The 57,671-nt window shown below is 70.9% G+C and carries 44 protein-coding genes, 3 tRNA genes and 1 riboswitch (2 of these 48 cut by a window edge); of the genes, 16 read left to right on the top strand and 31 right to left on the bottom strand.

Translation table 11 applies throughout. The features are described 5' to 3' along the window. The 4 genes from ID810_RS00715 to ID810_RS00700 form a co-directional block, all read left to right on the top strand. Positions 1–937, top strand: the 3' portion of a protein-coding gene (locus ID810_RS00715) for a carbohydrate kinase family protein (RefSeq protein WP_166856974.1). The gene continues 95 nt to the left of window position 1, outside the view; 937 of the gene's 1,032 nt are visible here — the last part of the coding sequence; the start codon falls outside the window, past its left edge; the stop codon is at positions 935–937. Between the two features lie 61 nt (positions 938–998). Further along, positions 999–2,405 (top strand): ABC transporter substrate-binding protein, encoded by a 1,407-nt coding sequence (locus ID810_RS00710; protein ID WP_166856972.1) that lies wholly within the window; start codon positions 999–1,001, stop codon positions 2,403–2,405. An 85-nt stretch (positions 2,406–2,490) separates the two neighbouring features. After that, positions 2,491–3,420, top strand: a complete 930-nt coding sequence (locus tag ID810_RS00705) for a carbohydrate ABC transporter permease (protein ID WP_166856970.1) — start codon at positions 2,491–2,493, stop codon at positions 3,418–3,420. Further along, positions 3,417–4,226, top strand: a complete 810-nt coding sequence (locus tag ID810_RS00700; RefSeq protein ID WP_166856968.1) for a carbohydrate ABC transporter permease — start codon at positions 3,417–3,419, stop codon at positions 4,224–4,226. Before ID810_RS00705 ends, ID810_RS00700 begins: the two co-directional genes overlap by 4 nt. A gap of 90 nt (positions 4,227–4,316) precedes the next feature. Here ID810_RS00700 and ID810_RS00695 read toward each other — a convergent pair whose 3' ends face one another. From ID810_RS00695 to ID810_RS00670, 6 genes are all read right to left on the bottom strand, one after another. Continuing rightward, on the bottom strand, positions 4,317–4,691 hold the full coding sequence (locus ID810_RS00695) for an Rv3654c family TadE-like protein (RefSeq protein WP_268916227.1): 375 nt from the start codon (positions 4,689–4,691) through the stop codon (positions 4,317–4,319). A gap of 110 nt (positions 4,692–4,801) precedes the next feature. Next, the gene (locus tag ID810_RS00690; RefSeq protein WP_166856964.1) at positions 4,802–5,119 is read right to left on the bottom strand and encodes a TadE family type IV pilus minor pilin; all 318 of its coding nucleotides are present in this window, start codon (positions 5,117–5,119) and stop codon (positions 4,802–4,804) included. Between the two features lie 90 nt (positions 5,120–5,209). Next, positions 5,210–5,515, bottom strand: coding sequence for a DUF4244 domain-containing protein (locus ID810_RS00685; protein WP_166856962.1), 306 nt, complete (start codon positions 5,513–5,515; stop codon positions 5,210–5,212). 178 nt (positions 5,516–5,693) lie between these two features. Continuing rightward, positions 5,694–6,215, bottom strand: a complete 522-nt coding sequence (locus tag ID810_RS00680) for a GNAT family N-acetyltransferase (RefSeq protein WP_166856960.1) — start codon at positions 6,213–6,215, stop codon at positions 5,694–5,696. Positions 6,216–6,266: 51 nt separating this feature from the next. Then, on the bottom strand, positions 6,267–9,893 hold the full coding sequence (locus ID810_RS00675) for a DEAD/DEAH box helicase (RefSeq protein ID WP_166856958.1): 3,627 nt from the start codon (positions 9,891–9,893) through the stop codon (positions 6,267–6,269). Between the two features lie 134 nt (positions 9,894–10,027). Next, positions 10,028–11,401, bottom strand: a complete 1,374-nt coding sequence (locus ID810_RS00670) for a cation:proton antiporter (RefSeq protein WP_166856957.1) — start codon at positions 11,399–11,401, stop codon at positions 10,028–10,030. Positions 11,402–11,457: 56 nt separating this feature from the next. On the opposite strand from ID810_RS00670, the gene ID810_RS00665 reads away from it, so the two are divergent. Further along, positions 11,458–12,804 carry a DUF4921 family protein gene (locus ID810_RS00665; protein ID WP_235931552.1) on the top strand — a complete coding sequence of 449 codons (1,347 nt, stop codon included), beginning with the start codon at positions 11,458–11,460 and terminating at the stop codon, positions 12,802–12,804. 26 nt (positions 12,805–12,830) lie between these two features. Here ID810_RS00665 and ID810_RS00660 read toward each other — a convergent pair whose 3' ends face one another. The 10 genes from ID810_RS00660 to ID810_RS12605 all read right to left on the bottom strand — a co-directional run bounded on the left by ID810_RS00660 (position 12,831) and on the right by ID810_RS12605 (position 25,407). Continuing rightward, positions 12,831–13,694, bottom strand: a complete 864-nt coding sequence (locus tag ID810_RS00660; protein ID WP_166856955.1) for a glutathione S-transferase C-terminal domain-containing protein — start codon at positions 13,692–13,694, stop codon at positions 12,831–12,833. A gap of 217 nt (positions 13,695–13,911) precedes the next feature. Continuing rightward, positions 13,912–15,762 carry a dipeptide ABC transporter ATP-binding protein gene (locus ID810_RS00655; RefSeq protein WP_243856639.1) on the bottom strand — a complete coding sequence of 617 codons (1,851 nt, stop codon included), beginning with the start codon at positions 15,760–15,762 and terminating at the stop codon, positions 13,912–13,914. Then, entirely contained in the window at positions 15,762–17,426 is a 1,665-nt protein-coding gene (locus tag ID810_RS00650) for an ABC transporter substrate-binding protein (protein WP_166856953.1), read from the bottom strand. Before ID810_RS00650 ends, ID810_RS00655 begins: the two co-directional genes overlap by 1 nt. A 104-nt stretch (positions 17,427–17,530) precedes the next feature. Further along, positions 17,531–18,517, bottom strand: coding sequence for an ABC transporter permease (locus ID810_RS00645; RefSeq protein WP_166856951.1), 987 nt, complete (start codon positions 18,515–18,517; stop codon positions 17,531–17,533). Next, positions 18,514–19,575, bottom strand: a complete 1,062-nt coding sequence (locus ID810_RS00640; protein WP_243856638.1) for an ABC transporter permease — start codon at positions 19,573–19,575, stop codon at positions 18,514–18,516. Before ID810_RS00640 ends, ID810_RS00645 begins: the two co-directional genes overlap by 4 nt. Positions 19,576–19,939: 364 nt before the next feature. After that, complete coding sequence (locus ID810_RS00635) at positions 19,940–20,674, bottom strand: ABC transporter ATP-binding protein (RefSeq protein ID WP_166856949.1); 735 nt, start codon at positions 20,672–20,674, stop codon at positions 19,940–19,942. Continuing rightward, complete coding sequence (locus ID810_RS00630) at positions 20,671–22,560, bottom strand: ABC transporter permease (RefSeq protein WP_166856947.1); 1,890 nt, start codon at positions 22,558–22,560, stop codon at positions 20,671–20,673. The genes ID810_RS00635 and ID810_RS00630 overlap by 4 nt, the downstream gene beginning before the upstream one ends. 66 nt (positions 22,561–22,626) lie before the next feature. After that, a complete protein-coding gene (locus ID810_RS00625) occupies positions 22,627–23,715 on the bottom strand; it encodes a thiamine ABC transporter substrate-binding protein (protein ID WP_166856946.1) in 1,089 nt (362 codons plus the stop codon). A gap of 49 nt (positions 23,716–23,764) precedes the next feature. After that, positions 23,765–23,870, bottom strand: a riboswitch (TPP riboswitch). Positions 23,871–24,632: 762 nt separating this feature from the next. Beyond that, on the bottom strand, positions 24,633–25,130 hold the full coding sequence (locus ID810_RS12610; protein ID WP_279586947.1) for an IS110 family transposase: 498 nt from the start codon (positions 25,128–25,130) through the stop codon (positions 24,633–24,635). Beyond that, a complete protein-coding gene (locus tag ID810_RS12605) occupies positions 25,030–25,407 on the bottom strand; it encodes an IS110 family transposase (protein WP_279586942.1) in 378 nt (125 codons plus the stop codon). Before ID810_RS12605 ends, ID810_RS12610 begins: the two co-directional genes overlap by 101 nt. 668 nt (positions 25,408–26,075) lie before the next feature. Here ID810_RS12605 and ID810_RS00615 point away from each other — a divergent pair. From ID810_RS00615 to ID810_RS00595, 5 genes are all read left to right on the top strand, one after another. Then, complete coding sequence (locus ID810_RS00615) at positions 26,076–27,497, top strand: DUF418 domain-containing protein (protein WP_166856944.1); 1,422 nt, start codon at positions 26,076–26,078, stop codon at positions 27,495–27,497. Between the two features lie 66 nt (positions 27,498–27,563). Further along, positions 27,564–27,872 (top strand): DUF4235 domain-containing protein, encoded by a 309-nt coding sequence (locus tag ID810_RS00610; RefSeq protein WP_166857167.1) that lies wholly within the window; start codon positions 27,564–27,566, stop codon positions 27,870–27,872. 250 nt (positions 27,873–28,122) lie between these two features. After that, positions 28,123–30,630: a heterodisulfide reductase-related iron-sulfur binding cluster gene (locus tag ID810_RS00605; protein ID WP_166856942.1), complete on the top strand. Its 2,508-nt coding sequence runs from the start codon at positions 28,123–28,125 to the stop codon at positions 30,628–30,630. Positions 30,631–30,821: 191 nt separating this feature from the next. Beyond that, positions 30,822–33,491 carry an excinuclease ABC subunit UvrA gene (locus ID810_RS00600; RefSeq protein ID WP_166856940.1) on the top strand — a complete coding sequence of 890 codons (2,670 nt, stop codon included), beginning with the start codon at positions 30,822–30,824 and terminating at the stop codon, positions 33,489–33,491. A 53-nt stretch (positions 33,492–33,544) separates the two neighbouring features. Next, positions 33,545–34,933: a replication-associated recombination protein A gene (locus ID810_RS00595; protein ID WP_166856938.1), complete on the top strand. Its 1,389-nt coding sequence runs from the start codon at positions 33,545–33,547 to the stop codon at positions 34,931–34,933. Positions 34,934–35,011: 78 nt separating this feature from the next. On the opposite strand, the gene ID810_RS00590 is transcribed toward ID810_RS00595, so the two are convergent. After that, entirely contained in the window at positions 35,012–35,569 is a 558-nt protein-coding gene (locus ID810_RS00590) for a TetR/AcrR family transcriptional regulator (protein ID WP_166856936.1), read from the bottom strand. A gap of 198 nt (positions 35,570–35,767) precedes the next feature. Between ID810_RS00590 and ID810_RS00585 the strand changes: the two genes are divergently transcribed. Then, positions 35,768–36,904: an ABC transporter permease gene (locus ID810_RS00585; protein WP_166856934.1), complete on the top strand. Its 1,137-nt coding sequence runs from the start codon at positions 35,768–35,770 to the stop codon at positions 36,902–36,904. A gap of 61 nt (positions 36,905–36,965) precedes the next feature. On the opposite strand, the gene ID810_RS00580 is transcribed toward ID810_RS00585, so the two are convergent. Further along, positions 36,966–39,737 carry an alpha-1,6-glucosidase domain-containing protein gene (locus tag ID810_RS00580; protein WP_166856932.1) on the bottom strand — a complete coding sequence of 924 codons (2,772 nt, stop codon included), beginning with the start codon at positions 39,735–39,737 and terminating at the stop codon, positions 36,966–36,968. A gap of 368 nt (positions 39,738–40,105) precedes the next feature. Here ID810_RS00580 and ID810_RS00575 point away from each other — a divergent pair, with 368 nt between their 5' ends. After that, positions 40,106–41,311 carry a PLP-dependent transferase gene (locus ID810_RS00575; protein WP_166856930.1) on the top strand — a complete coding sequence of 402 codons (1,206 nt, stop codon included), beginning with the start codon at positions 40,106–40,108 and terminating at the stop codon, positions 41,309–41,311. A gap of 108 nt (positions 41,312–41,419) precedes the next feature. Then, entirely contained in the window at positions 41,420–41,860 is a 441-nt protein-coding gene (locus ID810_RS00570; protein ID WP_195858791.1) for a hypothetical protein, read from the top strand. Here the strand turns inward: ID810_RS00570 and ID810_RS00565 are convergent. The 4 genes from ID810_RS00565 to ID810_RS00550 all read right to left on the bottom strand — a co-directional run bounded on the left by ID810_RS00565 (position 41,841) and on the right by ID810_RS00550 (position 45,708). After that, positions 41,841–42,590, bottom strand: coding sequence for an ABC transporter (locus ID810_RS00565; RefSeq protein WP_195858790.1), 750 nt, complete (start codon positions 42,588–42,590; stop codon positions 41,841–41,843). The genes ID810_RS00570 and ID810_RS00565 overlap by 20 nt on opposite strands. After that, on the bottom strand, positions 42,587–43,375 hold the full coding sequence (locus tag ID810_RS00560) for a hypothetical protein (RefSeq protein WP_196781511.1): 789 nt from the start codon (positions 43,373–43,375) through the stop codon (positions 42,587–42,589). The genes ID810_RS00565 and ID810_RS00560 overlap by 4 nt, the downstream gene beginning before the upstream one ends. After that, positions 43,372–44,001, bottom strand: coding sequence for an ABC transporter ATP-binding protein (locus ID810_RS00555; RefSeq protein ID WP_243856636.1), 630 nt, complete (start codon positions 43,999–44,001; stop codon positions 43,372–43,374). The genes ID810_RS00560 and ID810_RS00555 overlap by 4 nt, the downstream gene beginning before the upstream one ends. 261 nt (positions 44,002–44,262) lie before the next feature. Next, complete coding sequence (locus ID810_RS00550) at positions 44,263–45,708, bottom strand: GuaB1 family IMP dehydrogenase-related protein (protein ID WP_166856924.1); 1,446 nt, start codon at positions 45,706–45,708, stop codon at positions 44,263–44,265. A 474-nt stretch (positions 45,709–46,182) separates the two neighbouring features. Here ID810_RS00550 and ID810_RS00545 point away from each other — a divergent pair, with 474 nt between their 5' ends. From ID810_RS00545 to ID810_RS00535, 3 genes are all read left to right on the top strand, one after another. After that, a complete protein-coding gene (locus tag ID810_RS00545; RefSeq protein ID WP_166856922.1) occupies positions 46,183–46,362 on the top strand; it encodes a hypothetical protein in 180 nt (59 codons plus the stop codon). Next, positions 46,359–46,586 (top strand): transcriptional regulator, encoded by a 228-nt coding sequence (locus tag ID810_RS00540; protein WP_235931766.1) that lies wholly within the window; start codon positions 46,359–46,361, stop codon positions 46,584–46,586. Before ID810_RS00545 ends, ID810_RS00540 begins: the two co-directional genes overlap by 4 nt. Before the next feature lie 334 nt (positions 46,587–46,920). Further along, positions 46,921–48,033, top strand: a complete 1,113-nt coding sequence (locus ID810_RS00535) for an IS630 family transposase (RefSeq protein ID WP_195858777.1) — start codon at positions 46,921–46,923, stop codon at positions 48,031–48,033. Positions 48,034–49,016: 983 nt separating this feature from the next. Here the strand turns inward: ID810_RS00535 and ID810_RS00520 are convergent. The 9 genes from ID810_RS00520 to ID810_RS00480 all read right to left on the bottom strand — a co-directional run. Beyond that, positions 49,017–49,092 (bottom strand) — tRNA-Arg (locus tag ID810_RS00520). A gap of 212 nt (positions 49,093–49,304) precedes the next feature. Next, positions 49,305–49,391: transfer RNA gene (locus tag ID810_RS00515), tRNA-Ser, on the bottom strand. A gap of 192 nt (positions 49,392–49,583) precedes the next feature. Continuing rightward, positions 49,584–49,669, bottom strand: a tRNA-Ser gene (locus ID810_RS00510). Between the two features lie 79 nt (positions 49,670–49,748). Continuing rightward, positions 49,749–51,095 carry an AGE family epimerase/isomerase gene (locus ID810_RS00505; RefSeq protein ID WP_166857608.1) on the bottom strand — a complete coding sequence of 449 codons (1,347 nt, stop codon included), beginning with the start codon at positions 51,093–51,095 and terminating at the stop codon, positions 49,749–49,751. Positions 51,096–51,449: 354 nt separating this feature from the next. After that, positions 51,450–52,349, bottom strand: a complete 900-nt coding sequence (locus ID810_RS00500) for a carbohydrate ABC transporter permease (protein WP_166857606.1) — start codon at positions 52,347–52,349, stop codon at positions 51,450–51,452. Continuing rightward, positions 52,346–53,407 carry a carbohydrate ABC transporter permease gene (locus ID810_RS00495; RefSeq protein WP_166857605.1) on the bottom strand — a complete coding sequence of 354 codons (1,062 nt, stop codon included), beginning with the start codon at positions 53,405–53,407 and terminating at the stop codon, positions 52,346–52,348. The genes ID810_RS00500 and ID810_RS00495 overlap by 4 nt, the downstream gene beginning before the upstream one ends. A gap of 91 nt (positions 53,408–53,498) precedes the next feature. Then, complete coding sequence (locus tag ID810_RS00490) at positions 53,499–54,785, bottom strand: extracellular solute-binding protein (RefSeq protein ID WP_166857603.1); 1,287 nt, start codon at positions 54,783–54,785, stop codon at positions 53,499–53,501. 175 nt (positions 54,786–54,960) lie between these two features. Continuing rightward, a complete protein-coding gene (locus ID810_RS00485; protein ID WP_166857601.1) occupies positions 54,961–56,166 on the bottom strand; it encodes a glycoside hydrolase 5 family protein in 1,206 nt (401 codons plus the stop codon). 1 nt (position 56,167) lies between these two features. After that, positions 56,168–57,671 carry the final stretch of an alpha-mannosidase gene (locus ID810_RS00480; RefSeq protein WP_166857599.1) on the bottom strand. It continues 1,934 nt past the right edge of the window, so only the last 1,504 of its 3,438 coding nucleotides appear in the window; the start codon falls outside the window, past its right edge; it ends in the stop codon at positions 56,168–56,170.

Genomic DNA, 57,671 nt, shown 5'->3' with positions numbered 1-57,671 from the left:
CTTCCTCGACGTCATCATGACCGGCCTCAGCCACGCCCCGCGGCCGGGCGAGGAACAGTGGGTGAGCGGCTGCGCCCTCATGCCCGGTGGCGCCGCCAACCAGGGCGTCGCACTCGCCCGGCTCGGGCTGCCCACAGCCCTGCTCTGCTACCTCGGCACCGACGCCGCCGGCACCCTGGTCCGCTCCATGCTCGAGCGGGAGCACATCGACCTGGGCTGGACGGACGCCGTCGAGCAGCAGAACGTCACCACATCCCTCGCCTTCGACGGCGACCGTGCCATGACCACCGTCGGGCGCGACGACGCCCCCTCGCTCGCCGCCTTCGCCCAGGCGAGCACAGTCCCGTCCGCCGTCGTCACCGACCAGCGGGCCGTCACGGCCGACGCCGCCATCCTGACCGCCTGGCGCAGCGACAACCCGCGCCCCTGCGTCGTCTCCGACGTCGGCTGGGACCCCGCCGGAGCCTGGGACCCCGCGGACCTGGCTCGACTCGACCTCGTGGACGTCTTCACCCCCAACGAGGGTGAGGCGACGCGCTACACCCGCACGACCACCGCCGAGCAAGCGGCCTGCGCACTGGCCGAACGGGTCCCCCTGGCTGTGATCACCCGCGGCGGGCACGGCGTCGTCGCCTGCGATGGCAGCACGCTCGTCACCCTCCCGGCAACACCCGTGCGCCCCGTGGACACGACAGGAGCAGGCGACTCCTTCACGGCGGGGCTCGTCTGGGCGCTGTCCCACGGGCTGGGCCTGCGGGCGGCGCTGAGCGCGGGCTGCCTGACCGCCTCCTGCACCCTCGGGCGTCCCGGCGGCTCGGCCAACGCACCAACCCTCACCGAGGTCGCAGCCCACGCCGACTCACTCGATCTCAGTGACGACTACGACCTCACCCTCCTCGACCTCATCAACCGCACCACGAACTCGACCAACCGCTGACCCCACCACCGACCGCGGAGCCCACCGACGCGCCCCGCGCCACCCAGTCAAGGAGAAGACCATGAGCCCCCGTCCCATCCCACCGACCTCGCAGGCGCTGCGCCTGGCCACCACCCGCAGAGGCTTCCTCGTCTCCACGGGCGCCCTCGCTGCGACAGGCGCCCTCGCCGCCTGCGCACCCGGTTCCTCGGGAGGCTCCGCCAGCCCCGGTTCCGCCCCCATGGAGGTCACCACCGATATCGCCTCCCTGCCCGAGCAGACGCTCGTCGTGTGGGACCAGGAGGTCCGCGGCGGCCAGAACGAGCAGATGGAGAGGCTCAATGCGGCCTTCATGACAACGTACCCGAACATCACGATCGAGCGGAACTCGCAGTCCTTCGACGACCTGCAAACCACGCTGCGCCTGGCGCTGACCGGCGACGACGCCCCCGACGTCGTCGAGGCGAACAACAGCCGCAGCACCATGGGCCAGTTCGTCGCCGCCGGCCAACTCGTGGCCCTCGACCCGTGGATCGAGGCCTACGGCTGGCACTCCTCCTACTCGCCGTCGATCCTCAGCTACTCCTCCTACTCCGAGGACGGCAGAGTCTTCGGCGAGGGCAGGCTGTGGGGACTGCCCCAGGTCGGGGAGTCCGTCGGCATCTACTATTCAGCCTCGCGCCTGGCCGAGCTCGGCATGGACCTGCCGGTCACCTGGGAGGACTTCACCGAGGGCCTGAGGACCATTAAGGATGCGGGCAAGACCCCCCTCATGCTGGGCAATGTCGAGAAGTGGCCCGCCCTGCACGTCTTCGGCCCCGTCCAGGGCGCCCACGTCGACCCGCGAACCATCCGCGCCCTGGGCTTCGGCAACGCCGGCGCCTCCTGGAGCACCCCCGAGAATCTCGCCGCCGCCGCCGAGATCCAGGCCTGGGCCACCAGCGGTTACTTCAATGAGGGTTTCAACGGCGTCGACTACGACACCGTCTGGCAGGACTTCTCAACCGGCACAGGCGTCTACCTCATCGCCGGCTCCTGGCTGGCCCCGGACCTCGAGGCCGTCATGGGCGAGGACGTGCGCTTCATGCTCCCGCCCAAGGCGCAGGGCATGAGCACGGTGGCGACCACCGGCGGCACCGGACTGCCCTTCGCCATCACCTCCGCGGCGAAGGACAAGAACGTCGCCGCCGCCTACATCAACTTCATCACCAACGCCGACGCCATGAAGGCTCTGGCCCAGACCGGCAACGTGCCGGTCAACGACACGGCCTCCTTCACCACCGAGGCCACGAGCGTCGTCAACGACGTCATGACCGCCTTCGAGGAGGTCACGACCTCGGGCGACGTGCTGCCCTACCTCGACTACGCGACCCCGACCTTCGACCAGGTCATGGGCGACGCCCTCCAGATGCTGCTCGACAACCGCTCGACCCCGCAGGAGTTCCTCGACTCCCTCGAGGCCGCCTACACGGAGTTCACGGGCGCCTGAGCGCCGACGGCCCGTGCACAACCATCCGCGGGCCGGGCGCCGACGCACCGGCGCCTGGCCCGCCCCCATCACCCGAGGTTCACCGATGACCGCTCAGACCACGCCGTCGGCGACGGCCAGACCGCCCCGCGAGCGCAGAAGGCTGTCGACCAGGCGCAGCCACGTCGTCGTCTCCATCGCGCTGCTGGCACTGCCCGTGCTCGTCTACGCGCTGTTCATGCTCTACCCGCTGGCGCGGGTGGTGCAGCTGTCCTTCTACCAGTGGGACGGCCTGAGCCTCGGTACCTGGGTGGGGCTCGACAACTACCGGACCACCTTCACCGACGGGCGCCTCGTCGGCGCCTTCGTCCACGCACTCGTCCTCATCGTCTTCTACGCCGTCCTGCCGCTGGCGATCGGCCTGGTGCTCGCCAGCCTTCTGGCGCGGTCGCAGGTGCGGGGCACCGGCTTCTTCCGCACGGTCGTGTTCCTGCCGCAGGTCATCGCGATGGTCGTCCTGGCAGTGTCGTGGCGGAGAATCTACGCACCGGACGGCCTGCTCAACTCCGGTCTCAGGCTCATCGGACTCGACGCCCTCACAAGGTCCTGGTTGGGCGACTTCGACACAGCGCTCATCGCCGTCGGCCTCATCGGCACGTGGGTGAGCACCGGGCTCGTGACGGTCCTGCTCATGTCCGGTATCGCCGGCATCCCGAAGGACTACTACGAAGCCGCCATGCTCGACGGCGCCGGCTGGTGGCGCCGCTTCTGGTATGTGACGGTCCCCGGCGTGCGCGCCGAGATCCTCGTGTCCCTCACGCTCACGGTCATCGCTGCCCTCAAGACCTTCGACCTGGTGTACGTCACCACCTCCGGCGGACCGGGGACCTCGACGACTGTGCCCTCCTACGAGGTGTACAACCAGGCTTTCCGGCTCGGCCAGGTGGGCACGGCCTCCTCGCTAGCGGTCGTTCTCACACTGGTCATCTTCGTCATCAACCTCACCATCAACCTGCTCGGGGAGCATGAGCGATGAGCACAAGCCGCACCGAGAGGGTCGTCAGCAGCATGGTCCTGCTGCTCTTCGCGCTCCAGGCACTCGTCCCCGTCCTGTACATCGTCGTTCTGGCGCTGAGCTCCGAGAAGATCGGCGATGCCTCGTGGGGCCACCTGGACAACTTCGCGACCGCCTGGGAACAGGGTCACTTTTCCCAGTACATGACGAACTCGGTGCTCATCGCCGTGCTCGTCGTCTGCCTGGCTCTCGTGCTCTCACTCATGAGCGGCTACGTGCTGGGCAGCCTGCGCCCCAGGGGTGCCGACCTCATCTTCTACGTGTTCCTCATCGGCATCATGGTGCCCTCGGAGGCGATCGTGCTGCCCCTGTTCTTCGACATGCGCGCCCTCGGCCTGACGGACACGATCTGGGCTGTGGCGCTACCCCAGACGGCCCAGTCGCTGGCCTTCGGCACCTTTTGGATGCGCGCCTTCTTCCGCGGCGTGGACCCGGCCATCCTCGAGGCTGCCCGCATCGACGGGGCGACCGATGCGCGGATCCTCGTGTCGATCCTGCTGCCCATCGGCCGACCCGCGATCGTCACCCAGGTGGTACTGACCTTCATGTGGACGTGGAACGACTTCCTCATCCCGCTGGTGATGAGCCCATCGGGGCGGATGCGCACCGCACCGCTGGGTCTGGCCTTCTTCCAGGGCCAGTACACGCAGGGCACGACGCTGCTCGCGGCGGGCGCCGTGCTCGTCGCGCTGCCGGTGGTACTGCTGTACCTCGTCCTGCAAAAGCAGTTCATCTCCGGCATGACCGACGGTGCCGTCAAGGGCTGAACTCCGGCGGCACGCGGCCGGGGCGACGGCGGGGTGGCCGGCCCCGGCCACCTGGCGCTCGTGCGACACGACACCCACGGCCTGCACCGCTTACTCGGCCGGACCGGCCCGGGCCGCTGCGGACGCCGCGCGCCCGACCCCCAGCACGCTCACGCCGACGACGACCCGCACCGTCACGTCCTCGCCCTCCACGGTGCAGCCGGTGAGCACGGCCCCGTTGGCCTCGGCAACCTGCCGCGCCACCGAGCACGGCTCGGCCGGGGCGAGGATCGAGCTCAGTGCCGTCGCCCCGCCCAGCGCGGCGAGGTCCGCGGCCAGGCGCGCCCGGCCCGCAGCCGCCTGAGCCTGCATGAGCGCGGTCGCGCCGACGGCGAGGACGAGCAGGACGGCGATGATCGCAAGCGCCATGACGGTCCCCGACCCGTGCTCACCACCGTGGCGTGGCCCGTATTCACCAACGCGAATGAACCCGCGCTCATCACCACAGCGGGACCCGCGCTCCGGCCGGGCCCGCCGTGCTCCGGCGCTCATGGCCCGTCCCGTTGCTGTGCTCAGGGCCTGCCGTGCCCCGGCACTCATGGCGGGCCCGGCTCGGTCCAGGCGCAGGCACGGCTGCGCGCGTACACCCCCGCAGCGCCCAGGGGACCGGGCACCGCGCGACTGGCACTCACGCAGGTCAGGCCACCTTCCGTTGACACGCTCAGCTCGACCTCGCCCGCCGCACGCAAGGCGGGTCCGGTCAAGTCGGTCTCACCGATGGCTGCGGCCCGTGCGGCCACACGGGCGGCGTCGGCCACTCGTAGCTGGGTCACGCCGGCGCTCACGCCGGACAGGACGAGGATGAGCACGATGGCGACGGCCGGCATGGTCACGGCGGTCTCCGCCGTGACCATGCCGTGCTCATCGCCGCCGGGCGGGTGCGACGGCGCCCGCCCCACCTGCTCGCGCCGTGCCCGTGGGGTCCCCCAGGATCGGCGCACAGCTCAGCCGATCGACAGGGCCGACTCGATGAGGCTCTGGATGAGCCCACTGATGGAGCCGGATCGGATGACGGCGAGCAGCAGGCCTGCGAAGGCCGCCGCGGCAAGGGTGCCGATGGCGTACTCGGCGGTCGCCATACCGGCCTCCCCGCCGGGGTCGGCGGTGCCGTCCGGCGCAAACCGGGCACAGGGGCCCTCAGTGCTCAGGTGCCGACCGAGATGGCCACCCGACTCAGGGTGGGCCAGCAGCCATGAGATGCGCACGGCGTCCAGGACGCGGCGCGCGGGAGCGCGGGTAGTGGTGGGCATGTCTCCTCCTGAGAGTCAGAGACAGCGGCCCCGCTCAGATCCGGGTCCGCCGTCCGCGGGCGGCCTTGCCCGCCTGCTCAGACTGACTCAGCTGCCTCCTGCGGCGCACGGCGCCTTCGCCCACCTGTGGACTCAGGTGTCACGGCGGGCCCCTGTGGTGCCCGGGCCCCGTGAGTGCTCAGGCCGGACGGCAGTAGATGAGGTCACGGTCCTCGTGGGTGCCGACGGCGAAGACATGCTCACCGACCTCTGAGAAGCCGAAGCGCCGGTAGAAGCGCTGGGCACCGATGTTGTTCTCCCACACGCCGAGCCACAGCACGCGCGGGCCGTCGGCCAGGAGCCACTGCATCGCCGCGCTCATGAGGGCGGCGCCACGGGCCCCACCCTGGTAGGGACGCCGCAGGTAGAGACGTTTGACCTCACCGTCACCGGGACGCACGTCCTCGTGCTCGAGGTCGCAGGGGCCGGCGAGCACATAGCCGACGGCCGTGGCGACGCCGTCGTCCTCCTCCTCGCACAGCAGGAAGCAGTGGGCGGGGTCGTCGAGAAGAGCGGAGAGGGCGGCCTCGGAGTAGGTCTCGGCGAGGAAGGCTTCCAGGTCCTCGGGGGCGTAGAGGTGGGCGAAGGTCTCGCAGAAGGTCTCGACGGACAGGGCCTGGAGCACGGGAAGGTCCGCGTGGGTGGCCGGGCGGATGTTCATGAGGGCATTGTGCTCAGGCACCGGCCACGGGTGTAAGAGCCGGGCGCCCGCTCAGCCCGCAAGCAGGTCGCGGATCTCCTCAGCCGTGAGCGAGGCCCGCACCGGGGCCTCACCGCCCTCGATGACGCGGGCGAAGAGGTCGGCCTTCTTCTCCTTCAGGGCCATGACCTTCTCCTCGATGGTGCCCGCGCACACGAGCCGGTAGACGAGCACCGGCCGGTCCTGGCCGATGCGGTGCACGCGGTCGACCGCCTGCTCCTCCACCTGCGGGTTCCACCACGGGTCGAGCAGGAACACGTAGTCGGCCTCGGTGAGGGTCAGGCCAAAGCCCCCGGCCTTGAGCGAGATGAGGAAGACGTCGCCCTCGCCGGCCCGGAACCGGGAGATGACCGTGTCACGGTCCGTGGTGGAGCCGTCCAGGTAGAGCACGCGCAGGCCCGCCCCCGTCAAGACCTCCTGGACACCGCGCAGGTAGCGTGTGAACTGGCTGAAGACGAGGGCTTTGTGTCCCTCGGCGATGATGGGTCGCAGGGTGTCGAGCAGCAGCTCGGCTTTCGCGGCGGGCCGACGCCGCGCGCGTGCGCTCTCCCCGGCCACCTGCCCGGGCACGCCGGCCACCCGCCCAGCCTCCTGCCCGGCCGCGCCGCCCGCCTCACCGGCCACGCCGGCCTCATCCCCGGCCGCGTCCTGCTCGTCCTGCTCGTCCTGCTCGCCCTGCTCGCCCATCGCGACGAGCTCGGGGTCGAGCGCCATCTGGCGCAGGATGGTCAGCGAGCGCAGGGCGCTGAAGCGGGCCTGGGCGGTGTCGTCCTCAAGCAGGCCCATGACCTTCTGCCGCTCGCGGATGAGCCTGAGCTCGTAGGCGCGCCGGTGCGCGGGGCTGAGCTCGACGCTCAGAATCTGCTCGGTCTTGACCGGCAGGTCGACGGCGACCTGTTCCTTGGTGCGGCGCAGCATGAAGGGGCCGATGCGGCGGCGCAGGTCCGCCAGGCGTTGGGAGCCCGCGGCTCCCCCGCGCTCGATGGTGCGCCGGTAGAGGTCGTTGAAGCGCTCGGGCCCGGGCAGCAGTCCAGGAGCGCTGACGCTCAGCAGGCTCCACAGGTCCATGAGGGAGTTCTCCAGCGGTGTGCCGGTGACCACCAGGGCGCAGGGCGTGCGCAGGCGCCGCACGGCCCGGTAGGTGGCGGAGGCGTGGTTCTTGATGAACTGGGCCTCGTCGAGCACCACCCAGGACCAGTCGACGCCGGCCCAGTCCTCCTCGTTCAGGCGCACGATCGTGTAGCTGGTGACGACGACGTCTGCGCCGGCAGTCTCTTGTGCGAGCGCGGTGCCGCGCGCGGAACGGGTGCGGGTGACGGCACGCACGTCCAGGTCCGGGCAGAAGCGCCGGGCCTGCTCCACCCAGGCCCCGACGACACTCGTGGGTGCGACGACGAGCACCGGCGGGCGGAGTGCGTCGGTCTCCTCAGCCATGCGCTGGACCTCGGCGAGGACCTGCACGGTCTTGCCCAGCCCCATGTCGTCCGCGAGCACACCGCCCAGGCCCGCGCTCCTGAGCAGGTGCAGCCAGCGGTAGCCCTCATGCTGGTAGGGGCGCAGGCTCGCGCGCAGTCCCTTGGGCGCAGCCAGCTCGACGACTCCGGGTGTCGCCGCCTCGCCCGCCCCAGGCGCTGCCGACTCGCCCGCCCCGGGCGCTGCCGACTCGCCCGCCCCGGGCGCTGCCGACTCGCCCGCCCCGGGCGCTGCCGGCTCACCGGCCCCACCCTCCATCGTCGCCAGGAGGCGCTCAACGCTCTCACGCCAGCGCTGCGCGGTCTCACCCACGACGCCCATCTCCACCAGCTGGGCGTAGTAGCCCGCCTGGTAGGCGGTCACGCTCATGGCACCCGGGTCCTTGGCGTGCGGCTCGGCCAGCTCGCGCCCCTGCTCCATAAGGGCCGCGAGCCGGTGCACCTCAGGACGGTCCACCTCGATCCAGGCGCCCGAGTCGAGAAGGATCTCCTTGTCCCCGTTGGCCACGGCGGCGATGAGGCGCTCGATGGGCACCTGGTCCTCACCGACGTGCACGCGCACGCGCAGACTGAACCAGTCGGGCCGGTCCTCCTCCTCGCTCACCTGCGTCGTCACGACGAGCTCGCCCTCGGCGGCGCGGTAGTCCGGGACCTCGCCGACGACCTCGACCTCGAGGCCGTCGAGCGCCTCAAGCACCGGCAGACTGCGGACCACGAAGCGGGCGGTCTCAATACCGCTCATGCACCTGGAGTGCCACAGCAGGCCATGCTCGGCAGCCAGCGGAATGAGCAGGGTGAAGGCCTGGTGGGCCGCGCGCCGCTCGGCGGGCAGGTCCCGGGCAACCGGTCGGCTGATCTCACGCGTGGGCGGCATGGCAACGTCCTCCTGCCCGCGCCCCGCCCCCGCTCGGGCCGGGCGCTCGCGCCCGCCCGGCGCGGCGGCGTCGCCCTCACTCGTGAGGTCGCCCAGCAGGACCTCGCGGCGCAGCTCACCGTCGGCAGTGAGGTAGCGCATAAGCCAGTCGGTGCGGGCCCGGTGGGTGGTGCCGTCGACCGTCACCCGCAGGACCGGGGTCACGACGGTGGCCTCGGGCACCACAACCCCCTCGGTCACTCGCAGCACGGGAACGGCGCGCATGAGCCGCGCCATGTGCTCGGACTCGAAGCGTGGCACGTCAGCCTCCGGCACGACGACGCGGCGTTCGCAGTCCACGAGCAGGCGGGCAAGGACCTCGTCCGGGGCGGGCTCGACCGGCATGAGGATGAGCCCGTCCGGGGTGGAGGCGGCGAAGGCGTGGACCGGCTGCCCGACCGGCTCGAGGGCGAGGGCGGGGCCATCCGCCGGGCGGGCCCGCCGCAAGGCCTCGACCTGGGAGACGTCGACCTCGGGGAGGATGATGAGGGAGCCGTCCTCCTGCCGCTCGATGCTCACCCCTGCACGCAGCCCCGACTGGATGATGACCGGTGCACCGCCGTGCTGGGCGGTGGTGAGGGTCAGGCCCGCGTCGAGGGCGCGGCGCAGGGCGTCCCACACGCGGGGCGGGACGTCGTCGAGACTCACGCGCTCGTCCTCGTAGTAGAAGCCGGCCGGGGACATGCGGCCGATCTCCTGAACCGGCTCCAGCACCTCGGGGATGACCTCGTCCCTCAGCCCTCCCCCGAGCACCGTGCTCCAGGAGGCACCGCGCCTGTTCCAGCCCCGCCTGCCCTCAATGAGTGGCAGGAGGGTCAGCGCGTGGCTCCAGCCGCGCGGGTCCTCGGCCACCTCCAGCGCCAGGGACCGGGCGGGGCGCTCACTCACGTGCAGGAGCTCGTCGAGCTGCGCCTGCCAGTCCTCGGCGGCGCTGGAGGCCAGGGCCTGGGAGCGGGCGGTAAGAAGGAGGGCGACGGCGTGCTTGCAGCTGGTGCGCACGGGGCAGGAGCAGGAACCGCTCCAGGTGGGATGTTCACCGTGGCCCGTGGCGTGGAGCATCGTCTGGTAGGTGCGCCCGCTGCCGCGGACCTGGGCCATAAGGATGTCGCCTCCGGCGGAGACGGACACGCTCAGGACCCGCCCCTCATCGGCGTAGCGGCGCCCGCGCAGGAAGGTCTGCCCGCCGGCCCAGGTGACGACCTGCTCGTCGCTCACCTGGGCGGGCCAGTCCTCCTCGGTGATCTCGCGCGCCATGGGGCCAGGTTACGAGGCACCACCGACACGAATCCGACGTCGACCCCGGCGCCCCGGCCTCACCCACCTCAGTCCGGCCCCACCCCCCGGCCGCACTCCGACGTCGACCCCGGAGTTCCGGCCTCACCCCGCCCTCAGTGCGTGCGGTGGGACAGGTGCGCACGCATCTGCGTACGCCACAGGCGCCTCTCCTCCTCCAGCTCCGCCAACCGCTGCGCCAGGTGCTGGGCCTCAGCGCGCGTGAGCCCCCGCTCCTCCATGTCCGCCTCGACCTGCGTTGAAGGCCCCTGGACAACGCCGAGGGCCTCGACCGCCGGCACTGTGTCCGCCTTGCTCTGCAGCAGCAGGCCGAGCGCGGGCATGACGAGCACGCTCACCACGCCCGCCAGGATGAGTGTGGAGGCGAAGGCCGCGCTCATGGCACCGGAGTCCACGGCCACCTGCGTCACGGCGACGATGATCGGCAGGGCCGTCGTCGAGTAGACGGCCACCTGCGTGGACTGACGCAGGGAGAACACACGCTCGCCGTCGGTGCGGCGCTCGACGCTCGCCGCCACCCACACGGGCAGGCCCCGCACGAGCACGAGCAGCACAAGGAACGCCCCAATGAGAAACAACGTGTCACGGTCAAGCACCACCTGGACGCCCATGCCGGAGCACACGAAGAAAATCGGCACGAAGAAGCCGTAGGCGAGACCATCGAGCTTGTCCTCAAGCTCGGCATCGCCGTCGGGAACCGCGTAGCGCAGGATGAATCCGGCGGCGAAGGCCCCCAGGACGACGTCGAGGTCGAAAACCTCCGCGAGCGCGCACAACCCCACGAGCAGGACGACGGTCAGACGCACGGTGGTCTGCGCCGTCGTCGAGCCACCCAGCCGGATGACTGTGACGAGCCGCTGACCCAGCCGCTTGACCCTGTCCGTAAAACGGATGATGAGGAGCGTGACGGCCAGGAAGAAGACGAGCACCGCCGCCGACTGCCAGGTGGAGCGCGAGCCCAGCAGCAGGGCCATGAGGATGACCGGCCCGACCTCCCCCACCGCCCCGTGGTTGAGAATGGAGGTGCCCACCGCCGTCGGCATCAGCCCCCGCTCACGCAGGATTGGCAGGATCGTGCCGATCGCCGTTGATGTCATCGCGATGGCGATGGCGACGCCGTTGGCGCTCAGCGGCCCGCCCGTCACGCCGATGACGGAGACGGCCGCGAAGGCCAACGTGAGCGAGCCCACCCAGGCAATCATCGCGTGACGCCCGCCGGAGCCGCGCAGCTCGTTGACATCGATCTCGTAGCCGGCCATGAGGAAGAGGAAGGCGACGCCAAGCTCACGCAGGAACTCGACATCGGAGGTGATGGTCGCCATCCCCAGCAGGTCGGGGCCGATGAGGATGCCGCCGAGGATGAGCAGGACCGTGTCAGGCACCATCCGCCGGGGGATGACACGCGAGACCATGGGCGCGAGGAACGCGACAACCAGGATGAGGAAGAGAGAGACAAAGGACTGTCCCATGGAAGGCTCCTTCCAGGAGGGGGCGCGGGGGCAGCCTAACGGGCCACAATGACCACATGGTGACCCTCATGCCCTACCTGCCCTCCGCCGCGCCGCTGACCCGGATGGCGGACGGCACGGTCAAGCAGGTCAGCCCCTTCACGGGGACCGAGGTGTGGACCGTGCCCGGGCGCGCCCGCCGGCCGCTTGCCCGGCCCGTCGCCGAGGTCCACGACCTCGAGCCCCACGAGCGCACGAGCACCTGCGCCTTCTGCTCCGAGCGCTACCTGGAGACGCCGCCGGAGAAGGCCCGCGTCGTCGCCCGTTCAGACGGCTCCTTCGAGCGGCTCGATGACCTGCCCGCCGCCGAGCTCTTCGAGACGGTGGCGGACTTCCGCCGGGTCCCAAACCTCTTCGAGATCCTGTCCTTCGACTACTGGCGGGCCAACCACGGCTTCGAGCTGCCGGACACGGCTCGCGAGCGCCTGGAGGCCTACCTGGCGGATCCGGCCGGGCGTGAGCATGTGAGCCGGGTGGCGCGTACCAAGCTGCGGGCCTCGGGGCAGGACCCCGCCCGCTGGGAGGCGATGAGTGCGGCTGAGCAGCGCGCCTACGCGGCCCCCTTCTTCGCCTCGGGCCACGACGTCGTCATCGCCCGGCGTCACTACACCGACGACGCCGTCGACTCCTCGGGCCTGGCGAGCTCGGGCACGTTGAGCGTCGCGGAGCACCGGGCGTACACGCGTCTGGTGGTGCAATCGGCGCAGAGCCTGTACGAGGCCAACCGGTGGGTGCGCTACGTGGCGGTCTTCCAGAACTGGCTGCGGCCGGCGGGCGCGTCCTTCGACCACCTGCATAAGCAGCTCGTGGGGATCGACGAGCGCGGGGTCTCCAGCCAGCTCGAGCTGCAGCGGGTGCGGGCGAACCCCAACATCTACAACGAGATGGCCGTGGACTACGCCGCCTACCACGGGCTGCTGGTGGCCTCCAACGAGCACGCCGTGGCTTTCGCGGGCTTCGGCCACCGCTACCCGACGCTGGAGGTGTACTCGACGTCGGCCGTCTGCGAGCCGTGGCTGATGAACCACGAGGAGGTCGACGCCGTCGCCGACCTGCTCCACGCCCTGCACGCCGCCACGGGCGCGGAGGTGCCCAGCAACGAGGAGTGGCACCACAAGCCGGTCGACGTCGACCAGCCGATGCCGTGGCACGTGACGCTCAAGTGGCGGGTCTCCACCCTGGCGGGCTTCGAGGGCGGCACGAAGATCTACCTCAACACGATCGACCCGTGGAGCCTGCGCGACCGGGTGGTGGAGCGGCTGGAGGACCTGCGGGCGGACCGGCTCATCGCCCCGATGGCCGTGGGCGAGGAGTGCCCGACGACGCCCAACCGCCTGCTGTACAACCCGGTCCTCACACGCTGAGCCGGTCCTCACGCGCTGAGGGAGTCTTACAGCCCCAGGGCGCTGCGCTCCTCGGCACCGACCCAGCCGGGGCGCTGCTCCAGGGCCCGGAACCAGCGGGCGAGGGCCGGCCAGAAGGACAGTGTGGGCGCGTCCCCGCCCGGCATGTGCTGGCGGCCGCCGTAGGCATAGGACTGGAGGGTGGTGAACAGTCGGATGTCGCTGCCGGTGGGCTCGTTGCCGCACAGGTACTGGCCGACGGCGACGACGGCGGACAGCGGCGGCGCGTCCTGAATCGTCAGGCCCGCCTCCCGTGAGGCCTCCATGTGGGTGGCGCGGGCGAGGACCGTGTCGATGACGTCGAGGGCGATGAGCATCTCGCGGGCGGCGGCCTCGGCGACCTCCTCGTCCTCGGAGTGGGTGGCCACGCCGTAGGCGCGGTTGACGTGCTCGCCGATCCAGGCGTCCCAGGCGTCCGTGGAGTTGCGGCGGTCGATGGGGTACAGGTCCGGGGCGCCGACCCCGTGCAGGTCCCACCAGGCGGTGGCGAGGTCGAAGAGCAGGGTGCCGGAGTCGTCGCAGACGACGTGCCCGGTGGTGGTGTCGACCAGTGCGGGGATGGTGAACGGGGCCTCGTGGCCGGGCGTGTTGGCGTAGACCTCGGCGAGCGAGCGGGCGCCGAGCACGGGGTCTGCGCCGGGCTCCCCACTGGCGTCGGTGAGCTCCCAGTAGCCGTCCTCGCCGCGCCCGTAGCTCCAGGAGACGGGCAGGGCCTCGGTCAGGCCCAGCAGGCGGCGGGCGATGAGCACCCTACGGCACCAGGGGCAGGAGCCGGAGGCGACGAGCCGGTAGCGGCCCGGCTCGGGGGTGAGGTCCCCGTCGGTGAAACGGTGCGAGGTGGCGATGGCCATGATTCCTCCAGGACTCGGCGGTGTCGCGGGGCGCTGGGCGGGCGCGTCTCCATGGTGCGACCATCGGGGCCAGTCCGTCACGTGTTTCCCGCCCGGCTGAACGCCGTCGCCACTGCGGTCCCGACGTCGGAAGCACCAGTTCTCGTGGGGAACAACACCAGTTCTCGCGGGGGATAACACCAGTTCTCGCGGAGGAGGGGCGGGGGGTGAGGGGGCCTCAGGCCGCCCGGCGGCGCTGGCGGCGCACGGCCTGGACGTCTGGGTCCGGCACGGGCACGGCCGCAACGAGACGGCGCGTGTAGTCCTCCTGGGGGCGGGCGAGTACCTGTTCGGTCACGCCCTGCTCAACCACCCTTCCCTGTGACAACACGAGCGTGCGCGAGGCCACGGAGTCGACGACGGCGAGGTCGTGGGAGACGAAGAGGCAGGCGAAGCCGAGCTCGCGCTGCAGCCCGCGCAGGAGGTCGAGGATGACCGCCTGGACCGAGACATCCAGGGCGCTGGTCGGCTCGTCGGCGATGACCAGGCGTGGGTCCAGGGCCAGGGCACGGGCGATGGCCACGCGCTGGCGCTGCCCGCCGCTCATCTCGTGCGGATAGCGCTCGGCCATCGTGGTCGGCAGGTGCACGGCGTCGAGCAGCTCGGCCACACGCTGACGGCGCACCGCGGCGCTCACACCCCCGTGGACGACAAGCGGCTCGGCGATCGAGGAGCCGACCGTGCGGCGCGGGTTCAGTGAGGAGGCCGGGTTCTGGTAGACGATGCCGGTCGAGCGCCGGGCCGGCAGGAGGTCTCTGCGCCGGGCCCCCGCGACCTCGACGCCTCCCACGCGCACCGAGCCGGAGGTCACCGGCACAAGGCCCGTGAGAGTTCCGGCGATGGTCGACTTGCCGGAGCCGGACTCGCCCACGAGGCCGAGGACCTCCCCGGGCGCGATGGTGAGGCTGACGTCGCGCACGGCGTGGACCCGACGCCGCCCATTGCGGTAGACGACGTTGAGCCCCGTGACCTCGACGACGTTGTCCACGCCCTCGTCGCGTGGCGCCGACTCGCGTGCGACCGCCTCGAAGGGGTTCTCCTGGCGCAGGGAGTCCAGGCGCGGCACGGCGACGAGCAATCGACGCGTATAGGGGTGGCGAGGGTGATGGAAGACCTCGCGGACCTCGCCACGCTCAACGATCCTGCCGTCGTGCATGACGGCGACGTCGTCGGCCACGTCGGCGACCACGCCCATGTCGTGGGTGATGAGCATGACGGCGACGCCGGTGAGGGTCAGCTCGCGCAGCAGGTCGAGGATCCCGGCCTGGACGGTGACGTCGAGGGCGGTGGTCGGCTCGTCGGCGATGAGGACCCTCGGCCCGCAGGCCATGGCCAGCGCGATGCAAGCGCGCTGGAGCTGGCCGCCGGAGAGCTGGTGGGGGTAGGAGCGGGCGATGCGGGCCAGGTCCTCGCCCTCGCCCAGGCCGACGCGCGCAAGCAGGTCGAGGACTCGCGGCCCCAGGTCCCGGCGCCTCAGGCGGCCTTCGTGGGCGCGGATCGCCTCACCGACCTGGGAGGCGATGGTCTCGAGCGGGTCGAGGGCGGTGGTCGGCTCCTGGAAGACGGTGCCGACGAGGCGTCCGCGCACGTCGTCGAGCACGCGCCGCGGGGCGCCCACAAGCTCGGTGGCGTCGGCCTCGCCCCGGGCCAGGAGGGCGGAGCCGGAGACGGTGGCGGTCGGGGGGAGGAGACCCAGCGCACCCATGGCGGTGACCGACTTGCCCGAGCCGGACTCGCCGACGAGGGCGAGCACGCGCCCGGGCATCAGGTCGAGGTCGACGTCGGCGCTGGCGGGGCGGGGGCTGCCTGCGAAGCTCACGCCGAGTCCGCGCAGCCTGAGTGCGGGTCCCGTCTGCCCGTCCGACGTCGGGTCCACCGCCGTCGGGACGTCCGACGTCGGGCCCACCGCCGTCGGGACGTCCAGACCGGCCGGGCCGACCGCCGTCGGGTCATCCAGGCCGTCCGGGCCCACCGCCGTCGGGACGTCCAGACCGGCCGGGCCGTGGGACCGGGTCTCCTCCCCACCCATCAGGCGCTCACCCCGACGACGAGGTAGTTGGGGTACGCCGGGTAGGACTCGACGAAGAAGTCCGTCACGCCCGAACCCGCCAGGAAGCTGTTGCGGCGGTTGGCCAGCGGCACCACGGGCGCCTGGGCGGCGATCCGCTGGTCGATGGCGGCCCACTTCGCTCCGGCCTCATCGGCGTCGAGGGTCGCGATGGCCTCGTCGATGGCGGCGTCGACCTCGGGGTCGGAGTAGCGAGAGATGTTGTAGCCGCCAGCCCCGATCTCCGAGGAGGCGAACAGCGGCTGGATGTTGGCGTTGGCGGAGGGGAAGTCCGCGTTCCACGAGGCGATGACCAGGTCGTAGGTGGAGCCGTCACCCTGGGTGGTGCGCTCGGTGACCACCTCGGACTCCTGCGGGTCGATGGTCACCGTCAGGCCCGCCTCGGTCAGGGACTGCTGGACCGCCTGGGCGACCGCCTGGGTGGCGGTGTCGTTGGCGGCCAGGAGGATGAGCTCGCCGACCTCCTTGCCCGCCAGGGTGGCGGTGGCGGCCTCAACGTCGGTCGGGTACAGGTCGTACTCGACGCGGCCGGGGATGCCGGGGGCGATGTAGGTGGTGGCCACGGCCGCCCCGAGCGGACCGCCCAGGGCGGAGACGACGGCGGTCTTGTCCACGGCCTGGGAGATCGCCCGGCGGACCTCGACGTCGGTCACGCGCTCGGTGTTGATGGCCAGGTACTGCAGCGGGCCGCCCTCGGCGGGGGTCGCCAGGCGTGCGGCGGCCTCGGCGTTGCCGGAGATCTGGGCGAGCTGGGCGGCGGCGACGCGGTCGGCGCTGAAGGCGTGGGCGTCGTCGCCGGCGGACGCGATGATGCGCTGGACGGAGGTCGACTCATCCTGCCCGAGCTCGAAGACGATGGTGTCGGGCAGGGCGAGGCGCACGTCGTCGGTGTCGGCGGACCAATGCTCGTTGCGCACGAGGGTGGCCGAGACGCCGGTGGCGTACTCCTCGACCCGGTAGGGGCCGGAGGCGACGGGCTTGCGCGCGTAGGTGGCGACGTCGTCCTTGTCCTCGGGGACCGGGGAGAAGGCCGGCTGGGCGACGATCCACGGCCAGTCGCCGTAGGTCTGCCTGAGGTGGAAGACGATTGTCTTGTCGTCGGGGGTCTCGATGGAGTCGAGGTGGGCGCCGTCGAAGGGACCCGTGTAGCCCTCGGCACCGGCCAGGAGGGTCTTGTGGTAGCTCAGGCCCCCGGCGAGGGCGGGGGCGAAGGAGCGCTCAACGCCGTACTTGATGTGCGCGGAGGTAATGGCCGTGCCGTCCTCGAAGAAGATCCCGTCCTTGAGGGTGTAGGTCCAGGTCAGGCCGTCCTCGGAGGCGGTGCCGGTGTCGGTGGCGAGGTCCGCGACGACCTTGACCTCGTTGCCCTTGCTCAGGGACCAGGTGGTCAGGCGTCGGTGGACGAAGGCGAGTGAGGTCATGGGCATCGACTGGCTCTTGGCGGGGTCCCAGTTGATGTCGGTGGAGGAGGTGAGGATGCCGAGGCGTCCGCCGGGGGCGACCTCGGCGTTGCCGACGGCGGAGGAGGGCCGGTCGGCCCCGCAAGCGGCGAGCGTGAGGGCGAGGGCGGACAGCCCTGCGCCGGCGAGGAGGCTGCGGCGGCTGGGGTTCAGGGTGCGTGCCATGGTGGTGCTCATTCCTGTTGGTGATACCCGTGACGGGTATGGGGTTGCGGATGGACCGGCCAGGGGCCGGGGTCTGGGGGCCGCACGCTGCGGCAGGAGGCGGGCTAGACCCGCGGGTCGATGACGGCCGCGAAGGCGTCCACGAGGAGATTGGCGACGACGACGAAGGCCGCTGACACGATCGTCACGCCCATGACGACGGGCACGTCCACGGTGCCGACGGCGTCCATGAGCAGGGAGCCCAGGCCCTGCATGGAGAAGACGCGCTCGGTGATGACCGCGCCGCCGAGCATCCCGCCCAGGTCGAGGGCGAAGTAGGTGACCACCGGCAGCGAGACGTTGCGCATGACGTGGCGTCCGATGACGCGCCGCTCGCTCAGACCCACGGCCCGGCCGGTGCGCACGTAGTCCTCACCGAGGTTCTCGAGCACCTCGCCGCGCACCATCCGGGCGTAGACGGCTGCGGAGATGAGGGCGAGGACGGTCCACGGCAGAACGAGGTGCCACAGCCAGCCCACCGGGTCCCGGGTGAGCGGGACGTAGCCGGCGGTCGGCACCAGGCCGAGGGTGAAGCCGAGCAGGAGGATGCCCAGCAGACCCAGCAGGTAGGAGGGGGCGGAGACCCCCAGGACCGTGCCGGTCATGATGACGCGGTCGAGCCTCGTGCCCCGGCGCAGGGCGGAGACGACTCCCGCGACCACCCCGATGACGAGCCACAGCACGGCCGCACCCACCGCGATGGAGGCGGTGACGGGCAGGCGGGTGAGGATGAGCTCGGTCACCGGCGTCGACAGGCGGAAGGAGTAGCCCAGGCAGGGGGCCGAGCAGGCGATCGCCCCCGTCCCGGAGCCGAAAGTCCGGCCCTTGATGATGCCGACGACGTAGTGCCAGAACTGCGTGTACCAGGGGTCTCCGTAGCCCATGAACTCGCGCGCCCGCTCGAGGTTCGCCGGCGTGCAGGGCTTGCCGCAGGCCAGGCCGGCCGGGTCCGAGGGCCACAGGGAGAAGATCGCGAAGGTCACGAAGGTGACCACGAGCAGCACGAGAAGAGTCTGGACGAGCCGGGAGCCCAGGAAGCGCAGGCGGTTCATCGGTGCTCACCGGTCCTGGGGTCGAGGGCGTCACGCAGCCCGTCGCCGAAGATGTTGAAGGCGAGGCTGACGAGGAACAGGGCGGCGCCGGGGAAGAGCAGGTACCAGGGGTCGGTGCTCACCCAGGTGACGGCGTTGCCGATGGAGCGGCCCCAGGAGGGTGTCGGTGGGGCGACGCCGACGCCGAGGAAGGACAGTGCGGCCTCGGCGGTGATCTTGCCGGGGATGGAGATCGTGGTGAAGACGATGATCGTGGCGACAAGGTTGGGCAGGACCTGCGTGAGCAGCACGTGCAGCTCACTGGCGCCCATGGCCCGCGAGGCGCCGACGAAGGCGCGCACGCGCACCGCCAGGGTGCGGCTGCGCAGGACGCGCGCCGTCGACGGCCAGCCCAGGACGCCGATGATGACGATCATGACCAGGACCCGGGGGGCGGTGGCGGGGATGAGCGCGGAGATGGCGATCATGAAGATGAGGTGGGGGAAGCCCAGGGTGACGTCGGTGATGCGCGAGATGAGGGCGTCCCACCAGCCGCCGACGTATCCGGCGCTCACGCCCAGGCCGATGGCGATGAGCATCGACAGCAGGGTCGCGCCCAGGCCGATGGACAGGGAGGTGCGCGTGCCCTCGACGACGATGGCGAACAGGTCGCGGCCGGTCTGCGGCTCGATGCCGAAGGGGTGGGCGGCGCTCACGCCCCCGAAGGGGCCCACCGGCAGCCCGAGGTCGTCGAGCAGGTCGAGGTTGTAGCTGTAGGCGTCCACGCCGACCGCCCGGGTGATGACCGGGGCGAGGATCGCAACAAGCGTCGTGAGCACCACGATGACGGCTCCGACGACGGCGCCCCGGTCGCGTCCGAGTCGGCGGGCAACGGCGCGTGGGCCACTGGGGCGGCCCGCGGCGCGGTCGGCGTCGTCGGCTCTCGGACGGGAGGCAGCAGCGCCGCCGGTGGTCGGCTGGGAGGTGGCGGCGTCGTCGGCGACCAGAGGGGAGACGGCGGCCGGCTCAGCGGTCACAGAGACACGAGGGATACGGGAGTCCTGTACGGACGAGGCCACAATGGCACCTCACGGGGTCGGTGAGCGCGTGAGCGCGCTCGAGAGCGAATGGGTGTGAAGCTGTCGTCAACGACAGCAGCAGCAACACATTCGCTTGGTCATGCGACCGGGACCTCTCAACGTGGGTGATGGGTGGCCGTGCTCGGGCGGGTGCCCGGCGGCTGGTCCCGGACGCTAGCAAGGTTCTGACCAACAGGTCGATACCCTCGCGCAATCTGAGACGCGCCTCTCACCCCTCCCCCCTCCCCGCGAGAACTGGTGTTATCCCCCACCAAAACTGGGGTTAGCCCCCACGAGAACTGGGCGAGCAGTTCTCGTGCCGAATAACACCAGTTCTCGTGAGAAGGGAGGTGGGCGCGAAGGATCACCGGCCCAGGACCCGGGCGACGTCGTCGTCCACGTCCTCGCGCAGCCCGGCCATCGTGCCGACGGCTAGCAGCCGGCCGGCAACCATGACACCCACCCGGTCCGCGACGGTCTCGGCCTCGGCGTGGTCGTGCGTGACGTACAGGGCGGTCATGCCCTCATCCCGCAGGATCCTCGCCAGGTCCAGGGACAGGGACTCGCGAAGCGCCCGGTCCAGGGCGGACAGGGGCTCGTCGAGCAGGAGAAGTCGGGGGCGCGGGGCCAGGGACCGGGCCAGGGCCACGCGTTGCGCCTGCCCGCCGGACAAGGTGGCCACCGCCCGGCGCCCGTAGCCGGGCAGGCCGACGAGCGTCAGCACCTCGGCCACACGGGCCTCACGCTCGGCGCGCGGCAGGTCGGCCAGTCCGTAGGCGATGTTGCCGGCCACGTCCCGGAAGGGGAAGAGCTGGCCGTCCTGGAAGACCATGCCGAAGCCGCGCCTGTGGACGGGGACGGCGACGACGTCGCACCCCGCCCAGCGGATCGTGCCGCCGGCCACGGGCTCGAGCCCGGCGACGGCGCGCAGGAGGGAGGACTTGCCGCAGCCGGAGGGGCCGAGGAGGGCCAGGACCTCGCCGTCGGCCACGGTCAGGCTGACGGCGTCGACGGCGGTGACGGGGGCGCTGCGGCTCGCGCCGCGACCCGTGGCGGGGTAGACGACGCTGAGGTCCGTGACCTCAAGGGCGGTGCTCATGCGGTCTCCTCACGCGAGTTCGAGGGTTGTGTCCCGACGTCGATAGCTGACGTATCGACCTCGGCCCGTACCCCTCGAACTCGGCGAGAGCGAAGATGAGGCCGACGGCGAGGGTCGGGTTGGCGGCGAGGTTGGCGGCGCTGGCTCCGCAGGTGCGCGGTCTGGGCCCACTCGCAGCCCAGCATGAGCGCCGCCGTCCCGGCCGCCAGGATGACGCCGGCGGCCAGCCCCATCCCCTGGTTCTGGGCCCCGGGCGAGCCGATGAGCCGGTAGAGGACCACCGGCAGCGTCTGGGTGGCGGGCCGCGCGAGGAAGGACGTGGCCCCGAACTCCCCCAGGCTCGTGGCCAGGGCGAAACCGGCTGCGAGCCCTCCGGCGCGCAGCAGGTGCGGGCCGTCCACGCTGGCGAGCACTCGCCCGGGTCCGGCGCCGAGCGTGGCGGCCGCCTCCCGCTGGCGCGGGTCGATGGCCCGCAGCGCGGGCAGGAGGGTGCGCACCACGAGGGGCACGGCGACGACGGCCTGGGCGAGCGGCAGGATCCACCAGGAGCGGGTCAGCGCCAGGGGCGGGCGCGTGAGGGTGATGAGGAAACCGAAGCCCACGGTCACGGCGCTGACCCCCAGCGGCAGCATGAAGGCCGAGTCGAGGGCGCGGACGCCGCGCCGCAGCCAGGGCGAGCGGGGGCGGCGCGAGACGACCAGGGCCACCGCCACCCCGATGGTCAGGGAGATCGCGGCGGCGGTGACGGCAATCCTTAAGGAGTTGGCGCCCGCCTCCCACACGGTGACGGTCAGGGCGTTGCGCCCGCCGGTGGCGCCCAGGTCCGTGTAGTTCGCGAACGTCCACCGCCCGGCGCGCCTGAGGGAGCGGCCGAGCAGCACCGCCATGGGGCCGATGAGCAGCCCGGCGACGACGGTCAGGGTCAGCAGCATGGCCGGGGCGTCGCTGCGCCGCAGGGGGGTGGTGGGCACGTCCAGGTGCAGGCGCAGGGCGGCCTCGTGGGCGGCGCGGGCCCGCTCGCTCACCCACAGGCTGACGGCGATGACGGCCAGCTGGAGCACGCTGAGGACGGCGGCGGCACGCAGATCGAGGTACTGGGCGGTGAGCACGTAGATCTCGGTCTCGATGGTGCCGATGCCGGGACCGCCGAGGACGAGGACGACGCCGTAGGCGGTGGCGCAGAACAGGAAGGCGAGCGAGGCGGCGGAGGCGATGGAGGGGGCCAGGCTCGGCAGGGTCACCGTGAGGAAGGCCCGCCAGGGGCAGGCGCCGAGGGTGCGGGCGGCCTCGACGGCGCGCGGGTCGAGGCGCGACCACATGGTGCCGACGGTGCGCACCACGAGCCCGTAGTTGAAGAAGGTCAGGGCGGCGACGACGGTGACCGTGGACCCGGCGAGCGCGCCGTCGAACCAGCCGCCCAGTGGGCCGCCGGTGGTGACCAGCGCGTGGAAGGCGACGCCGACGACGACGCTGGGCAGCACGAAGGGCACGGTGACCAGGGCCCGTAGCAGGTCGCGTCCGGGGAAGTGGCGCCGGTAGAGCACGAGCGCGCCGGGCACGCCCAGCACGACGCACAGGACGGTGGCGGCGATGGCCTGCAGGAGGGTCTGGCGGATGATCCGCCATGTGCGCTCGCGGGCCAGGACCTCCCCGAAGCCGCTGAGGTCGATCACGCCGTCGGGGGCCAGGCCCCGGGCAACGAGGGTGGCGACGGGCCAGGCGAAGAAGATGCCGAGGAAGACGACCGGCAGGCCGACGGCGAGCGCCCAGCCCGCGCGCTCACCCGCCGTCGTCCCGGGCCGCCGTGCCGGTGATCTATTTCGCCCCGCGGTCCTCCACGAGAGCCGTCGAACCGGTTCTCGTGGGGGGATAACACCAGTTCTCATGGGAGATATCACCAGTTTTCGTGGGGGATAACACCAGTTCTCGTGGGGGGTGGGGGGTGGGGCTGGTCACGCGCCGACGGCCTCGGTCCAGGCGGCGAGCCAGGCCTCACGGTTGGCGTCGATGTCCGCCGGGTCGACGGCGACCGGGTTCCGGCTCAGGGTGCCGAAGGTGGAGATCTCCTCGCTGAGCTCGGCCTCAGTGTTGACCGGGTACATGTACATGTTGTCCGGGATGGACTCCTGGACCTCGACCGACAGCATCCACTCGATGAAGGCCTTGCCGCCCTCGGGGTTGGCGGCCCCGGCGAGCACCGCGGCGTACTCGACCTGGCGCGTGGCGGTGGCCGGGACGGCGGCGGTGGACGAGGACGTGCCGTCCTCGCTGACGGTGGCGGCCGGGGAGGAGGCGTAGGAGACGACGATGGGGTAGGCACCGCCCTCGCCGCCGCCGGAGAAGTCCGTGTAGTAGGCGTCGGACCAGCCCTCGTCGATCTTGGCACCGCCCGCGACAAGGTCCTTCCAGTACTGCTGCCAGGCGCCCTCACCGAAGTGGCCGATGGTGGCGATGAGGAAGGCGAGCCCGGTGGAGGAGGTGGAGGGGTTGATGAGGACGCTCAGGCCCTTGTACTCGGGCTTGGTCAGGTCCTCGAAGGTGGTGGGCTCGGCCAGGCCGTGCTCGGTGAACCAGGTGACGTCCGTGTTGAGGCAGACCTCGCCGAAGTCGATCGGCACGAGCGCGGGGGTGTCCGCGACGACGTACTGCTCGACCTCGACGCCGGAGGGCAGGGTGACCGTGATGGCGGTGTCGATGACGCCCTCGTTCAGGGCGCGCGAGGCGAAGGTGTTGTCGATGCCGAAGACGGCGTCGCCCAGAGGGGCGTCCTTGGTCAGGACGAGCTTGTTGACCAGCTCGCCGGCGTCACCGGCGGCCACGAGCTCGAGAGTGAGGCCCGTGCTGGACTGGAAGGCGGCGATGAGCTCCTCGGGCACGTTGAAGGAGTCGTGGGTGAGGACGGTGACGGTGCCGCCGGCCTGGGTGCCGCCGTCGGCGCTATTGGAGGACCCGCAGGCGGCGAGGGTGAGGCCGAGGGTGCCGAAGGCCGCCCCGGAGAACAGGGTGCGGCGGGAAATCTGGCGGTTCGTAAGGGTGTTCATGGTGGTCTCCTGGACGAGTGTCAGGAGGGCCTGCGCGGTGTCGAGGCGCGCAGGGAGAAACTCGACTTCCTTCGCCGGTGCTAACCGGAGCAGGTTCGAGGGTCTGCGGGCGGGCCGCACTCTCAGCGCCGGTCGGCGCTCCCCTGTCGTGTGGTCGCAGGATACAGCGTCGCCGACGTGCTCACGCATCAGCGTCCACACCCGCCCGAACTCCTCGGGTGAGTCTCGGGGTGATGTCAGGATCCTGTTCATCCTTGCGGGGGATGACGCACGGCATTGGCGGCAGTTCCGGGGATTTGTGGGGGTGGGGACGCTTCTGGCCGGTCGTGGTGGTGGTCTCCTCCGGCACGCCCCGCCGCGCCCGTGACGGTTTGAGCCTGGTGCCGGCATCCGTTGTCGGCCGGCCGGCGAGGCTGGGGGCGTGCCCCGCGGGGTGGCGGCAGGGGGGTGCCCCTATGTGGTGTGTCAAGCGGCGGCGGGTAGTTGCTGGGGTGGTGCCGGTGGGTCGTAGAGGGCTCCGTCTCGGATCATGGCGTGCAGGGTGAGGATGCGTCGGTGGGCCAGGGCGATGAGGGCTTGGCCCAAGGCGCTTTGCCTTGGGTGATCTTGCGGTCGTAGTAGGCCCTGGAGGCGGGGTCTGAGCGTAGTGAGGCGAAGGGTGGAGCCGAACATGGCACGCTTGAGGCGCTTGTTGCCGGCGTGGGAGACGTACTCGCCTCTGATGGAGGTGCCCGATCGTCTGGTGACGGGGGTCAGGCCGGGTGTGGGAGGCGAGCTGGGCGCTGGTGTCGAAGGTCCGTCCGAGGGTCTCGGCGAGAAAGACTGCGGCGGCCGGGGCCCCTGGCCCGGGCATGGGTGGTGGGGACCGGGCAAGAGAGGGTGGGCCACCCGCCGTGTCCTCGACCTGCGCGGTGATGTCATGTCTCTGGGCGTGCAGGGCGGCCAGCTGTCGGGCCAGGCGGCACCGACGCCGGCGGCACTGGTGCCGGCCACCACCACGCTCTGGGCCTGAAGCGCGTTGATGATCTTGTTTGCCCACGTGGTGTGGCGCCTGGGCGCCGTGCGCCTCGGGGCCTGGCGTCGATCCTGGCTCTGCCGGCCTTGCGCAGGGTGGTGGGGGTGGGCCAGGCGGCGATCACCTGAAAGGACGGCGTCGTGCTCGAGCCAGGGGGCCAGGACCTTGGCCAGGGCGGGGCGGGGCCTGGGTGCGCACGGGCCCCCGGATCCGGTTGGCCGTCTGGTTGACCTGGCGGGCAAGGTCCAGGCCCGGACCCGGTGAGCATGCTCAACGCGGCAGCGTCCTCGTCGCTGGCGTCAATCTCTCGCAGCGTGTGGGCCATGGTGCGGGCCGCCTGGGCGATCACGGCCGCGTCGCGCGCGTCGGTCTTGGCGTTGCCCGGGCATCGGTTGGCGATGCGCCTGATGGACAGGCCAGGAAGGGTAGCCCACGGTGAATGCCCATGTCCTGGGCGAGGGCGAGTGCCAGGGCGCCTGGTGGTGGCGCACCTGGTCAACCACCACCAGGAGCCGGCCGTGACAGGCCAGCGTCTGGTACAGGTCGCGGAGCCTGGCCTCGTCGTTGGGCAGGGCCTTGTCAAAGACCTTCTTGCCCTGGCTGGTCACAGCAGTGGCCCAGTGCTCGCACTTACCGACGTCGATACCGACGAAGACGCCGATGTCATCGACCTTCATAGTGGATGCTCCCTTGCGTGGCAGGACGAGCCAGCCTCTCGGCGACCAGCCCCGCACCCACACCTGCGCAAGACCTTGCCAGTGGCAGGCCCTTCCCCTGATCAGCGCTCACCAGCACGCCGCACGACGACCGGTGACTCTCACCCCCCCCCCGGATCATTCGGTGAGACAGGGGCAAGACATCATGCCGACCACCGCTGGCCCAGCCACCGGTATCCCATCACCGGCGACCACCAACAAGGTAACGGGCGTGCACGCTCATGTGACGGTTGTTAACGGTTGCACTGGGGTTTGCGGTGGTGGCCCAAGCTCCCATGTGCGTGGGCGGCCTTCGTGCACATGGGAGCCGGCGCATTGGAGAGCACCGGTCGACAAACCCTAGCAATGGCGCCGTTGTCGACGGCTGTCGAAAAGCGTGAGCGTGCAAGCCCCGGGCCCCGCGGCGCCCGCGCGCACCGCGCTGGTGTGCGTGCGGCGGGCACCAACCGTGGCCGGCGCCGACCACCGACGTCCGGGCTCCCGCAACCATGTCGCGGCCAAACACCGTACTCTCCAGACCAAAACGAGGAGTTGGGCAGGGGCCTCGGGTGAGTCTCGGGGTGATGTCAGGATCCTGTTCATCCTTGCGGGGGATGACGCACGGCATTGGCGGCGGCGAGGCTGGGTCCATGGATACCGTCAACCTGAGCTCACGAAGCTACACCTCATTCACAGGGCCACACTCTCCCCGCTACCCCGCCCCGGACGTCGCGCGCGGCTTCATGCTGCTGCTCATCGCCCTGGCGAATGTGCCGTTCTGGACGGCTCTCTGGACGGAAGCCCCCGAGCCGACGGCGATCGGCACCGTCTGGGAGTCGGTACGCGGCGCCCTGGTCGACCAGCGCTCCTACCCGCTGTTCGCCATGCTGTTCGGCTTCGGCCTCGTGGTGATGGCCCGCCGTCGGGTCGAGCACGACGTCGACTCCGTACTGGAGGCCAACCGCGCCTACCACGACTCCCTGCCTGAGGAGGGTCGGGCCGCCTTCGTGGCGGCGGTGCGCGAGGCGGCGACGGTGGACGCACGCAAGATGGTGCGCCGCCGCGGCCTGTGGATGGTCCTGTTCGGGGTGGTCCACTCCCTGTTCTTCTCCGGTGACATCATCGGCGCTTACGGCCTCATCGCCGTCATCTTCGCCGGGACCTTCGTGCGCCGGCGCAAGGTGACGATGTGGGTGGTGAGCCTCCTCGTCATCCTGATCAGCGCGGTGTTGCTGGGATGGAGCTCGCGGCTGCTGCTCGGGGGACCGTCGGAGGCCCTGGACGCGGCAACGGACCCGACCGCTGCGTCGCCCATGGCCTTCATGTCCTCGCCCTGGTACCCGCTCATCGGCCTGTACATGTGGCTCATCGCGACGCCGATGACGGTGCTGACGTCGATGGCGCTGCCCGCGTCCTTCCTCGGGGCGTGGATCGCGGGCACGGACCTGCTCACGCACCCGGAGCGCCGCCGCGGGACGCTCATCGTCGGCGGTCTGGCGGGTCTCGCGGTTGCCACGCTCACGTGGGCGTCCCTCGACGCTCTGCTCGACGGCGCGCAGATGCCCGTGTGGGCCATCGTCCTCGTCGGACCGGCCACAACCATCGTGGGTGGGCTGGCGGGAGCCTGTGGGTGGCTGGCGCTGCTGGCGGCCTTCGCCGGCGGGGCGCGTGCCGACGGCGAGCCGCTGACCGGGGTGCGCTGGCTGCTGGCCGCGGTGGGCAAGCGGTCGATGACGGCCTACCTGTCGCAGACGGTCTGCTTCGGGCTGCTGTACGGGGGGCTTGCGATGTCGGGTGCCAAGGCGCCGGACACGGCACTGATGGCCCTGAGCGCCGTGGTCGTGTGGGGGCTCGTGGCGGGGCTGTGCGCGTGGCTGGAGCGCGCGGGCCGGCGTGGGCCCTTCGAGCGGCTGCTGCGCGCCGCGGTGGCGCGTTCGGCGAGGCGCTCGCGGCTGTCTGAGCTGGCGGTGCCGTCGGCGGGGGCAGTGGCCGGAGCGCCGACTGAGCCGTCGGCGGCGGTGCCCGACTCGCCCGCTGGCCGGGCTGAGGTCTCACAACCGCGGCCGATGTGAGGCATGATCGGGTCTGGCGCGACGTCGGGCACGGCGGGCGCGGATGAGATGAAGGAGCACATCCCGATGGCGAAGTCCGGTAACAAGGCCCAGGCGGACCTCATGTGGAAGGCGACGAGTGTGGTCACCACGCTCGTGGCGGGTCTGGTGGCTGACAAGGTCGTGGCCGCGGGGTGGAAGCTGGTGACGGGTCGGCAGGCGCCGAAGGAGGAGGACAAGCTCCTCGACTACCAGCTGCTGGAGGTTGTGGCCTTCGCGGTGATCTCGGGGGCGGCGCTCACGCTCTCGCGCCAGCTCATGTTGCGCCAGGCCGCCAAATGGTACGGCGGCAAGACCCTCAACCCGCTGACCGGCACCCGTATGCTCGACTCCTGAACACGGCCAGGGCGGAGCGCTAGCACGGCAGGGGCGGAGCGCTAGCACGGCAGGGGCGGAGCGCTAGCGCAGCCCGGGGCGGGCACGGCGCCAGAACCTCCCGGGCGGGCACGGCGCCAGAACCTCCCGGGGCGGGCACGGCCCCAGAACCGCCGGCGGGCACGGCGCCAGAACCGCCGGGACGGACACGGCGCACCAGTACAGCAGGGGCGCCGCCCGGGGCGGGTGCGGCTCCCACTAGGCTGCGGGTATGACGTTCCTGGCGGCCTTGCGACTGGTGTGCGCCGTCGTCGTCCTCGGCTTCACGGCCGTCGGCGTCGCACTGTTCGCACGCGCCTGCGCAGTGCTCGTCGCCCGGATGAGGCTGGGCCGCCCCGCCCCCGAGCGCTACCGACCGGTCCTCGCCCGCTCCGGCGCGATGCTCGGCGAGGTCCTGGGGCACAGCGCCTTCAAGGGGCGCCCCTGGATTCGGGTGGCGCACTGGCTCGTCATGGTGAGCTTCCCACTGCTCTTCCTCACCCTGGTAACCGGCTACGGCCAGGTGCTGATCGGCCCGGACGCCACCCTGCCGTGGCTGGACCACCAGGTGTGGTGGGCCTGGACCGTCGAGCTCATCGCCTGGCTGAGCCTGGCCGGAATCCTCCTGCTCATGGCGGTGCGCCGTCGTCTCACCGCCCGCGGCGCGGCCACCCCGCCCTTCGACGCCACCAGTGAAGGTGGCACCCGTACCCGCACCTCGCGCTTCGCGGGCTCGACCGCCCGCCAGGCGGTCTTCGTCGAGGTGGTCATCGGCGTCGTCGTCGTCAGCGTGCTGCTGCTGCGGATGCTTGAGCACGCGCACCTGTCCCTGGCGGCGCAGGCCTCCGCGGACTCGGCCGCCACCTGGCCGCTCTTCCCGCTCACGGCCTGGACCGCGCCCCTGCTCGAGCCGCTGGGAGCCAACGTCATCGAGGGCCTCAGCGTCGTCGTCGCCACCGTCAAGGTGGTCGTGTCGATGAGCTGGCTGGTCGTCGTCGGCCTGCAGCCCTCCATGGGGGTGGCCTGGCACCGTTTCCTCGCCGTCGTCAACGTCTATGCCCGACGGGACATGGCGGGCACCGCCGCCGACCCCGCCGTCGTCGCCGAGCGCACCGGGGAGCAGCCCGACGTCGTCGCCGAGCGGATCGCGCAGGCCGTGCCCGCTGCCCGCACCGGCACCAAGTCCCTGGGACCGCTGGCGCCGCTCACCTTCGACGGCGCCGACGGCGAGCGCGTCGCCCTGAGCGCCGAGACCATGGATGAGCTCGACGCCGCCATGGAGGCGGCCGAGGAGGAGGGCCGCGAGCTGCACCTGGGGGCGGGGCGGGTGCAGGACCTGACCTGGAAGGGCCTGCTCGACTTCTCCACCTGCACCGAGTGCGGCCGCTGCCAGGACCTGTGCCCGGCGTGGAACACGGGCAAGCCCCTGTCGCCCAAGCTGTTCACGCTGGCGGTGCGCGACCACCACGCGGCCGTCGCCCCCTATCTCGCGGCCGCCGCCGAACTGGGCGTGGAGCCCGAGGACGTGACCAAGGAGCAGGCGGCCACCCACGGCGGGCTCCTACGCGGGGGCCGTGCGGGCCTGGCCGAGGGCAGCGCCCACACCTCCGACGTGCTCGGCGCGCTCCTGGCCGCCAAGGCCGCCCCCGGGCCCAAGGGCGTGGCCACTCGCCCGGCACCGCTGGCAGGCGAGGTGGTGCCCGCCGAGGTCCTGTGGTCCTGCACCACCTGCGGCGCCTGCGTGGACCAGTGCCCGGTGGACATCGAGCACGTGGACCACGTCATCGACATCCGCCGCCAGCAGGTGCTCATGGCCTCCGCCTTCCCCAAGGAGCTGGGGCAGATGTTCCGCCGGATGGAGACCAAGGGCAACCCGTGGGGCCTGGCGGCGCGCAAGCGCCTGGAATGGGCGAAGGACCTGGATATCGAGGTGCCGGTGGTCGGCGTCGACGTCGAGGACGCGCGCGAGGTCGACTATCTGTTCTGGGTGGGCTGTGCGGGCGCTTACGAGGACCGGGCGCGGCGCACGACGCGCGCCGTCGCCGAGCTGCTGCACACGGCCGGGGTGTCCTTCGCGGTGCTGGGCGACGGCGAGTCCTGCACGGGCGACCCGGCGCGCCGCGCCGGCAACGAGATCCTCTTCCAGATGCTGGCCGCCCAGAACGTGGAGACGCTCAATGAGGCGCGGGCGCAGCGGATCGTCGTCACCTGCGCGCACTGCTTCAACACGCTGGCGCGCGAGTACCCGCAGGTCGGCGGGCACTACGAGGTCCTGCACTACACCCAGCTGCTCAACCGCCTCGTGCGCGAGGGGCGGCTGCGTCCCGCGCCGCCGGAGCGGTCGGAGGAGCCGGAGTCGCCGGAGCGGTCGGAGGAGCAGCCGACGGTGACGTACCACGACGCCTGCTACCTGGGGCGTCACAACCAGGTCTACTCGCCGCCGCGCGAGCTGGTGGAGGCGACCGGTGCCACCGCTGTGGAGATGCCGCGCAGCCGCGAGCGCGCCCTGTGCTGCGGGGGCGGCGGGGCGAGGACCTTCATGGAGGAGTCGATCGGCACGCGCATCGCCGTCGAACGCTCCCGTGAGGCGATCAGCACGGGCGCGCAGGTGGTGGCCACCGCCTGCCCCTTCTGCACAACGATGCTGTCCGACGGCGTGGCCGCCGAGGGCGCCGACGTGCGAGTGACCGACGTCGCCAGTCTCATGCTGGAGGCCGTGCGCCGCGGCACGGCACGTTGAGGTCGGCACGTTGAGGCGGAGGCGTCGGCCGGGACAACACGAGCGGGCGCCGCACCACCATGCGCCTCAAGGGCCGCGGCGCCTGACGGACGCGCGGGATACTCGACTCCGAGCGGGGCCCGCGACCAGGGCGCGCAGTGCCCCGTGACGCAGGGACCAGCGTCCCTCGCCCCCGGGCGTAGCCTCCGGACATGACTCGCGAGCCGATCGTCCCCTCATCCGGCCCCTCCGTCATCCAGGTGCGCGGTGCCCGAGTCCACAACCTTCGGTCCGTCGACGTCGATGTCCCCCTCGGCCGGCTGGTCGCCGTCGCCGGGGTGTCCGGCTCGGGCAAGTCCTCCCTCGCCCTGGGCACCCTCTACGCCGAGGGCGCGCGCCGCTACCTGGAGTCCCTGTCGACCTACACGCGCCGTCGCCTCACCCAGGCGGCCCGGCCCGACGTCGATGAGGTGTTGCACGTGCCCGCCGCTCTCGCGCTGCACCAGCGCCCGCCGGTGCCCGGTGTGCGCTCGACCTTCGGCACCTCCACGGAGGTGCTGGGCAGCCTGCGTCTGGCCTACTCGCGCCTGGGCCACCACACCTGCCCCAACGGGCATCTCAACGAGCCGACCATCGACGTCGCGCTGGATGTCCGCCTGCGCTGCACCACCTGCGGGGTGGAGTTCACCCAGCCGGCCGCGGAGTCCTTCGCCTTCAACTCCGACGGCGCCTGCCCGCGCTGCGAGGGCACGGGCACGGTGCGGACGGTGGATGAGTCGACCCTGGTGCCCGACGAGTCGCTGTCCATCGACGAGGGCGCGGTCGCTCCCTGGCAGAACCTCATGTGGTCACTCATGAAGGATGTCGCCCGCGACATGGGTGTGCGCACCGACGTGCCTTTTCGTGAGCTGACGGCCCGCGAGCGCGAGATCGTCTTCCACGGCCCCGCCGAGAAGCGGCACATCCTCTATGTCAACGAGAAGACCAGCGTCGCCGCCGAGATGGACTTCACCTACTACAGCGCGGTGCACACCGTGGAGAACGCGCTGTCCAAGGTCAAGGACGAGCGGGGCATGAAGCGCGTGGAGAAGTTCCTCCACGAGGCGCTCTGCCCGGAGTGCGGCGGTTCGCGCCTGTCGGCGTTGGCGCGCTCGACGAAGGTGCGCGGGATCGGCCTGGACGAGGCGTGCCGGCTCCCGCTCGGCCGGCTGGTGGAGTGGGCCTCCGGCATCCCCGCCACCATGCCGGACGAACTGGTGGTCATGGCCGAGCAGATCGTGGACGAGCTGCGGGTGACCGCGAGCCGCCTGATGGACCTGGGCCTGGACTACCTCTCGCTCGATCGCGCCTCGTCAACGCTGTCGACGGGTGAGCGTCAGCGTGTCCAGCTCGCCCGCGCAGTGCGCAACCGGACGACGGGTGTCCTCTACGTCCTGGACGAGCCGAGCATCGGTCTGCACCCGCACAACCTGCGCGGCCTGACGGGCGTCATTGAGGACCTGCTGGCGGACGGCAACTCGGTGCTGCTGGTGGATCACGACGCCCAGCTGCTGCGTGAGGCGCACTGGCTGCTGGAGATCGGGCCGGGTTCTGGTGCCGACGGCGGCGCCGTCGTCCTGTCCGCTCCCGTGGCCCAGGTGGTGGGCGGGCAGGCTCCTGACTGGGCCGTGGGTCTTCCGACGGCGGGCGACCCGGCTGAGTCGATCATCCGCCCCTTCCTCACGGGGCAGGCACCGGTGCGGGTGCGCGAAGAGGTGCCCGCCGAGCGGGTCTTCGAGCTGGGGCGGATCGACCTGGAGACGGCCCCGGTGCACACGGTGCACGCCCTGGAGGTCTCAGTGCCCCAGCAGCGGCTGACGGCGGTGACGGGCGTGTCCGGCTCGGGCAAGACGACTCTCGTGCTCGAGGCCCTGGTCCCGGCGCTGCGCTCGCTGGAGGCCGATGCCCCACTGCCCCTGCCGGCCACGTCCCTGGAGCCCGGGGACACCCGGCGGGTCGTCGTCGTCGACGCCACCCCGATCGGTGCGAATGTCCGCTCGACGGTGGCGACCTACTCCGGTGTCATGGACGGACTGCGCCGCGCCTACGCGGCCCTTCCCGAGGCGAGGGCCGCGGGGCTGAAGGCGGGGGACTTCTCCTACAACACGGGGTCCCTGCGCTGCGAGCACTGCGATGGGACGGGGCAGGTGGTTCTCGACGTGCAGTTCCTGCCCGACGTCGAGATCGAGTGCCCGGCCTGCCAGGGCACGCGTTACGGGCAGCGGGCGCATGGAATCGGGCGCAGTGGGCCGACGGCGGCCCCGGCCTCCGGCGCAGCTGCGGACTCGATGTCGGACTCGGCGTCGGACGAGATGGCGGGGCTGTCCCTGCCGCAGCTGCTGTCCCTCACCGTGTCCGAGGCGGCCCGGGCCTGCGCCGACCTGCCGCGGGTGCGCCGACAGCTGCGCCTGCTTGAGGACCTCGGCCTGGGCTACCTCACTCTGGGGGAGGCGACGCCGACCCTCTCGGGCGGGGAGGCGCAGCGCCTCAAGCTCTCCACCCACCTGGGCTCCTCCCAGGCCGGGACGCTCTTCGTCCTGGATGAGCCGAGCATCGGCCTGCACCCGCTGGATGTGCGGGTCCTGCTCGGGGTGCTCGACCGGCTCATCGAGGCCGGGGCAACGGTGCTCGTCATCGAGCATGACCTCGACATGATCGCCAACGCCGACTGGGTCATCGACATGGGGCCGGGCGGCGGCGAGGCGGGCGGCCGGGTCGTGACGGCGGGCACGCCGTCGGAGCTCGTCACCGCCAGTGCCGACGGTGCAGGCAGTGCAGGCAGTGCCGCCCAGTCGCTCACCGCCCGCTACCTCGCCGAGCACCTGGCTGAGCACCCAGCCTGACCCTCCCGCGCCCAACTTCGAGGGGGTCGCAGGCCGGTCGTAGCCTGGGGTGTATGGCACGCGCATCCGGCTCCCGTCCCCGCTCAGGCCCCACCGACGACGCCCCGAGCCTCTTCGAGGCCGCCGCCGGCGAGGGTCGCGTCGTCGACGACCCCACCCGGCCGCTGGCCGACCGCCTGCGCCCGTCCGCCCTCGAGGAGGTCGTCGGCCAGGACCACCTGCTGGCGCCTGACGCCCCGCTCGGGCGCATGGTCGCCTCCGGGCGCCTGTCCTCCGTCATCCTGTGGGGTCCGCCCGGTTGCGGCAAGACGACCATCGCGCGCCTGCTGGCCGAGCGCACCGGCCTGGTCTTCGAGCAGGTCAGCGCCACCTTCTCCGGCGTCGCCGACCTGCGCAAGGTCTTCGCCACCGCCGCCAAGCGCCGCGAGATCGGCCAGGGCACGCTCCTCTTCGTCGACGAGATCCACCGTTTCAACCGCGCCCAGCAGGACTCCTTCCTGCCTTATGTCGAGGACGGCACGGTGGTGCTCGTCGGCGCGACGACCGAGAATCCCTCCTTCGAGCTCAACGGGGCTCTCCTGTCGCGTTGCCAGGTGATGGTCCTGCACCGCCTGGACGAGGCGGCCCTGGGTGAGCTGCTCACCCGCACCGAGCGCCTGACCGGCCGCAGCCTGCCGCTGACGGCCTCGGCCCGCTCCGCCCTCATGGCGATGGCCGACGGCGACGGCCGTTACCTGCTGGGGATGGTCGAACAGGTCCTCGCCCTGCCCGAGGACGGCGGCGCACTCGACGCCGAGGCCCTGACCGCCGTCGTCGCCTCCCGTGCACCCCTGTACGACAAGACGAGCGAGGAGCACTACAACCTCATCTCGGCCCTGCACAAGTCCATGCGCGGCAGCGACCCGGACGCCGCCCTGTACTGGCTGGCCCGCATGCTCGGCGGCGGCGAGGACCCCCTGTACATCGCGCGTCGCCTGGTGCGCTTCGCCAGCGAGGACGTCGGCCTGGCGGACCCGGCCGCCCTCCAGGTGACCCTGGCCGCCTGGGACGCCTACGAACGCCTGGGCTCACCGGAGGGCGAGCTGGCGATCGCGCAGGCGGTCGTGTACCTGGCGACGGCGCCGAAGTCGATCGCCGTCTACCGGGGGCTGGGGCGGGCGCAGAAGGCCGCCCGGCAGACGGGCTCACTCATGCCACCGGCGCATATCCTCAACGCGCCCACGCGCCTGATGAAGGAGCTCGGTTACGGCGAGGGCTACCAGTACGATCCGGACACGGCCGAGGGATTCTCCGGGGCGGACTACATGCCTGAGGGCTACCCGCCGCGCGAGGAGCGCAAGCCCTTCTACGAGCCGACCGACCACGGTCACGAGCGCCGCATCCGTGAGCGTCTGGCCTACTGGGAGGGGTTGCGCGAGCAGATCCGGCGCCCCGAGGGCTGAGACCGGCGCCCGGCCGTCTCCTCGCCCGTGCGGCGCTGCGCATGCCGCGAGCCGGTACCGCGAGCCCGCCCCAGCGCCTCAGGGCCTCAGGCCGCGCAGGTAGACGTCCACGAGCCACTCGTTCCACCCCGGCACGAGGCCGTCGACGGCGGCTCCCAGCGGTCGGGAGATCTGCGACGCCCCGAGGACGAAGTGGAAGGCGTCGACGTCCTCGCGCACGAGACCGGCACGCTTGGCGACGTCAAGACGCGCCGCAATGGCGCCTGCGGCCTCGGCCCGGCGCTCGACGACCGCGGCGTCGTCGAGGAAGAAGTCGGGGAAGGCGGCGGCCTGCGCGATGAGCCGGCCCAGGCGCAGCCCGACGAACTCGTGGCCGAACGCGAGCCAGGCCGCCTCGATGTCCTCGGTGGCCCGCTCGTCGAAGCGGGCGGCGAGCGCGTCGACGCGCTCACGCAGGCACGTGCCGACGCCGTGCAGGAGGTCCGTGCGCGTGGGGAAGTGACGGTAGAGCGTCCCGATGCCGACGCCTGCCGCCGCCGCGACCTGGCGCGTGGAGACGCTGAGGCCGACGTCGGCGAGCAGCTCGATCGCCGCGCCGATGATCGCCTCGCGGTTGACCGCGGCGTCTGCGCGCATGACTGGTCTCCTCTCCTCGCCATCGCCCGGGTGGCGGGCTGCGGCTCGTGCGTCGTGGTGGGCCGTCCGCGCCGACGGGCGGGGCTCGTCGGCGCCGCTCGTCGTAACCGCGATGCGGACTTGTCCAGCATACAACCGGAGTGTTACGCTCCACTTATATCCGGAGCATCACGCTCCGGTTGTTGAAAGAGAGTCCTCATGCCCGAACCGACCGGCACCGCATCCCCCCAGACGCCGACCTCCTCGGCCGCGACCGCCGCGCCGGGGCCCCGGCCCGCCACCGACCACTCGACGCGCCGCCTCCTCCTCGCGACGCTCGCCGTGCCCCTCGTCCTGCTCCTCATGCTCCTGGCCTTCTTCCTGCCCAGCCACGCCTCCTCGGCGAGCCACCTGCCGTTGAGCGTCTCCGGCCCGCAGCAGCAGGTGTCCACGATCTCGACGGCGCTCGAGACGACCCTGCCCGGCGTCTTCGACGTGAGTGTCGAGCCCTCCGCCGAGGCCGTCGCCGACGCGGTGGAGAACCGCGCCTCCATCGGCGGCATCACCGTGACGGACTCGGGCATCGAGGTGCTGGAGGCCTCCGGCAACGGCAGCGCCTACACGACAATCCTCACGAACCTCGCCACCGCGCTGGAGACCCGGGCCGATGCCGCAGCGCTCACGGCCGCCCAGGCCTCCGGCGCCGACGCCGCCGCCCTCGCCGCACTGCAGGAGCAGCTCTCCGCCACGCGCAGCGTGACAGTCACGGACGTCGCGCCCCTGCCCGCGAAGGACCCGATGGGCGTGACGATCACGTCGCTCGCGCTGCCACTCGTCTTCGGCGGCATGGCATCCGGCGCCGTCCTGACGATCGTCATCCGGGCGCACGCGTGGAAGCGGATCGCCGCTGCGCTGGCGATCGCCGCGCTCGGCTCGCTCGTCGTGGTCGCCGCCCTCCATGCCGGCTTCAGGACGCTGCAGGGCGACGTCGCCCTGGAGTGGCTGTCCCTCGCGCTCGGCATCTGCTCCATCTCGCTCACCCTCATCGGCCTGCACCGCGTCCTCGGGGTGGCCGGCCTCGGCATCGGCGCGGCCCTCATGGTGTTCCTCGCGAACCCGCTCGCGGGCATTGTCGCCGGGCCGTGGTACCTGCCCGCCGGCTGGGGCGCCCTCGGCCAGCTGATGCCGGTCGGCGCCGCGGGCACGCTCCTGCGCTCGGCCGCCTACTTCGACGGCGCCGGGGCGGGCGCGTCCGCGTGGGTGCTTGTCGCCTGGTGCGCCGCGGGACTCCTGCTCACCGCGCTCGGTGCCGGCCTAGCCCGTCGTCAGGGCCGCGCCGCCACACCGGCCGTCTGAGCGGCCGGCCCGGGATCCTGCGCGCCCATCGGCTCGCGCGCGCAGGATCCCGGGCTGCGGCTCAGCTCTCGACGAGGACGGCGGCAGTGCGCCCGGGCACGGTCAGCTCGCCAGTGGCGGGGTCGAAGTGGGTGGAGCGCACGACGTCGTCGGCCCCGGTGCACTGGATATCGCTCAGTCTCAGGTAGCGGCCGGTGAGCTCCTCGATCCGCACGGTGACCGTCTCCGGGCGGGCATTGAGGGCGACGACGACGCCGTCCAGCGCCGGGTCGATGTCCAGGTCGCCACCGCCGTCGTCCACCACCATGACGATGACGCCGGGCACGCCCCGCTCCGCGGACAGGGGGAAGGACACGCGCTCGCGCACGAGCTCGGCCGAGCCGAGGGTGAGCAACGGGGTTGAGCGGCGCAGGCGCAGCAGGTCGAGGGCCATCTCGCGGGCCTTGGCCACGTCCTCGGGACGCGGGCGCAGGTCCTCGCGCATGAGCAGGTCGGCCTGGATGAGCCAGCGGTCGAAGTTGCGCTCGGCCGACGGCAGGCCCCGGCCCCAGCCGGTGTCCTGCCCCGTCCAGTCGATGGCGTTGAAGTGGTCGCCGGAGTCGTAGGAGTCGCGGTCCAGGGACTTCGAGCGCAGCAACTCGGTGCCCGCCGCCCAGAAGCAGGGGGTCTGGCCCAGGGTTACGGCCGCCAGGGCGAGGAGTTGGGCGCGCACACGCTGGTCCATGGGCGTGGTCGTCGGCAGTTTGTAGACGAGCCAGTCGAAGAGGGCCTCGTCGTCGTGAGCCTCGACGTAGGCGATGGAGTCGACAGGCTCATCACCATAGGCGGCTGCCGCGTACCCGTAGCGGGGCCCGCCCGCCGCGCGCAGGTTGCCGGCGAGGGAGAGCTGGACGAGCTCGGTGCGCCAGGCGAGGTCGCGGGCGGCCGCCTCGGCCGGGCGTTCCTCATGCTCATTGGGGTCGACGACGACGCCGGTGGCCAGTCCCTGTCCCACCCGCGGGTCCGGCAGGAAGCGCTCACCCAGCAGGCCGTCGCGCACCCGGTCGTTAAAGGTGCCGATGCCCAGGAAGCCTCCGTCGGGGCCGGAGCCGACCTGCCCCTGGACGGCCCGGCGCAGGTGGCGGCTGCCGGAGGCCTCGGGGACCTCCCACCCCTCGCCGTACAGGAAGACGCGGTGCCCGACGGCGTCGTCCTCGATCTCCTCCAGTGCCTGACGCAGGGCACTCATCGTGTCGGTGGAGTGGTAGCCCATGAGGTCGAAGCGGAAGCCGTCCACCCGGTAGTCGCGCACCCACCCGACGCAGGCGTCGATCATGAGCCGCTCGGCCATCGCCCGCTCGGTGGCGACGTCGTGGCAGCAGGTGAAGCCCTCGCCACGGCCGACGGCGTCCAGGCGGTGGTAGTAGCCGGGGACCACGCGGTCGAGGACGGAGTGCTCACCCTGGCCGCCGTCGGCAGTGTGGTTGAAGACCTGGTCGAGGATGACCTGCAGGCCCATGCCGTGCAGGGAGCCGATCATCGCCCGCATCTCACGGGTGCGCGCGCCGCCGTCCTGGCGGCCCTCACGGGCATAGGAGCCCTCCGGGGCCATCCAGTGGAAGGGGTCGTAGCCCCAGTTGTAGGCGTCACGGTCGGCGACGGCGGCGACGGCGGCCTGCGGGCGCCGGGAGGCGGGCGTGGTGCCCGACGGGATCTCGGGGACGCGCTGGTCCGCGCGGTCCTCGGGGACGCTGCTGAAGTCGAAGACGGGCAGCAGGTGGATCGTGTCGATGCCGGCGGCCGCAAGCGCACGCAGGTGCCGGGTGCCGGCCGAGTCGACGCCGAAGGCCGCGTAGGTGCCGCGCAGGGGGGCGGGAACGGTGTGGTCCGCGGCGGAGAAGTCGCGCACATGGAGCTCGTAGATGGCGCGGGCACTGTCCTGGGCGATGACGGGAGGCTGGTTCTCGACCCAGGCGGTGGGTGTGAGGGCGTGCTGGTCGAGGTCGACGGCGACGCTGCGGCGCGAGTCGCGGGTCAGGGCGCGCGAGCACGGGTCGGTCACGAGGTTCGTCTCGACGCGGCCGGTGTCGGGGACGTAGACCTCGACCTCCCACAGGTACTGGCAGCCGGGCCGCACGCCGACCGCGGCCGAGGTCTCGGCACTGACCTCCCAGCGCCCGTCCCAGGTGCCGGGGGCACGGTCGGCGGGGGTGCGCACGGGGGCGGCGTCGACGTCGGGCACGGAGCCGGTCGGGTCGCCCGTGTTCCAGGTGAGCAGGGTGACGCGACGGGCGGTGGGGGCCCACAGCGCGAAGGCGGGAGCGCCGTCGGACTCATCGAACCAGACGCCGAGCGGGGCGGAGCCGTCGCGGGCGGCGGCCCTCGTGCCCCAGAGCCGGTCGATGACGGGCCAGGTCTGCACGCCGGTGAAGGCGGTGACCCATCCGGCGGCGGCCCGCTGGACGACGGCGACCTGCCCGGTCAGCAGCTTCTCGACGTCCTCACGCTCTAATCGGGGGGCGCCGGTCTCATCGAGGAGGCTGAGAGCGAGATGGCCCGCCAGCTGGGGGTGGGCGGCGACGGTGTCCTCGTCCAGCGTGCCGACCGGGCGCAGGGGGATCTCGTAGCCGTCGTCGCCCAGGCGCAGGACGCCCTCCTCGAGGCGGACGGAACCGGTGGGGGAGGTGAGCAGGCCCAGACGCAGGGCGGTCTCGTGGGTGCCCGCGGGGATGAGCTCGGGGGGCCAAGCGAGGGTGGAGGCGTCGAGCCAGTAGGCGCGTGAGCCGTCGGTGCCGGGGACGGCGTGCGCGATGGGGGCCTCGTGGTGGACGTGCGCGGTGGGGGTCATCGTCATCGGCCTTCCTGCGTGCGGAGGGGCGTGTCCTGGCTCGAGTCCACTCTTGCACGCCGCCCCCGGGCCCGCCAGCGTCGGGCGATGAGACGACATTGACAGTGCCGCCACCATGCCTCTTAACCTGCGGTTATGACTGCTGCGACTGCTTCGACCCGCACCCGTGCCGTGCGTCCCGTCGTCGTTGGTCGAATGCACATGCGCTGACAGCGCCAGCCGTCGCTGTCCAGCCCACCACGGCTAGAGCCCGAGGACCTGCTGAGCCTCGTCGAGCTCCACGGGACCGATGGTTCCGCGTTCCTTCCCTCCCCCGCCGTCGTGCCGTGACGCCCGCGTGCGCGCCCGGCAGCCCTAAGACCCAGGAGAGTCACATGACTACGCCCGTTTCCCAGACGTCCGCCGACGGCGGCCAGGCCCTGCGCTGTGCCCCTGTCCACCACCACCCCTCCTGGGAGGAGGCCCGGGCCCAGCGGGAGTGGGGCATCGACACGGTGCTCGCTCACGTCGGCACGGCCACCGACCCGGCCACCGGCGCCATCACGACGCCGATCCACCTGTCCACCGCCTATAGCCACCCGGGGCTGCACCAGTCCACCGGCTACGACTACGCGCGCACGGCCTCCCCCACCCGCGACGTCCTCCAGGACGCGCTGGCGCGCCTTGACCACGGCGTCGCCTCCTTCGCGACGACGACCGGGATGGCGGCCCTCCAGCTGACCGTGGAGGCCCTGGTCCCGCCGGGTGGGCGGATCGTGGCCCTGGAGGACCTGTACGGCGGCTCTTTCCGCTACCTGGAGGGCCTGTCCACTAGTGGCGTGTACGACGTCGATCTCGTGCTCGGGGCTGAGGGCCTGCGCCGGGCACTGGCACGTCCCGCTGCGCTGGTCATCATCGAGACGCCGACGAACCCGATGATGGAGCAGTTCGACGTCGCCGAGGTCGCGACGTGGGCGCATGCCGCCGGTGCGTTGCTCGCCGTCGACAACACCTTCCTCACGCCGGTTCGTTTGCGGCCGCTGGATGAGGGGGCGGACGTCGCCCTGTACTCGGCGACGAAGTACCTGGGCGGTCACAACGACGTCAGCGCGGGTGTTGTCACCGTGAGGGAGGAGGTGCTGGGCAAGCGGTTGCAGTACCGGCTCAACACGACCGGGGCGACGCTCGACCCCTTCAGCTCCTTCCTCCTGCTGCGCGGCCTCAAGACGCTGTCGCTGCGCCTGGCACGCCACGAGGCCAACGCGCGGCGGGTGGTGGCCTTCCTGGAGTCCTCCCCCGCGGTGAGCCGGGTGCTGTACCCGGGGCGCTCGGGCATGGTGTCCTTTGAGGTCGCGCCGGGCACGGATGTCGCGAGGCTGCTGGAGGCGGTGCGGGTGTTCACCTTCGCCGAGTCCCTGGGTGGGGTGGAGTCGCTGGTGACGTGTCCGAGCGTGCAGACGCATGCGGACGTCCCGCCGCAGACGCGGGCGAGGTACGGGCTGACGGACAGGCTGCTGCGGCTGAGCGTGGGGATCGAGGACGCCGAGGACCTTGTGGCTGACCTGCGTCAGGCCTTCGCCGCCGCAGCCTCCACCAGGTGACGCCCGTGCCGGGGTCACGGCCTTAGGCCTGCGCCCCGAAGTGGTGCCGACGACGGTCGCACCCGGTCGTGTGCTCGCTGCAGGCCGTCCCGGCGGGTAGGAGGCCCCGTGCTCGACCCGGCCAACGACGAGAACGGCGCGATGGTGCGGCTCAACGCCGTCGGAGACTCCGCTCAGCAGGTCATGGACCAGTGGTCCTCGTCAACGATTTACGCCAACGCCCCCTTCACGACCGGCGATGACACGAGCATCGGCGGGCTGGACGGTGCGCAGACCGCCACCGGCACCGGTGTCCTCGATGACGACCGGTTCTGCATGGAGCGCATCGCCTACATCATCCGTGATGGCAAGGGCTACTTCTTCCTCCTGCGCGCCACCGGCACCACCGCCCAGGACGCGCAGATCGGCGACGCGACCTTCCAGGCCTTCCTCGACGGCGTCGTCTGGAGCAGCCGACACCACCACCCACATATCAGCGTCGGCGCCCGGGGCCTTCGCCAGGCCCCGGGCGCCGACGCTGATATGTGGGTCACGCGTCGCTACGGGTGACTGAGAACGCGTAGGCCGCCACGGCGACGCACGCCCAGATCACGAGGACGGCGGCGGCGACCGGTGGCGGGATCTCGTGAACATCGAACTGCGGCGTGCCGACCAGGCTCAGTGCCGCCTGGTCGGGCAGGAAGCGCAGCCCGTCGGGCCACTGCAGGATGCCGGTCGCGATCACGACGGGGAGGGCGATCATGATGCCCAGCGGTGCAACCGTGTTCTTCAGGATGCCGGCGAGCCCGAAGGCGACGAGGGACATGAGTACGTACGCCACCGTCCACTGAATGCAGCTCATGAGCACGGCCACGGGACCCATGCCGTCGGTGACACCGACGACCAGCCGCGCGGGCACGATCGCGACCACGGCGGCGACACTGACGATGGTCAGCGTCGCCGCCAGCTTGGCGAGGATGAACCTGCCGCGTTGCGGCGTGGCGCTCAGGCTCATGCGCAGCTGACCGCCGTGGTACTCAGTGGCGGCCGCCCATACCGGGATGACCAGGAACGCGTAGAGCGGGGCGATCATCACGACACCGAAGTCGGACAATGACGATGGCCCCGAGGGGTCGCCGGTATAGAACGTGACTCCGCTGGCGTCGATCGCTGCCAGAAGAAGATTCGCCGCGACGGCGATGACGAGCATCAAGAACGTCGCCGGATGCGTCGTGATCTTGGTGATCTCCGAACGGACCGTATCTCTCCAGCGGATCGTCGGCTGGACGACGGCCGTCATGAGGCGTCCCTCCGCTTCGTCACGACTGCGGCGAGGACGACGGTGAGGACGGCCCAGGCGGTGAGCACGAGAGCGCCGTGCACTGGGCCGGCCGTGGTCGGCACAGGGGTATCGTCGGAGTTCAGTAGGAGATTCCGGGCGGCACTTAGCGGCAGGAATGCGTCGACCGCCGGTGAAACCATGGCCACGACCTGCGTCAGGGTGAGCATGAAGAACACCATGGCGGCGATCACGCCCGTCAGCGTCCGTCTTGTGAGGAGCGTCAGACCGAGGGGGAACAACGCGAACGCCACCATGAAGAGAAGCACCCGGCCCAGCGTGGCGAAGAAGTCGCCGTTGAGCACTGCCGCAGCGGCGACCCCGTTCGTGGACGCCAGCATGAGCGACGTACCGATCGCGTACCAGATGACGCCCAGCGCGAGCGCGAACAGCGCGGCGACAAGGACCTTGCTCACGACCAGGCGAATCCGGTTCGGGACCGCGACCACACTCATCCCGAACTGCCCGGTGCGGAACTCCGCCCCAGCGATGACCGCCCCGAGCAGGGTGAAGAGGATGCCCGGATTGAATATGCTCGCCATCAGGTCGCCCTGCAGCAACGCCACGGCCTGGGCCTGCGTGCTCTCGCCGGAGGTCAGCCGCGCGGCGGTCTCGGAGTAGAACTCGAAGGACAGGAACTGGAAGAGGAGGAACACGGCGAAGAGCGCACCGGTGATGATCCACACGCTGGGAAGCGTGAACGTCTTCGTCCATTCTGATCGGATCGCTGCGATCATGCCGCTCACCAGCTCGCTCCCGGCTCGCTGCCGGTCAGTGCGAAGAACGCGTCCTCGAGGGAGTCGTGCCCTGCGGTGATCTCGTCGAGGGTTCCGTCAGCAACGATGCGCCCCTTGTTGATCACCACGACGTCGTCGACCGTCTCGGCGATCTCTCCCATGAGGTGGCTGGAGAGCAGCACGGTGTTTCCTTGATCGGCGTAGCGTCGCAGGAATGTGCGGATCGTGCGGATGCCCTCGGGATCGAGGCCGTTGACCGGCTCGTCGAGCACGAGCACGCGCGGCTCACCCAGGAGGGCGGCGGCGAGCCCAAGACGCTGCTTCATCCCGAGCGAGTACTTCCGCACTCGAACCTTTGCGGCGTCGGTCAGCCCGACCGTCTCCAGTACCTCGTCGACGCGTCGCGCGGGAATGCGGTTGGACTGTGCGATCCAGCGCAGGTGATCCACTCCGCGCCGCTCAGGAACCGCGGACGCACCGTCCAGCATCGCACCCACCGTCCGCAGCGGTTGACCGAGACTCTCGTAGGGCTTGCCATTGATGAGCGCTGTGCCCGACGTCGGACGGTCGAGCCCGAGCAGGATGCGCAGCGTCGACGACTTGCCCGCCCCGTTGGGGCCGAGGAAACCGGTCACCCTGCCCGGCCCTGCTGTGAAGCTCACGTCGTCGACAACACGCCTGCCTCCATGTGTCTTCGTGACTCTTGAGATCTCAATCACCGGTACTGCTCCTCTTGATCCTCTCGGCATCGGATGTGGTGGTCCCCGGCCGGGTACGGCCGTCGACCTTAGCTCTCTTGCCCGGTCCTGACCTCAATACCCGGTATCGGGGTCTCGGCCCCCTCCGTCTTCCTCGCCGCGACCCTCGGGCACGCCGCCGCACCCTGGGCCCGTATGTCACCAGGACTCGGGCACCGGCGCCCCCTCGCGGTAGCCGGAGGCGGACTGCACTCCGACGACGGCCCGCTCGCGGAACTGCGCGATGGAGCCGGCGCCGGCGTAGGTGAAGGAGGAGCGCACCCCCGAGATGATGGAGTCGATGAGGTCCTCCACGCCTGGGCGCGCCGGGTCGAGGTACATGCGACCGGCGCTGATGCCCTCCTCGAACAGGGCCTTGCGGGCGCGGTCGAAGGCGTCCTCACCCTCCGTACGGGAGGTGACCGCCCGCTTGGAGGCCATGCCGAAGGACTCCTTGTAGGCGCGGCCACCGGCGTCGTACTGGATGTCCCCCGGGGACTCGTGCGTGCCGGCGAACCAGGAGCCGATCATGACGTTGGAGGCGCCTGCGGCCAGGGCCAGGGCGACGTCACGCGGGTGGCGGACGCCGCCGTCGGCCCACACGCGGGCACCCGAGCGGGCGGCCTCGGCGGCGCACTCGAGCACGGCGGAGAACTGCGGGCGCCCCACCCCGGTCTGCATGCGGGTGGTGCACATGGCGCCGGGACCGACCCCGACCTTGACGATGGAGGCGCCCGCCTCGACGAGGTCGCGCACGCCGGCGGCGGTGACGACATTGCCCGCGACCACCGGCACGCCGTCGGGCAGGGCAGCGCGCACCGAGCGGACCGCCTCGATCATGCGGTCCTGGTGTCCGTGGGCCGTGTCGACGACGATGACGTCCACGCCCGAGTCGACGAGGTGGCGCGCCCGGCCCACCGGGTCCCCGTTCATGCCGATGGCGGCGCCCACGCGCAGGCGCCCCTCGGCGTCGACGGCGGGGGCGTAGATGGTCGAGCGCACGGCGCCCGCGCGGGTGAGCAGGCCGACGAGACGGTCGTCGTCGTCGACGACGGGGGCGGCCTTGCGGCGCGCGGTGCGCAGGATCTCGAAGGCGTCGCGGGGGTCTGTGCCGGCGGGGACGGTGACGAGCTCGGTGCTCATGACCCCACGGACCTGGGTGAAGCGGTCGACGCCGGTGACGTCGTTGAGGTCCACCATGCCGACCGGGCGCTCAGTGTCCGGGTCGATGACGACGGCGGCCCCGTGGGAGCGCTTGGGGATCAGTCCCATGGCGTAGCCGCATGTGTGGTGCGGCTTGACGGTCACGGGGGTGTCGTAGAGGACGTGCGCGGCTTTGACCTGGTTGACGGTGTCGATGACGACGTCGACCGGGATGTCCTGGGGGATGATCGTCAGCCCGCCGCGGCGGGCGACGGTCTCCGCCATGCGCTTGCCCGCAACGGCCGTCATGTTGGCGACGACGAGCGGGATGGTGGTGCCCGTGCCGTCGTCGGTGGTGAGGTCCACGTCGTGGCGCGAGCCGACGCCGGAGCGCGACGGGACCATGAAAACGTCGTCGTAGGTCAGGTCGAAGGTCGGCTCGAGGCCGTTGAGGAACTGCACGTCATTGGAGTCTAGCCAGGGCCTGTGACACCCTGGCGGCGCCGCCGCTAAGGACAGCATGGTGCTTGCATGACAACCTGTGTGCTCCATCTCGGTTGTCCTGGGGAACGCGAGTTGTCCACCGCGCCGCGGGACTCGACGCTGACCACTTGACCTACCCTCAGGACCACCTGACCTACCCCCAGCGCGTGGGCATAGTTCTTCGCGTCGGAGGGCAAGGGCCCCGAAGACATGAAGAGCCCCCGGACGGACCAGGGGGCGAGGAAGAAAGGAATCACGCTGATAGCAGACATCATCAAGATTCTGGTCTCTACTTCCAGCTTCCGTTACTTCCAACTTCCGTTGTAGCCGTCATCACCCTGGCTCGGCTAGTGCGGCCGAGCAAGGGACGGCACCGGAAGTCCTAAGAGGCCGCCCGGCCCCCTTTCCGGGGGTCGGGCTCTTCTCCTCATGTCCTCAAGGAGGGGCGCAGTGATGGACAAGGGCACAACAACGATCGTCCTGGCGGCAGGCGGAGCCTTCGCCGCGGTAGCGGCGCTGGACTGCCTGGACGACGGTCACGTGACGGCCGGCGTGGCGCTGGCGGTGATGGCCGCCCTAGGCGCGGCGGGGCTGGCCGCACACCTCGTTCTGCAGCACCGGGGGGCCCGGTGAGCGCCCCGGTGCACTACCTGGGGCTGTCCGGCCTGGCCGAGAGGATCGGCATCCGTATGGGCACGGCCCAGCGCTACAGCCGCGAAGGACGTCTTCCCACACCGGACGTCATCGTGGGCGACAAACCCCATGCTGTGCGCGGATGGCTGCCCGAGACGGTGGACGCCTGGCAGGCCAACCGCCCCGGACGTGGAGCACGCACCGACCTGCAACGGCGGTCGTGAGACCCTGAGCCTCTTGCGGGCATGGGAAACGTCCCGCTACCGGCTGGTCCAGCCGATGGCGGGACGTTGATGGGCCCGAAGGGACCGAACCCCCAACCTTCTGCCGAGGAGCATCCGAGAGCCCCATCACGCTCGCTCCCGTGCTCGATCTGGCCCGTGCACGCGCCGCAAGGAGGCGGGCGGCGTGACCCTGAATGATCAGCTTGGAGACCGTCTATCACATGGACTAAAGGGGCTCATCCCCATTGAGGGTGTGGGTGGGGTCTGAGTCCTCCGGTCTCTAGTGTCGTGTGTCGTTAGTTCTTGAACGGTTGGTTGGGTGGGATCATGGGGTGTGGCTAATCGTCCTGCTCCTGGTCTGTTGTTGCGTGAGGGTGATCGTGGCGAGCTGGAGGCACTGGTGCGTTCGCGCAGCGCGCGGGCGGGGCTGGTGCGGCGGGCGCGGATCGTGCTTCTTGCTGCGGATGGGCTGTCCAATACTGAGATCGCACGGAGGGTGGGCGCCTCGCGTACCACCGTGATCGCGTGGCGCGGCCGCTACCAGCGCCTGGGCATGGAAGGCCTGGAGGACGCTGATCGTCCGGGTCGGCCCCGCAAGGTCGATCGCACCGCGATCGTGACCGCTACGCTGACCCCGCCGCCGAGGTCGTTGGGGGTCACGCACTGGTCCACCCGGCTGCTGGCTGCCCGGCTGGGCGTGTCGGCGGCGACGGTGGCCAGGGCCTGGAGGGCTTACGGGATCAAGCCCTGGCGGGAGCAGTCGTTCCGCTTCTCCACCGACCCCGAGCTGGTCGGCAAGGTCACCGACATCTGCGGCCTGTACTTGGGCACCAACCCCGACGTGCCCGATAACGCGATCGTGCTTTGCGTGGACGAGAAGTCCCAGATCCAGGCACTGGACCGCACCATGCCGGTCCTGCCCATGCAGCCCGGGCTGATCGAGCGCCGCAGCAGCGACTACGTCCGGCACGGCACCACCACCCTGTTCGCGGCGCTGGAGATCGCCACCGGCAAGGTCACCGCCGCCACCAGGCCCCGCCACCGCCACGAGGAGTTCCTCGCCTTCCTGCGACAGGTGGACAGGGCCTACAAGGACGCCATCGACCCGGACACCGGGGAACGCGTCCAGCTGCACCTGGTCATGGACAACTACGCCACCCACAAGCACAAGGACGTGCGCGCCTGGCTGGAGCACCACCCCCACATACACGTCCACCACACCCCCACCCACGCCTCCTGGATGAACCTCGTGGAGGTCTGGTTCTCCCTGATCGAGCGCCAGGCCATACGCCGCGGCGTCTTCAAGTCCGTGCAGGACCTGAACAACAAGCTCCGCGCCTACATCACCGGCTGGAACAAACGCGCCCACCCATTCACCTGGACCAAAACCGCCGAACAGATTCTCACCAAAGCCAACCGTCCAGAAATTAACAACCCAGGACACTAGTTGTGCTTTCTTTGGGGTTGTGAACGGGTTGGGTGGAGGCCTGCTGGGCGGGATGCGGGGTTGACGCCCACGTGCGGTCTGGGGAGGCCTTCATGGCGCATGCTGGCGCACCTTTGACGCCTGGGGGGCGTCGTCGTCTTGCCCGCCTGGGGGGCGTCGTCGTCTTGCCCGCCTGGGGGGCGTCGTCGTCTTGCCCGCCTGGGGGGCGTCGTCGTCTTGCCCGCCTGGTGGTGGAGGGCTGGTCCATGGGTCGGGCGGCTGAGTGCTTGCGGGTCTGGCCGGCGACGGTCGGCCGGTGGCTGGGGCCGCTACCGGGCCCCGGTGCGCTGTGTGGAGCGCCATTGATCAGTTCCGGACCACGTTCGGTCGTTTGGACCACGTTCGGTCGTTTGGACCACCCCAGACGCGTCCGTAGGTGGTCCGAACGACGGCAGGTGGTCCAAGATGGCAGCAAGTGGTCCACACTAACTGTGCTTCCTCGGGGCAAGACCGGCTCTTCACAATCCAGGGTGTAGCAGGGGGCGGAATCCGCCGGCAGTAGTGCCCCGTAGAGTGGTGTAGCCGCTGGTGGCCTCGAGCAGTGCTCGGGTGATGTAGTTGGCGAGGTTGCGAAAGCCCAGTGCGGTGGGGCGTAGGTGCTCTAGGTGTACTGACCGGGGAGGTTGGTCAAGCGGGTGATGGGCGGTGTGCTGTTGCAGGCTGAGTGGGGTGTGTGGTGAGTGTGGAAGCGGATCCAACCAGCCAGAGCATCGCGTCGTTCCTGCCGAACTGGCGCTTCGGATCGGGATGCCACACTCGTCCCTCTCTCGCCGCTGGAGGGGAGCGCAGCAGTGGCAGCTGGAGGACCTGGATGCGGTCGCCCAGGCTCTTGGGACGACGCCATGGGCGCTGACTCAGCCGACCGCGGGGCGAGTGGGACCCTGAACCTCTTGCGGGCATGGGAAACGCCCCGCTACCGGTTGGTTCAGCCGATGGCGGGGCGTTGGTGCGCCCGAAGGGACTCGAACCCCCAACCTTCTGATCCGTAGTCAGATGCTCTATCCATTGAGCTACAGGCGCATGTCGTTTCCGACAAACAGGAAGATTACTCGCGCCACCCGGCAAGCGACAAATCCATGTCTCGTGAGTCTGCGCACAGCATCCCGCCCGCGTCGCCGACGGTCTGGGGGGCAGGCCGCGGGGAACGTCAGCCATGGGCGTGTTTCGTTGGTGCGCGCAGGACGCACGCAGCCCCATGCGTGGGTGCGATTCGTTGGGATTCCAACGATGGGCGGAGATGGGGGGATTCGAACCCCCGAGGGGTTTTATCCCCAACTTTCTTAGCAGGAAAGCGCACTAGGCCACTATGCGACATCTCCGAGCTCGGGTGAGCAGCCCGCGTGAGCGAGCGTAAGCAGCCTACCGGCCAGGAGCCCTGGCGGGCAAACCTGGGGCCCCTGCGATCCCGGCCACTACCTCACACCCGTCCACCCGCATCCCGCCGCAGACGGTGACCAACTGGGTGACCAACGACGAGAGGAGGGCGCCCGGTCGGGCGTCCTCCTCGTCAGCGGAGCGGGAGGGATTCGAACCCCCGGTGCGCCAGGCGCACAGCGGTTTTCAAGACCGCCACATTCGGCCACTCTGTCACCGCTCCAGTGCCCTCGCGGGCAGGCAGAGACTACCACCCGGCTCCGACCCGACGGTCAAGCGGTCCGGCGACCACCACCCCCGGCTCAGCCCCAGCTGATGATGCCGCGCCAGCGCGGCTGCGCACGCGCGGGCACCGGCGAGGCCGGGTCGTCCAGCCGTCCCTCGGCGAGCGCCTGGCCCAGGCACGGCCACACGGGCACGCGGGACATGAGCATCGCCTGCAGGGCGTGGTAGATGTCCGGGTGGCCTTCCCAGGTGCGCGTGGAGGGACGGTTGTTCTGGTCAAGCTCGTGGGTCCACACGCCCGGCGCCTCGATGAGGTACTGCTCGGCGTAGTCGACCCAGGAGCGGTAGCAGTGCTCGTAGTGCTCGACCTCGATCTCTCCGTGGCCGTCGTCGAGCAGTGCGCGGCGGATGGCGGCGGCGGCGCTGATGCCCTCGCACACCACCCAGTGCATGCGCTCGTGGACCACCGGCACGCCGTCGAAACCGGTCGTGTAGACGAAGCCGGGGCCGCCGTCACAGCGCCAGGCGTCAGAGCGGGAGCGGTCGAAGAGCCTCTCGGCGGCGTCGAGCATCCAGTCCGGCGTCGGCAGGGAGCGGTGAACCAGGGCGGAGCGGGCCTGGACGGTCAGGCGCGCCCACTCCAGGCCGTGGCCGGGGGTGACGCCGTAGGGGCGGAAGGGGTGCGCCGGCTGGTCCTTGTTGTAGTCGAGGCGGGGCCGCCAGGAGGTGTCGTAGTGCTCGGGCAGGCGCCAGTCGTGGGCGCGGGCCTGGACGTTGACGGCGTGGTCGAGGATCTGGACGGCGCGGGTGAGCCACGTGATGTCGCCGGTGACGTCGGTGGCGGCGAGATAGGCCTCGACGGTGTGCATGGCGGCGTTGATGCCGCGGTAGTCCTCGGGGTCGGTGAAGTCGGCGGCGTAGGACTCCACCGGCATCCCGTAGGTGTCGTCCCACCAGCGCCGATCCTGGACGGCCAGGGCGTCGCGCAGGAGCTCCTGCGCCCCCGGGCGGTTGGCCGCGGTGGCGGTGGCGGCGGCCAGGACGACGAAGGCGTGCTGGTAGCACTCCTTGCGGCCGGCCGGGTCGGCGGGTACACCGTGGCCGTCGGCGTCGGGCTCGTGTTCGACGGCGGAGTGCCACCCGCCGTTGACGTGGTCGCGCATGACCCTGTTCAGGGCGCGCACACCGTGGTCGGCGTAGCGGCGGCAGCCGGGGATGCCCATGAGAGTGCCCAGGGAGAAGGCGAAGGTCATGCGACCGGTGATCCACAGCTCGACGGGGCGCGTGGTGTCCACCGTGCCGTCCTCACCGATCCATCCGAAGCCTGCGGGCACGGCTGCCGCGCGCGCGTAACGCAGCAGGGCGTGCGTCTCCTCGGCCAGCCAGCGGTTGTGCTCGGGCGCGCCAAACCATCCCAGACCCATGACCATCTCCTTTGATGCGCGGGCCGACGACGATGTCCGGCCTCTGGACGGAACGCTATCGCAGCGCCGAGCCACCTCGTGCCGGTTCCAGCGGGGTCGCGGGTTGCGCCCCCGTTCAGTCATGGGGTCCGACGGCGGAGCATCGGCTATCAGCCCCATCCGGCCGGACAGGTCCGCGGTAGAGGTGGTCCAGCCATTGGCGCTGGTTCCGGTAGCGGTCAGGTCCACGGCCCGGACCTGGCTGGGGCTGGGCGGAGCAGGCGATTGCTCGCTTATCGATGTCGAGTCCCCGACGGGCAGCAAGTTGTGCAGGCGGTCGGACGCCCGGGACCACAGGCGGTCCCGGGCGCCACCTCAGCCCTTGACCCCGCCTTGTTGGACGCCTTTGAAGAACTGCTTCTGGGCCAGGGCGAACAGGATGATGACCGGGACCAGGGCGATGATCGTCCCCGCCGCCACCACGCGAGGGTTCGAGCCGAAGTTGGACTGCAGGTACTGCATACCCACGGTCAGGGTGTACTTCTCGGGGTCAGACAGGACCACCAGGGGCCACAGGAAGTCGTCCCAGGCGCCGATGAAGGAGAACAGGGCGACCACCGTGACCATGCCGCGGATATTGGGCCACACGATGTGGCGGATGCGCTGCCAGGTCGTGGCTCCGTCGATCTCAGCGGCCTCAATGATGTCCTTGGGGATCATCGCGCAGGCAGTGGTGATGAGCAGGACGTTGATGGCGCCGATCGCACCGGGCAGGAACACTCCCACCAGGCTGTTGGCGAAACCGAGGGACTTCACGGTCAGGTACTGGCTGGTCAGCGTGACCTCGCCGGGCAGCAGCAGCGTGGACAGGAACAGCCCGAAGAAGAGTGCCTTGCCCCTGAACCTGAGCACGCCCAGGGCATAGCCGGCGCAGGTGCAGAAGACGACCTGGCAGATGACCGTGGCAACCCCCACTAGCAGCGAGTGCCAGGCGTACTTCACGATCGGGATCGTGTGCGAGACCGTGGCGTAGTGCTCCAAGGTGGGGTGACGCGGGACGAGGTTGGGAGGGAAGGCGTAGATGTCCTCCATGGAGCCCTTGAGTGAGGTGGACAGTTGCCACAGGAAGGGGAAGACCGCGATGAGCGCGATGAGGATGAGCAGGGCGTAGCGCACGACGGCACCGCCGGCCGTGGGCTTGAGGAAGTCGGACTCGCCCGTGCGGCGCCAGAAACGGTCCTTGTAAGGCTTGGAGAGCGTCACGGTGGTGCTCATGCCCGGGCCTCCGTGTCCTGGGCGAGGTGAGTGGGCGGGGGTGCGCACCTCGTGCCTGGGGGCCCGTCAGTCGCGGTCAGGTGCCCAGACCCGGCGCTGCCAACGGCGACGCCGGCGCGAGCCTTGGCCTTAACGGCCTGCAAGGCCTTCTTGTAGGCCCTGCGCTGGTGGGCACTGCTGCGTATCGCCGCGATATCGGTGCCGTTATTGAGGAAAGCGGTCAGCAGCAGTGGGCCGATGGTGAGGAAGAAGAGGATGACGGACAGTGCCGAGGCGTAGCCGAGCTGGCCGTCCAGGCCCGATCCCTTGCGCTGGATGAGCATGACCAGGCTCATGGCCTGGCCACCGGGGCCGCCGGAGCCGTTGGTCAGGATGTAGATCTCGGAGAAGATCCTCATGGCCGAGGTGGTGATAAGGGCGGAGATGAGCAGCATGGCGCCGCGTACACCCGGGACGGTGATGGACCAGAAGCGTCGCCAGGCACCCGCCCCGTCCAGGGCCGCGGCCTCGTGCAGGTCGCGGCTGATGTTCCCCAGGGCCGCCAGGTAGACAACCATGTAGTAGCCCAGGCCCTTCCAGGTGGTCAGGAGGATGGAACACACCAGGATCCACCAGCGGCTGGTGAGGAAGTCGATGCCGGTGCCACCGAGGAACTCAATGGACTGGTTGATCACTCCACGGGAGTCGAACATCCATGACCAGATGATGCCGACCACGACCACGGAGGCGATGACGGGGAAGTAGTAGACGGTGCGGAAGAAGGACATCCCTGGCATCCACGCGGAGATGAGCAGGGACAGCAGCAGTGGCAGCAAGGTCAGCAGCGGCACGCAGGCCACGACGTAGACCAGGCAGGTGACCAGGGCGTAGCCGACCTGGGGGTCGTGGAGGACCTTGGCGTAGTTGTCAAGGGCGACGAAGGTCGCCGGACGCAGTGGACGTGCGTTGGTGAAGGACAGGACGACGGTGTTGAGGAAGGGCCACAGGGAGAAGACCAGGACCCACAGTGCCGCAGGAAGCAGCAGCAGGTAGGGGGTCAGGTGGCGGTGCAGTTTCATGTTCCTCCGTCCGTCGGTGGTGCTCGGCCTGCCCGTGCACGGCGGGCAGGGGCCTGGGGGCGGGACCCTGCCGCCCCCAGGCCCCGGTGGCTCAGTCGCCTAGGTTGTCGTTGCAGTAGGCCACGGCAGCGTCCAGGGCCTTCTTAGAGGAGATGTCACCCTTGAGCGCCAGTGCGAACTGCTGCTGGACGTAGGACTGCATGTCGTCGCTGTAGGCGATCGGCTTGGCGATCTCGGCCTTGGGCATGGCGGTGGCCGCCAGGTCGATGGCCTCCTTCATGAGGTCTGAACTCACGTCACCGGTGAAGGAGTCGGGGTTCTCGTTGCCCTCGACCGTGCCGGGCATGAAGCCCTGAGCCAGCTTGACGAATTCAACCTGGTTGGCGTTGTTTGTGGCGAACTGTGCGAAGGCCAGAGCCAGGTTGGGGTTCTTTGACGCGGCTGAGACCGACAGGCCCTGGATGAACAGTGGCGCGACGGTGAAGCGTGGGGAGACTGCAACCTTGTCCAGAAGGTTGGGCGAGTCGTTGGTCATCTGGTTGACGAAGGAGCCGGTGGCCGTGGTGAAGCCGACCTTCTCCTGGGTGAACATCATGGCGTTGCCGGTGTAGTTGTCATTGAGGACCTCGGCAGGCATGGCGCCGGCCTTGTAGACCTCGACGTACTTGTCCAGCAGCTCGGCCGCCTTGTCCGTGTTGAAAACGAACTTCTCTCCGTCGAAAACCTCGACGCCGTAGTCCTTGATGTCGGTGACGGTGGGCATGGACGAGGCTAGGTAGACCTGCTGGGCAGCAGCGGTCTTGCACCACTCCAGGTAGGTGTCCAGGTCGTGGGGCGCGTTGGCGGCGTCCAGACCGGCCTTGGCTAGCATCTCGGTGTTCCACCAGCACACGTCCGTGCCCAGGTACCACGGGTAGCCGAAGGTGCCGCCCTTGACGTCGTCATAGGTGTAGGCGTCAACGGCCCCTTGGACGTAGCTGCCCAGCAGGGCCTTGTCGGCGTCCCTGAGATCGACCAGCTGGGAGACCTTGGCCAGCTTGTAGGCAAATCCCTCGGGAAGGTTGATAACGTCCGGGAGCTCACCGGAGTTGGCCTGCTGGAGGACCTTCTCCTCGTAGCCCTCGCCGGGCTGATCGATCCACTTGATGGTGGTGCCGGGGTTGTGCTCCTCGAAGTCCTTGATGAGGGCCTCGAAGTAGGGAGTGAACTTCTCGTTCTTCAAGGACCAGGTCTGGAATGTGATCTCACCGGACAGTTCTCCGCCTGCGGCGGAGCCGCCAGCAGCGGGATTGTTGTCACTGGAGCCGGTGCAGGCGGCCAGCGTGGCGGCGGTGGCTGCAGACAGCCCCAAGAGTAGGCAGCGGCGGGAGAGGTTCATGACGGATCCCTTCGTCATTGGAGGAAACGGGTGGGCGGTAGCCACTACCACGATACTACAACGGTTTAGTGGATGGGCGGTAGATGATGACGCGACAGAAGCAGAAGTTTGTTGAATCCTCTCTATTCTGCGGAAGACAGCGGAGCAGGCGGCACAACAGGCTCGCCTGGGAGTCCTAAACCGATTTCAGGGATGGCAGCGCCAGAGCAGGCGGCTCCCCTGCCACGGCGCGGTGCAGCCACTGGCCGAAGAGGTTCCCCCCCGGGGCCGTCAAGGAGCGCTGCCCGGCCTGGACGCTGGGAACCAACAGGTGCTCCCGCTCCCCTACCGCACTGGACCGCGTCTGCCCGCCGGGGGCATGCGCCTGCCCGGCGGCGGCCACGGCCTCCTGGAAAGCCCGGCCCACCGGCTTGAGCGTGCCCTCCGAGGAGAACAGCCCCAGGGTGTGCTCAAGCTCGGGGAAGTCCGCCAGGTCCCGGCTGACGTCGTGAGAGCACCACCAGGTCACAGCCTCCAGCTCGGGCAGGGGCCCGGCCGCAGCCCGCACCAGGGAGGCGACAGTCCGGTGCACGAACTCCGGGGCGTCCGCCGGGTCCACCCAGCTGCTGGGTGCCCCCACCTCCTGCAGCCAGATCCGTCTGCCCGGGCCGCCCCAGGCGCGGGCCAGCTCCACCAGGTAGCGGGCGAACAGGTGCAGCGCCGGGTGGCGCCTGCCGTAGCGCGGCCCCACCTGCATGAACACCCAGGAGTGGACCGTGGTCAGGTCCCCCAGGCCCACGGCGTGCACAGGCTCAAAGGGGTGGGTGTCGTCGAACCACAGGTCGTCGTCGAAGGAGTGGGTGAGAACGCCCTGGGGCCACGCCGCCCGGGCCTCCGCCAGCAGCCCCTCCAGCCAGGCCCCTGCCTGGGCGGGGCTCAGCGGCTGGCAGTCCGGGTGGCGGGCGGCCGCGAACTGGATGACCTCGTTGCCCACGCTCAGGCCCTCGGCCCCGGGGCGGTCCGCCAGCTCGCGGGCCAGGGTCCGTACCAGGGCCCGCTGCCCGTCCACAACCTCCGGGTCCGTGAACAGGTTCCGTTGGTGCCAGGTGACCACCCAGGAGGGCAGGAAGTCGAAGGAGGACAGGTGCCCCTGCAGGGCGTCCACCGTGACCTTCAGCCCGACGGCGGCCGCCGCGTCCACCACCGCCAGCACGTCGTCGACCGCCCGGGGGCGGATGAGCGTGCGGTTGGGCTGCAGCAGCGGCCACAGCGGGAAGACCCGCACATGGTCCGCCCCCAGGGAGGCGATGTCGGCCATGTCCTGGGCCACCAGGCCCAGGTCCAGGTCCAGCCAGGAGTGGAACCAGCCCACCCGCGGCGTGTAGTTGACCCCGAAACGCATCTCAGACCTCCCCACCGGCGCCCCAGCGCTCCGGCGCACCTGCCCGACGACGCTCCGACGGCCTCGCCTCACCGCCAGTGCGGCGGCGCAGACGGATCGTGGCCACCCCAAAGGGGTGCAGCTCAAAGGACCAGACGCCCTCCGTGCTGGTGGGCTCCACCTGCACCCCCAGGGAGGCGCTGGGCCGCCCATGCAGGTCCGCCCCCACCGCCCCGGCCAACTCCGGGGCGTAGAGGGTGACGCGGCGGCGTGCGCCGTCCGGCTCGTAGACCCGTACGAGGACAGCGCTCTCCTGCCCGGGCTCCGGGTCGGCCAGGTGCAGGGACTCCAGCACCGCGCCCTCGACCCGCACCAGCGGGGCCAGCGCCGCCGCCAGGCGGGGCCCGACCTGGGTGCCGGCGGGCAGGGCCAGCTCCTGGGTGGGCAGGTCGAGGCGGTAAGCGGCATCCCGCACGGTGGACACCGTCTCGCCGCCGGTGATGGCGAAGCACAGCTCGTGCTCTCCCCGGTCCGCCTGGGGGTCCGGGAAGCGCGGCGCCCGCAGCAGGGTGGCCCGCACGAGGGTCCAGGTGCCGCCGCCCGGGCGGGGGTGGCGGGTGAGGTCCCAGCCGTAGGTTCCGCTGTTGGCGACGCCGACGCCGTGGCCCGCCTCCCCCACGTGCAGCCACTTGTGGGCGCAGACCTCAAAGCGGTGGGCGTCCCAGGAGGTGTTCTCGTGGGTGGGGCGGCGCAGGTGGCCGTACTGGGAGCCGTAGGCGGCGTCATGGGCGTGCACGTCCACCGGCAGGGCCAGCTTGAGGACCTTCTCGCTCTCCTGCCAGAAGACCCGCACCCGCAGGTCCAGCTGCTCGGAGCCGGGCGTGAGGCTCCAGGTCAGCCGGGCACGGGAGCGGCCGAAGGCCACGTCCACCTCGGCGCGCGCCCCGGCGGCATCGACGTGCACGTCGCGCAGCTGGCCCTCCAGGTCCCGCAGGGAGGAGCGGTAGAAGGGATCCAGGTCCCAGGCGTCCCACTCGTTGGGGAAGTCATTGGCCAGCTGCAGGACCCCGAACCGGGCCCCTGGCGGCACCACATCCCGGCCCGCGACCACCAGGGAGGTGACGGCGCCGGTGGCGTCCAGCCGGGTCTCGACCAGGCCGTTGCCCAGCTGCGCACCCGCACCCTCGCGGCTGGCGTGGCAGGCACGTGCCTCGTCCCGGCCGCCCGCAGGCAGCAGGGCGCCCCCCAGGGGCGGCACCGTCACCCCGGCCACGCGGCGGCTGACGGGCGCGGTGTTGAAGACCACCCGGTGCGCCTGACCGGTCGGCTGCGGGCCGGGTGCGTCGGCGGACGACGGCGAGGCCACCCCGTCCGACATCGGGACCGTCCCGTCTGTCGGCGGCACCGCCCCGTCCAGCGTCGACCTGACGCCCACCCCGTCCGACGGCGGCACCGTCCCCTCCGGCGACGGAACCGCCCCGTCCGACGACGACCTGACGCCCGCCCCGCCCGACGTCGGACCGACG

The sequence above is a fragment of the Actinomyces respiraculi genome (genome assembly GCF_014595995.2).
In the GTDB taxonomy this organism is placed as follows: domain Bacteria; phylum Actinomycetota; class Actinomycetes; order Actinomycetales; family Actinomycetaceae; genus Actinomyces; species Actinomyces respiraculi.
Note: the sequence above shows the minus strand (reverse complement) of the source record. Positions and strands in the feature narration are given on the sequence as shown.

Excerpts from the sequence above, each read along its gene's own strand:
- ID810_RS00710 (WP_166856972.1), top strand. The coding sequence starts at position 999 with ATGAGCCCCCGTCCCATCCCACCGACCTCGCAGGCGCTGCGCCTGGCC.
- ID810_RS00705 (WP_166856970.1), top strand. The coding sequence starts at position 2,491 with ATGACCGCTCAGACCACGCCGTCGGCGACGGCCAGACCGCCCCGCGAG.
- ID810_RS00700 (WP_166856968.1), top strand. The coding sequence starts at position 3,417 with ATGAGCACAAGCCGCACCGAGAGGGTCGTCAGCAGCATGGTCCTGCTG.
- ID810_RS00690 (WP_166856964.1), bottom strand. The coding sequence starts at position 5,119 with ATGGTCACGGCGGAGACCGCCGTGACCATGCCGGCCGTCGCCATCGTG.
- ID810_RS00685 (WP_166856962.1), bottom strand. The coding sequence starts at position 5,515 with ATGCCCACCACTACCCGCGCTCCCGCGCGCCGCGTCCTGGACGCCGTG.
- ID810_RS00680 (WP_166856960.1), bottom strand. The coding sequence starts at position 6,215 with ATGAACATCCGCCCGGCCACCCACGCGGACCTTCCCGTGCTCCAGGCC.
- ID810_RS00675 (WP_166856958.1), bottom strand. The coding sequence starts at position 9,893 with ATGGCGCGCGAGATCACCGAGGAGGACTGGCCCGCCCAGGTGAGCGAC.
- ID810_RS00670 (WP_166856957.1), bottom strand. The coding sequence starts at position 11,401 with ATGGGACAGTCCTTTGTCTCTCTCTTCCTCATCCTGGTTGTCGCGTTC.
- ID810_RS00665 (WP_235931552.1), top strand. The coding sequence starts at position 11,458 with ATGGTGACCCTCATGCCCTACCTGCCCTCCGCCGCGCCGCTGACCCGG.
- ID810_RS00660 (WP_166856955.1), bottom strand. The coding sequence starts at position 13,694 with ATGGCCATCGCCACCTCGCACCGTTTCACCGACGGGGACCTCACCCCC.
- ID810_RS00655 (WP_243856639.1), bottom strand. The coding sequence starts at position 15,762 with ATGGGTGGGGAGGAGACCCGGTCCCACGGCCCGGCCGGTCTGGACGTC.
- ID810_RS00650 (WP_166856953.1), bottom strand. The coding sequence starts at position 17,426 with ATGGCACGCACCCTGAACCCCAGCCGCCGCAGCCTCCTCGCCGGCGCA.
- ID810_RS00645 (WP_166856951.1), bottom strand. The coding sequence starts at position 18,517 with ATGAACCGCCTGCGCTTCCTGGGCTCCCGGCTCGTCCAGACTCTTCTC.
- ID810_RS00635 (WP_166856949.1), bottom strand. The coding sequence starts at position 20,674 with ATGAGCACCGCCCTTGAGGTCACGGACCTCAGCGTCGTCTACCCCGCC.
- ID810_RS00630 (WP_166856947.1), bottom strand. The coding sequence starts at position 22,560 with ATGAGAACTGGTGTTATCCCCCCACGAGAACCGGTTCGACGGCTCTCG.
- ID810_RS00625 (WP_166856946.1), bottom strand. The coding sequence starts at position 23,715 with ATGAACACCCTTACGAACCGCCAGATTTCCCGCCGCACCCTGTTCTCC.
- ID810_RS12605 (WP_279586942.1), bottom strand. The coding sequence starts at position 25,407 with ATGAAGGTCGATGACATCGGCGTCTTCGTCGGTATCGACGTCGGTAAG.
- ID810_RS00615 (WP_166856944.1), top strand. The coding sequence starts at position 26,076 with ATGGATACCGTCAACCTGAGCTCACGAAGCTACACCTCATTCACAGGG.
- ID810_RS00610 (WP_166857167.1), top strand. The coding sequence starts at position 27,564 with ATGGCGAAGTCCGGTAACAAGGCCCAGGCGGACCTCATGTGGAAGGCG.
- ID810_RS00605 (WP_166856942.1), top strand. The coding sequence starts at position 28,123 with ATGACGTTCCTGGCGGCCTTGCGACTGGTGTGCGCCGTCGTCGTCCTC.
- ID810_RS00600 (WP_166856940.1), top strand. The coding sequence starts at position 30,822 with ATGACTCGCGAGCCGATCGTCCCCTCATCCGGCCCCTCCGTCATCCAG.
- ID810_RS00595 (WP_166856938.1), top strand. The coding sequence starts at position 33,545 with ATGGCACGCGCATCCGGCTCCCGTCCCCGCTCAGGCCCCACCGACGAC.
- ID810_RS00590 (WP_166856936.1), bottom strand. The coding sequence starts at position 35,569 with ATGCGCGCAGACGCCGCGGTCAACCGCGAGGCGATCATCGGCGCGGCG.
- ID810_RS00585 (WP_166856934.1), top strand. The coding sequence starts at position 35,768 with ATGCCCGAACCGACCGGCACCGCATCCCCCCAGACGCCGACCTCCTCG.
- ID810_RS00580 (WP_166856932.1), bottom strand. The coding sequence starts at position 39,737 with ATGACGATGACCCCCACCGCGCACGTCCACCACGAGGCCCCCATCGCG.
- ID810_RS00575 (WP_166856930.1), top strand. The coding sequence starts at position 40,106 with ATGACTACGCCCGTTTCCCAGACGTCCGCCGACGGCGGCCAGGCCCTG.
- ID810_RS00565 (WP_195858790.1), bottom strand. The coding sequence starts at position 42,590 with ATGACGGCCGTCGTCCAGCCGACGATCCGCTGGAGAGATACGGTCCGT.
- ID810_RS00545 (WP_166856922.1), top strand. The coding sequence starts at position 46,183 with ATGGACAAGGGCACAACAACGATCGTCCTGGCGGCAGGCGGAGCCTTC.
- ID810_RS00505 (WP_166857608.1), bottom strand. The coding sequence starts at position 51,095 with ATGGGTCTGGGATGGTTTGGCGCGCCCGAGCACAACCGCTGGCTGGCC.
- ID810_RS00500 (WP_166857606.1), bottom strand. The coding sequence starts at position 52,349 with ATGAGCACCACCGTGACGCTCTCCAAGCCTTACAAGGACCGTTTCTGG.
- ID810_RS00495 (WP_166857605.1), bottom strand. The coding sequence starts at position 53,407 with ATGAAACTGCACCGCCACCTGACCCCCTACCTGCTGCTGCTTCCTGCG.
- ID810_RS00490 (WP_166857603.1), bottom strand. The coding sequence starts at position 54,785 with ATGAACCTCTCCCGCCGCTGCCTACTCTTGGGGCTGTCTGCAGCCACC.
- ID810_RS00485 (WP_166857601.1), bottom strand. The coding sequence starts at position 56,166 with ATGCGTTTCGGGGTCAACTACACGCCGCGGGTGGGCTGGTTCCACTCC.